The sequence below is a fragment of the Flavobacterium sp. 9 genome (assembly GCF_002754195.1).
Lineage (GTDB): Bacteria > Bacteroidota > Bacteroidia > Flavobacteriales > Flavobacteriaceae > Flavobacterium.
In genome coordinates, this window is record NZ_PEEU01000001.1 from 4,035,688 (window position 1) to 4,093,358 (window position 57,671).

General features: G+C 32.9%; 49 protein-coding genes and 2 tRNA genes (1 of these 51 running past the window's edge). 21 read left to right on the forward strand and 30 right to left on the reverse strand.

Annotated elements, in window-relative coordinates; all coding sequences use genetic code 11:
• Nucleotides 1-80: 80 nt before the first annotated feature.
• The 6 genes from CLU81_RS16685 to CLU81_RS16710 form a co-directional block, all read right to left on the reverse strand.
• The gene (locus tag CLU81_RS16685; RefSeq protein WP_099710840.1) at nt 81-1,952 is read right to left on the reverse strand and encodes a U32 family peptidase; all 1,872 of its coding nucleotides are present in this window, start codon (nt 1,950-1,952) and stop codon (nt 81-83) included.
• 141 nt (nt 1,953-2,093) lie between these two features.
• Nucleotides 2,094-2,642, reverse strand: coding sequence for a dihydrofolate reductase family protein (locus tag CLU81_RS16690; RefSeq protein WP_099710841.1), 549 nt, complete (start codon nt 2,640-2,642; stop codon nt 2,094-2,096).
• Between the two features lie 162 nt (nt 2,643-2,804).
• Nucleotides 2,805-3,347 carry a hypothetical protein gene (locus tag CLU81_RS16695; RefSeq protein ID WP_099710842.1) on the reverse strand — a complete coding sequence of 181 codons (543 nt, stop codon included), beginning with the start codon at nt 3,345-3,347 and terminating at the stop codon, nt 2,805-2,807.
• Between the two features lie 142 nt (nt 3,348-3,489).
• Complete coding sequence (locus CLU81_RS16700) at nt 3,490-3,948, reverse strand: PA2169 family four-helix-bundle protein (RefSeq protein WP_099710843.1); 459 nt, start codon at nt 3,946-3,948, stop codon at nt 3,490-3,492.
• 343 nt (nt 3,949-4,291) lie between these two features.
• Nucleotides 4,292-5,482: a pyridoxal phosphate-dependent aminotransferase gene (locus CLU81_RS16705; RefSeq protein ID WP_099710844.1), complete on the reverse strand. Its 1,191-nt coding sequence runs from the start codon at nt 5,480-5,482 to the stop codon at nt 4,292-4,294.
• Between the two features lie 71 nt (nt 5,483-5,553).
• Nucleotides 5,554-6,648 carry an acyl-CoA desaturase gene (locus CLU81_RS16710; protein ID WP_099710845.1) on the reverse strand — a complete coding sequence of 365 codons (1,095 nt, stop codon included), beginning with the start codon at nt 6,646-6,648 and terminating at the stop codon, nt 5,554-5,556.
• A 107-nt stretch (nt 6,649-6,755) separates the two neighbouring features.
• Between CLU81_RS16710 and rsmG the strand changes: the two genes are divergently transcribed.
• On the forward strand, nt 6,756-7,385 hold the full coding sequence (gene rsmG, locus CLU81_RS16715; protein ID WP_099710846.1) for a 16S rRNA (guanine(527)-N(7))-methyltransferase RsmG: 630 nt from the start codon (nt 6,756-6,758) through the stop codon (nt 7,383-7,385).
• A gap of 87 nt (nt 7,386-7,472) precedes the next feature.
• Here rsmG and CLU81_RS16720 read toward each other — a convergent pair whose 3' ends face one another.
• Nucleotides 7,473-8,204 carry a hypothetical protein gene (locus tag CLU81_RS16720; protein WP_099710847.1) on the reverse strand — a complete coding sequence of 244 codons (732 nt, stop codon included), beginning with the start codon at nt 8,202-8,204 and terminating at the stop codon, nt 7,473-7,475.
• Nucleotides 8,205-8,646: 442 nt separating this feature from the next.
• Between CLU81_RS16720 and CLU81_RS16725 the strand changes: the two genes are divergently transcribed.
• The 3 genes from CLU81_RS16725 to CLU81_RS16735 all read left to right on the forward strand — a co-directional run bounded on the left by CLU81_RS16725 (nt 8,647) and on the right by CLU81_RS16735 (nt 12,294).
• Nucleotides 8,647-9,702, forward strand: a complete 1,056-nt coding sequence (locus CLU81_RS16725; RefSeq protein WP_099710848.1) for a sensor histidine kinase — start codon at nt 8,647-8,649, stop codon at nt 9,700-9,702.
• Nucleotides 9,699-10,415, forward strand: a complete 717-nt coding sequence (locus tag CLU81_RS16730) for a LytTR family DNA-binding domain-containing protein (protein WP_099710849.1) — start codon at nt 9,699-9,701, stop codon at nt 10,413-10,415. The genes CLU81_RS16725 and CLU81_RS16730 overlap by 4 nt, the downstream gene beginning before the upstream one ends.
• A 139-nt stretch (nt 10,416-10,554) precedes the next feature.
• Nucleotides 10,555-12,294 carry a CocE/NonD family hydrolase gene (locus tag CLU81_RS16735; protein ID WP_099710850.1) on the forward strand — a complete coding sequence of 580 codons (1,740 nt, stop codon included), beginning with the start codon at nt 10,555-10,557 and terminating at the stop codon, nt 12,292-12,294.
• A gap of 41 nt (nt 12,295-12,335) precedes the next feature.
• Here CLU81_RS16735 and CLU81_RS16740 read toward each other — a convergent pair whose 3' ends face one another.
• From CLU81_RS16740 to CLU81_RS16750, 3 genes are read right to left on the reverse strand one after another with little or no spacing between them, the layout of a single operon-like run.
• Nucleotides 12,336-13,040, reverse strand: a complete 705-nt coding sequence (locus CLU81_RS16740; protein ID WP_099710851.1) for a LytTR family DNA-binding domain-containing protein — start codon at nt 13,038-13,040, stop codon at nt 12,336-12,338.
• Nucleotides 13,041-13,065: 25 nt separating this feature from the next.
• On the reverse strand, nt 13,066-14,238 hold the full coding sequence (locus CLU81_RS16745; RefSeq protein WP_099710852.1) for an alpha/beta fold hydrolase: 1,173 nt from the start codon (nt 14,236-14,238) through the stop codon (nt 13,066-13,068).
• 22 nt (nt 14,239-14,260) lie between these two features.
• A complete protein-coding gene (locus CLU81_RS16750) occupies nt 14,261-15,313 on the reverse strand; it encodes a sensor histidine kinase (RefSeq protein ID WP_099710853.1) in 1,053 nt (350 codons plus the stop codon).
• A 298-nt stretch (nt 15,314-15,611) separates the two neighbouring features.
• Between CLU81_RS16750 and CLU81_RS16755 the strand changes: the two genes are divergently transcribed.
• A complete protein-coding gene (locus tag CLU81_RS16755) occupies nt 15,612-16,694 on the forward strand; it encodes a hypothetical protein (protein WP_099710854.1) in 1,083 nt (360 codons plus the stop codon).
• Nucleotides 16,695-16,849: 155 nt separating this feature from the next.
• Here the strand turns inward: CLU81_RS16755 and pruA are convergent, their stop codons facing one another.
• Entirely contained in the window at nt 16,850-18,475 is a 1,626-nt protein-coding gene (pruA, locus tag CLU81_RS16760) for an L-glutamate gamma-semialdehyde dehydrogenase (protein WP_099710855.1), read from the reverse strand.
• A 190-nt stretch (nt 18,476-18,665) separates the two neighbouring features.
• Between pruA and CLU81_RS16765 the strand changes: the two genes are divergently transcribed.
• The 4 genes from CLU81_RS16765 to pdeM all read left to right on the forward strand — a co-directional run bounded on the left by CLU81_RS16765 (nt 18,666) and on the right by pdeM (nt 24,713).
• Complete coding sequence (locus CLU81_RS16765; protein ID WP_099710856.1) at nt 18,666-19,718, forward strand: ligase-associated DNA damage response exonuclease; 1,053 nt, start codon at nt 18,666-18,668, stop codon at nt 19,716-19,718.
• 184 nt (nt 19,719-19,902) lie between these two features.
• Nucleotides 19,903-21,504 carry an ATP-dependent DNA ligase gene (locus CLU81_RS16770; RefSeq protein WP_099710857.1) on the forward strand — a complete coding sequence of 534 codons (1,602 nt, stop codon included), beginning with the start codon at nt 19,903-19,905 and terminating at the stop codon, nt 21,502-21,504.
• A 102-nt stretch (nt 21,505-21,606) separates the two neighbouring features.
• Nucleotides 21,607-24,069, forward strand: a complete 2,463-nt coding sequence (locus tag CLU81_RS16775; RefSeq protein ID WP_099710858.1) for a ligase-associated DNA damage response DEXH box helicase — start codon at nt 21,607-21,609, stop codon at nt 24,067-24,069.
• An 8-nt stretch (nt 24,070-24,077) separates the two neighbouring features.
• Nucleotides 24,078-24,713: a ligase-associated DNA damage response endonuclease PdeM gene (pdeM, locus tag CLU81_RS16780; RefSeq protein WP_099710859.1), complete on the forward strand. Its 636-nt coding sequence runs from the start codon at nt 24,078-24,080 to the stop codon at nt 24,711-24,713.
• Here the strand turns inward: pdeM and apaG are convergent.
• The 5 genes from apaG to map form a co-directional block, all read right to left on the reverse strand.
• Nucleotides 24,710-25,096 (reverse strand): Co2+/Mg2+ efflux protein ApaG, encoded by a 387-nt coding sequence (apaG, locus tag CLU81_RS16785; protein WP_008467225.1) that lies wholly within the window; start codon nt 25,094-25,096, stop codon nt 24,710-24,712. The two genes, pdeM and apaG, sit on opposite strands and share 4 nt — an antisense overlap.
• 101 nt (nt 25,097-25,197) lie before the next feature.
• Nucleotides 25,198-26,460, reverse strand: coding sequence for a DUF5103 domain-containing protein (locus CLU81_RS16790; RefSeq protein WP_099710860.1), 1,263 nt, complete (start codon nt 26,458-26,460; stop codon nt 25,198-25,200).
• A gap of 81 nt (nt 26,461-26,541) precedes the next feature.
• The gene (locus tag CLU81_RS16795; protein ID WP_099710861.1) at nt 26,542-29,451 is read right to left on the reverse strand and encodes a DEAD/DEAH box helicase; all 2,910 of its coding nucleotides are present in this window, start codon (nt 29,449-29,451) and stop codon (nt 26,542-26,544) included.
• Between the two features lie 121 nt (nt 29,452-29,572).
• Nucleotides 29,573-30,346 carry a class I SAM-dependent methyltransferase gene (locus CLU81_RS16800; RefSeq protein WP_099710862.1) on the reverse strand — a complete coding sequence of 258 codons (774 nt, stop codon included), beginning with the start codon at nt 30,344-30,346 and terminating at the stop codon, nt 29,573-29,575.
• 28 nt (nt 30,347-30,374) lie between these two features.
• Nucleotides 30,375-31,193, reverse strand: coding sequence for a type I methionyl aminopeptidase (gene map, locus CLU81_RS16805; RefSeq protein ID WP_099710863.1), 819 nt, complete (start codon nt 31,191-31,193; stop codon nt 30,375-30,377).
• Nucleotides 31,194-31,407: 214 nt separating this feature from the next.
• Here map and CLU81_RS16810 point away from each other — a divergent pair, with 214 nt between their 5' ends.
• Complete coding sequence (locus tag CLU81_RS16810) at nt 31,408-32,664, forward strand: DUF445 domain-containing protein (protein ID WP_099710864.1); 1,257 nt, start codon at nt 31,408-31,410, stop codon at nt 32,662-32,664.
• Between the two features lie 98 nt (nt 32,665-32,762).
• On the opposite strand, the gene CLU81_RS16815 is transcribed toward CLU81_RS16810, so the two are convergent.
• The 6 genes from CLU81_RS16815 to CLU81_RS16840 form a co-directional block, all read right to left on the reverse strand.
• On the reverse strand, nt 32,763-34,151 hold the full coding sequence (locus CLU81_RS16815) for a TolC family protein (RefSeq protein WP_099710865.1): 1,389 nt from the start codon (nt 34,149-34,151) through the stop codon (nt 32,763-32,765).
• Nucleotides 34,151-35,497: an HlyD family secretion protein gene (locus tag CLU81_RS16820; protein ID WP_099710866.1), complete on the reverse strand. Its 1,347-nt coding sequence runs from the start codon at nt 35,495-35,497 to the stop codon at nt 34,151-34,153. Before CLU81_RS16820 ends, CLU81_RS16815 begins: the two co-directional genes overlap by 1 nt.
• A 3-nt stretch (nt 35,498-35,500) precedes the next feature.
• Entirely contained in the window at nt 35,501-37,162 is a 1,662-nt protein-coding gene (locus CLU81_RS16825; RefSeq protein WP_099710867.1) for a peptidase domain-containing ABC transporter, read from the reverse strand.
• A 16-nt stretch (nt 37,163-37,178) separates the two neighbouring features.
• Nucleotides 37,179-37,850, reverse strand: a complete 672-nt coding sequence (locus CLU81_RS16830) for a TetR/AcrR family transcriptional regulator (RefSeq protein WP_099710868.1) — start codon at nt 37,848-37,850, stop codon at nt 37,179-37,181.
• 231 nt (nt 37,851-38,081) lie between these two features.
• Nucleotides 38,082-39,599, reverse strand: a complete 1,518-nt coding sequence (gene gpmI / locus CLU81_RS16835; protein WP_099712791.1) for a 2,3-bisphosphoglycerate-independent phosphoglycerate mutase — start codon at nt 39,597-39,599, stop codon at nt 38,082-38,084.
• Between the two features lie 140 nt (nt 39,600-39,739).
• Entirely contained in the window at nt 39,740-42,169 is a 2,430-nt protein-coding gene (locus tag CLU81_RS16840; protein ID WP_099710869.1) for a DUF5916 domain-containing protein, read from the reverse strand.
• A gap of 318 nt (nt 42,170-42,487) precedes the next feature.
• On the opposite strand from CLU81_RS16840, the gene CLU81_RS16845 reads away from it, so the two are divergent.
• Complete coding sequence (locus CLU81_RS16845) at nt 42,488-43,210, forward strand: murein L,D-transpeptidase catalytic domain family protein (protein ID WP_099710870.1); 723 nt, start codon at nt 42,488-42,490, stop codon at nt 43,208-43,210.
• Here the strand turns inward: CLU81_RS16845 and CLU81_RS16850 are convergent.
• Together CLU81_RS16850 and CLU81_RS16855 are read right to left on the reverse strand one after the other, a co-directional pair.
• Nucleotides 43,199-44,791, reverse strand: a complete 1,593-nt coding sequence (locus CLU81_RS16850) for a murein L,D-transpeptidase (protein ID WP_099710871.1) — start codon at nt 44,789-44,791, stop codon at nt 43,199-43,201. The genes CLU81_RS16845 and CLU81_RS16850 overlap by 12 nt on opposite strands.
• A 1-nt stretch (nt 44,792) precedes the next feature.
• Complete coding sequence (locus CLU81_RS16855) at nt 44,793-45,230, reverse strand: GNAT family N-acetyltransferase (RefSeq protein WP_099710872.1); 438 nt, start codon at nt 45,228-45,230, stop codon at nt 44,793-44,795.
• Between the two features lie 136 nt (nt 45,231-45,366).
• On the opposite strand from CLU81_RS16855, the gene CLU81_RS16860 reads away from it, so the two are divergent.
• Together CLU81_RS16860 and CLU81_RS16865 are read left to right on the forward strand one after the other, a co-directional pair.
• A tRNA-Gly gene (locus CLU81_RS16860) sits at nt 45,367-45,439 on the forward strand.
• 107 nt (nt 45,440-45,546) lie between these two features.
• Nucleotides 45,547-45,619, forward strand: a tRNA-Gly gene (locus CLU81_RS16865).
• A gap of 211 nt (nt 45,620-45,830) precedes the next feature.
• Here CLU81_RS16865 and pepE read toward each other — a convergent pair.
• A complete protein-coding gene (gene pepE, locus CLU81_RS16870) occupies nt 45,831-46,538 on the reverse strand; it encodes a dipeptidase PepE (RefSeq protein WP_099710873.1) in 708 nt (235 codons plus the stop codon).
• Between the two features lie 164 nt (nt 46,539-46,702).
• Here pepE and CLU81_RS16875 point away from each other — a divergent pair, with 164 nt between their 5' ends.
• From CLU81_RS16875 to CLU81_RS16905, 7 genes are all read left to right on the forward strand, one after another.
• Nucleotides 46,703-47,470, forward strand: a complete 768-nt coding sequence (locus CLU81_RS16875) for a carboxypeptidase-like regulatory domain-containing protein (protein ID WP_099710874.1) — start codon at nt 46,703-46,705, stop codon at nt 47,468-47,470.
• Nucleotides 47,457-48,182, forward strand: coding sequence for a carboxypeptidase-like regulatory domain-containing protein (locus CLU81_RS16880; protein WP_099710875.1), 726 nt, complete (start codon nt 47,457-47,459; stop codon nt 48,180-48,182). Before CLU81_RS16875 ends, CLU81_RS16880 begins: the two co-directional genes overlap by 14 nt.
• A complete protein-coding gene (locus CLU81_RS16885; RefSeq protein WP_099710876.1) occupies nt 48,172-48,930 on the forward strand; it encodes a hypothetical protein in 759 nt (252 codons plus the stop codon). Before CLU81_RS16880 ends, CLU81_RS16885 begins: the two co-directional genes overlap by 11 nt.
• Nucleotides 48,914-49,426, forward strand: a complete 513-nt coding sequence (locus tag CLU81_RS16890; RefSeq protein ID WP_099710877.1) for a DUF6702 family protein — start codon at nt 48,914-48,916, stop codon at nt 49,424-49,426. The genes CLU81_RS16885 and CLU81_RS16890 overlap by 17 nt, the downstream gene beginning before the upstream one ends.
• A gap of 66 nt (nt 49,427-49,492) precedes the next feature.
• The gene (locus CLU81_RS16895; RefSeq protein WP_099710878.1) at nt 49,493-51,742 is read left to right on the forward strand and encodes a M1 family metallopeptidase; all 2,250 of its coding nucleotides are present in this window, start codon (nt 49,493-49,495) and stop codon (nt 51,740-51,742) included.
• 105 nt (nt 51,743-51,847) lie between these two features.
• Nucleotides 51,848-52,195 carry a twin-arginine translocase TatA/TatE family subunit gene (locus tag CLU81_RS16900; RefSeq protein WP_099710879.1) on the forward strand — a complete coding sequence of 116 codons (348 nt, stop codon included), beginning with the start codon at nt 51,848-51,850 and terminating at the stop codon, nt 52,193-52,195.
• A gap of 1 nt (nt 52,196) precedes the next feature.
• Nucleotides 52,197-52,760, forward strand: a complete 564-nt coding sequence (locus CLU81_RS16905) for a phosphatase PAP2 family protein (RefSeq protein WP_099710880.1) — start codon at nt 52,197-52,199, stop codon at nt 52,758-52,760.
• Between the two features lie 415 nt (nt 52,761-53,175).
• On the opposite strand, the gene CLU81_RS16910 is transcribed toward CLU81_RS16905, so the two are convergent.
• From CLU81_RS16910 to CLU81_RS16925, 4 genes are all read right to left on the reverse strand, one after another.
• Nucleotides 53,176-53,916 carry a phytanoyl-CoA dioxygenase family protein gene (locus tag CLU81_RS16910; protein WP_099710881.1) on the reverse strand — a complete coding sequence of 247 codons (741 nt, stop codon included), beginning with the start codon at nt 53,914-53,916 and terminating at the stop codon, nt 53,176-53,178.
• 88 nt (nt 53,917-54,004) lie between these two features.
• Nucleotides 54,005-54,646 (reverse strand): O-methyltransferase, encoded by a 642-nt coding sequence (locus CLU81_RS16915; RefSeq protein WP_099710882.1) that lies wholly within the window; start codon nt 54,644-54,646, stop codon nt 54,005-54,007.
• 114 nt (nt 54,647-54,760) lie between these two features.
• Complete coding sequence (locus tag CLU81_RS16920) at nt 54,761-55,126, reverse strand: hypothetical protein (protein ID WP_099710883.1); 366 nt, start codon at nt 55,124-55,126, stop codon at nt 54,761-54,763.
• 240 nt (nt 55,127-55,366) lie between these two features.
• On the reverse strand, nt 55,367-55,960 hold the full coding sequence (locus tag CLU81_RS16925; RefSeq protein WP_099710884.1) for a YceI family protein: 594 nt from the start codon (nt 55,958-55,960) through the stop codon (nt 55,367-55,369).
• 274 nt (nt 55,961-56,234) lie between these two features.
• Between CLU81_RS16925 and rlmN the strand changes: the two genes are divergently transcribed.
• Nucleotides 56,235-57,284, forward strand: a complete 1,050-nt coding sequence (rlmN, locus tag CLU81_RS16930) for a 23S rRNA (adenine(2503)-C(2))-methyltransferase RlmN (RefSeq protein ID WP_099710885.1) — start codon at nt 56,235-56,237, stop codon at nt 57,282-57,284.
• A 206-nt stretch (nt 57,285-57,490) separates the two neighbouring features.
• Here the strand turns inward: rlmN and CLU81_RS16935 are convergent, their stop codons facing one another.
• Nucleotides 57,491-57,671 carry the 3' portion of a hypothetical protein gene (locus CLU81_RS16935; protein ID WP_099710886.1) on the reverse strand. 680 nt of this gene lie beyond the right edge of the window, so 181 of the gene's 861 nt are visible here — the last part of the coding sequence; its start codon lies beyond the right edge, outside the window; the stop codon is at nt 57,491-57,493.

Genomic DNA, 57,671 nt, shown 5'->3' on the forward strand with positions numbered 1-57,671 from the left:
AGATTAATTTTAAAATCTTTGCGAACCTTGCGTATTCCTTTGCGAACTTTGCGGTAAAAAAACTTTGCGGTTAAATTATATTAATGAAAATGATCTTCTTCGATTTCGAATTCAGCATCTTTTTCCCAGATTTCCATTTCGCAGGGTTTGCAGTTGAATTTTAGTTTGTATTCAAGTTCGCCTTGTTTTAAAACCAAAGGTTCTTTTACCTTAACTCCTACAATATCTTTTTGGTGTATCGGGCATTTTTTTAATTCGTATTTGATGCAATATTTGGTTGTCATTACACGAGATTTTCCTGGATCCCATTGTAATTCGAATGCTTTTTCAATTTCGGTAACACCGTGGCGTTCGTAGAATTTACGAGCTGTTTTGTTCGAAACGTTATACATGAAATCTAGTTTAGTTTCAGGATACGGATGCGATGTTTTTACCATTTGGTGTTCTTCGCGTTTGTAGTTTGCTAAACGAATTTCAGTCAACTGATCATAAACCGTTCTTCGCATTTCGTTGATTTTTGAAATAGGAAGGAACCAGTTTTGAGAAAACATAACGTTGATTTGATCGGCTTTATAAGGTGTGAAACCTGTTTTTGCCAATTGCGTTTTAATATTTTCTTCGATTGATTCGCCGGTTTTAGTCTGCTCTTTTACGTGTTCTAAATTTACGGTGCTTACGTTTCCGTCTTCATCGGTTGCGATAAGTTCAAAACCAGTTTCTGTTTCGGTAAGTAATAAAGTCGTGCTTAATTTACGAACGGCACTGTCTTCTCTTTCAACAATTTTGATGAAAGCGGCGTCGTTATTTCTGTAGATGAAAGTTCCGTCTTTTACTTCTTTTAAAACGTTTGGATAAATTTTACCGTTTTCGGCTTTGTTTACATAGATTCCGTCGGCTTCATTGTTTTCATTGATGAAGCAAAGTCCATCACCGTTGTTTAATAATTCGCCGTTTTCGATTTCGTAAGCATTTCCAGCAGTTCTGATTAATTTACCAATATATTGACCTTTTGATTTTGGGCTTTCCCAAGAACCAATGGAACTGTGTCTTTCGTTTACGAAATAATCTGTATAACCACGGTTGAAGGTTCTATTTAAAGAAGAATCAAAAGTATAAGTACAAGTTCCGGAAGAAGCTTTGATGTATTTTCCGCGTCCTGCGCCTTCTAAATAACTGTCTAGTTTTTGACGTAAATAAGAAACGTTGTTTTTTACGTAAACTACATCTTTTAGACGTCCTTCGATTTTAAAAGAAACGATTCCTGCTTCGATCAAATTAGGAATTTGCTCTGAAATATCTAAATCTTTTATCGAAAGTAAGTGACTGTTTTTGATTAAAGTTTCTCCGTTTCCGTCGATTAAGTTATAAGGTAAACGGCAGTTTTGTGCACAAGAACCACGATTGGCGCTGCGTTCTCCGTTTGCCACACTCATATAGCAGTTTCCGCTAAAAGATACACATAATGCACCGGTCACGAAAAATTCTAATTCAACATCGGCATGGTCGTAAATTGTTTTAATTTGATGCAAGTTCAATTCGCGGGCTAAAACCACACGTTTGATTCCGGCATCTTTAAGGAATTTAATTTTATCGGCATCACGGTTATTGGCTTGTGTGCTGGCGTGAAGTACGATTGGAGGTAAGTCCATTTCCATAATCGCCATATCCTGAATAATCAAGGCATCGACACCAATATCGTATAATTCCCAGATCATTGAACGACACGTTTCTAGTTCGTTGTCGTATAAAATGGTATTCATTACCACAAAAACCTGAGCATTAAATAAGTGCGCATATTGCACTAATGCAGCAACATCTTCGATAGAGTTGTTGGCATTTGAGCGTGCTCCAAATTGTGGTGCGCCAATATAAACTGCATCGGCGCCACTATTTATGGCTGCCATTCCTCCAATTAAATCTTTAGCCGGAGCTAATATTTCGATCTTCTTCATTTTTAAGACTTTAACCTTCTGTGGTATTCACGGAAAAAAGTTTGCAAAGTTCTTATAAATATTTCGAGTTTACTAATACTGAAGTGACTTTTTTTGAAATAGTTAACTTATATGGAATGATGATAAACGAAATTTTTGTATTTATTGAATTGGTTCGTAAATAAGTTGAACAACTCCTGATTTGAAAATATTGGTTTCAAGTAATTTTAATTCTATTCGTTCTTTTAAATCTTCAAATAGCGGTTTGCCGTTTCCTAAAGCTATTGGATGAATGGATATTCTGTATATATCTATAAGATTTAATTGAATAAAAGTTTTAATAAGACTTGCTCCGCCATAAAGCCAAATGTTTTTCCCGGATTGCTCCTTAATTTCATTTACTGTATTTGCGATATCAGAATTGATGAAAATGGCATTATCATCAGCTTTTTTATTTTGACCGGAAAAAACATATTTTATTTTTGAATGTACTCCTTCCCAAAGTGCTTTTTCGGCAGAACTTGCATTTTCATCTGGTTGAAAATTACCCCAAGCGTCATAACTTACCCGACCATAAAAAATAGTATCTATGCCAGATAAAAAATTATCAAAATCCATATCATCGTCCATAATGCACCAATCGATTTCTCCATTAGCACCTTCAATAAAACCATCCAAGGTTACTGCTAAATCTAAAATTACTTTTTTCATTTGATACTTTGTTTTATAGAATTTGATATAAAAATATATTACTTCAGTTTTTAATAAAACAAAAAACTACTTAGTTTATTAACCAAGTAGTTTTTCTATTCTTGAAATTTTGCGGCAAATGATCTATTAATCTAATGGAAAAGAAAGTCCTGCAGCAAATACTCAAGAAGATTGTTCAATAGACGGATGCCCATAGAAAGAGATTCCAATTTCTATATTGTTTTTACGTCCAACTGCCAGACCTACACTTATAGGAATATGAACCTGAGCGCCACTCGCTTTTTTATTAACGTCCTTTGTATAGGTTACAAATGAACCTATTGAGGTACCAATACCAGCTTCTATAAAAGGAGCTACCCAAGGTATTGGGGCACAAAGACGAACTTTTCCACCTACTAAAAAAGCTTTAGTTTCTACTCTGTAACCTTTTGGGTTCTTAACAGCATCTTCGTCGGTTGATGTTAAAATTACTCCTGCATATGGCCTTACACTAAACCATGTTGTTAGTCCAATTACATATTCTCCCTCTGCATAAAAACCAGAACCATCTATGATTTCAGGATCTTCTTCTATATAATTTGAAGTGCTTGATACAAAACCTATTGAGGCTTTTATAGCGTTGCCTTCTTCTTGGGATTTTGCCTGATTGCTAAAAAATAAAGTAAAGATTAAAATTAAGAACGAATTGCGTAATGCTAGATTCATGGAACATTTTTTGGTTGTGAATTTATATTTTTTTGGTCGGGGGCGAAAGTAGAGATTTATTTTCAAATTCCTACAGAACAAAAAAAAACTACTTGGTTATTAAACCAAGTAGTTTCCGCTCCAAAAAAAATAGTGTCAATTATTATGACAATCTTTTCGCTTTAATTTTATCCCATGTGCTTTGAATATTATTTAATTGTTTCGAAATAATAGCAATTTGAGTGCCTTCAAGTTCGTTTTTATCCAGAGCCATTTTGTATTTTTCAATAGCAGCTTCTTCTCCGGTAATACATGCATTTACAATCGCTTCGGTATCTCCGCCAGTAAATGATGATTTAATGTCAATCCAGGTACGATGCAAAGCGCCTAATGCACCTCCGCCAGAAGTATCGGTTGATTTTCCTAGTTTGTTGATTTGGTCTTGCAATTCAACTATGAATAAAGCGCGTTCTCGGGCGTAATCTAAAAATTCAGCTTTAATTGACAAATCGTTTACATGCTCAGCGGCATTTGTATATCCTAGTTTTCCATCTTCTAAAATAGAAATTAATCCTTCAAGTGTATTAACTGTTTCTGTGGTAGTTTCTTCTGTATGTATCATGATAATATTTTTTTAAATTATGTGTTATACAAAGTTGGGAATTTACAGAAGCTTTTGTCTTACAGAATTATAGTGTCGATTTATAAGATTGTAGAATGGGAATTTTATAAACAGAAAAGGTTTTGAGAAGGGTTCTTTTGAAATTCTAAAGATTTGGTTTACCGTTTTGCGTGAGGGATAGAAGCGGATAGCCCACAGCCTGACGAAGGAAGTGCGAGGACTTGTAGCGAATAGCCCGACCCGGAGGGACACGCCCAAAATAAGTGTATAAAAAAAAACAGCTTAAAGTATAAAGTGATGAAACTTTGAACCTTAAGCCGTTTTAATAAAATTATTGATGTTGTTATGCAGTCAAAGCTTCTTTGATTCTGCGTAACGCTTCTTTTAAAATGTCATTGCTTGTTGCGTAAGAGAAACGAATGCAATTTGGATTTCCGAAAGCATCACCTGTTACAGTTGCTACGTTAGCTTCTGCCAAAAGGTACATTGAAACGTCGTTTGCATCTTTGATTTCAGTTCCTCTTAATGTTTTTCCGAAGAAAGAAGAAACGTCTGGGAATACATAAAATGCTCCTTCCGGAACGTTGATTTTTACTCCTGGAATTTCTTTTAATAATCCAACAACTAAATCTCTACGACCGTGGAAAGCTTCAACCATGTGGTTTAATACACTTGGATCAGCATCTACAGCAGTAATTGTAGCGCGTTGTGCCACAGAGTTTGCTCCTGAAGTTACTTGTCCCTGAATTTTTGTACACGCTTTTGCGATAAATTCCGGTGCTCCAATATAACCAATTCTGTATCCTGTCATTGCAAATGCTTTTGCAACTCCGTTTACAGTGATTGTTCTTTCTAACATTCCAGGAATTGAACCAATGCTGCAGAAAGTTCCTGAGAAATTAATGTGCTCATAAATTTCGTCAGCAACTACATATATATTTGGGTGTTTTTCTAAAACTTTTGCAAGTGCCGTTAATTCTTCTCTGCTATATACAGATCCTGATGGATTACAAGGAGAAGAAAACCACATCATTTTTGTTTTTGGTGTGATCGCTGCTTCTAATTGTTCTGGTGTAATTTTGAAATCAGTATCTACAGACGTTGGAACTTCAACAGGAACTCCACCTGAAAGTTTAACAATTTCGAAGTAAGAAACCCAGTAAGGTGCTGGTAAAATAACCTCGTCACCATCGTTTAACATTACTTGCGCAATGTTGTATAAAGATTGTTTTGCTCCTGTAGAAACTACTATTTGAGTTGGTTTGTAGTCTAAATTATTGTCTCTTTTGAATTTTCTGCAAATTGCTTCTCTCAATTCTAAATAACCTTCTACTGGAGAATATGTACTGTAATTTTCATCGACTGCTTTTTTAACAGCTTCTTTAATAAAATCTGGTGTATTAAAGTCAGGCTCACCTAAACTTAAACTGATAATATCTTTTCCTTGTGCTTTTAATTCGCGTGCTAAAGCAGCCATTGCTAAAGTCTGTGATGTCGCTAAGTTGTTGATTCTGTCTGAAAGAATATGATTCATTATAAAAATTTTGAATGTCCTTAATTTCAACTTTAATTAAGGAAGGTTAATTATTAATAGATTTTTTGTTTTTATGCTAGTTCCGGCTTCATTCCAAGATCTTTCAAATGCTTGTAATGTGCAATAACGGCTCCTCTCATGGTTTTGAATTCATGATAAGGCAAATTGCATTCGATTGCGGTTTGTTTTACAATTTCGGCAATTTTTCCGTAGTGAATATGACTGATATTCGGGAAAATATGATGTTCAATTTGGTGATTTAATCCTCCTGTAAACCAGTTGATTATTTTGTTTTTTGGAGCAAAATTAGCTGTTGTATACAATTGGTGAATTGCCCATGTGTTTTCCATTTCTCCATCTTCATTAGGAATCGGATTTGAAGTTTCTTCAACTACGTGTGCCAATTGAAAAACAATACTTAAAATTAATCCTGCAGTATAATGCATTACGAAAAATCCAATAACAACTTTCCACCATGTTACGCCTAAAATCATTGGCAAAGCCATCCAGATTAAAACGTAGATAATTTTAGTAATTACCAAAACTGTCCATAATTTGGTTGGACTTTGTGGTGCTCCGTATGATAATTTTCTCTTTAGATAGTTTTTCATTTGCTTGAAATCGGTTGTTAAAGCCCAATTGAAAGTCAAAAGTCCGTACAAGAAGAAAGAATAATAATGTTGAAATTTATGAAAACGGTGCCATTCAGCATTTTGTGTAAAACGAATAATTCTTCCAGCGTCAAGATCTTCATCATGACCGTGAATGTTTGTATAAGTATGGTGTAATACATTGTGTTGTACTTGCCAGTTGTGAACGTTTCCGGCTAATACATAAATACTTCCACCCATAATTTTGTTGATCCATGATTTAGAAGAGTAAGATCCGTGGTTTCCGTCGTGCATCACGTTCATTCCAATTCCGGCCATTCCAACTCCCATCAGAATGTTTAGTAACAATTGTGCCCAAAAAGGCATGTCAAGAGTTAGGATCAAAAAGTACGGCGTTAGAAAAACGGCAAAAAGAATAACAGCTTTTAAGTGCAGCTTCCAGTTTCCGGTTTTCTGAATGTTGTTCTCCTTGAAGTAATTGTTTACTCGTGAGTTAAGTGTTCTGAAGAACTTCAGATTGTCTTGCTTAGCAAATGTAGGCGCAGTGTTATTCATAATTATTTTAAATAGGTTTCAAAGGTAATTATTATAAATTTTCAATTTGCAAAATTGAGTTAAATATTTCAACTGTAAAGTAGTACTTTTGTTAAAAATTTAGAGCAATGGATGAGATATTGAAATATTTTCCTGATTTGACCGATATTCAAATCGAACAATTTCAAAAATTAGACTTTTTATACCACGATTGGAATGAAAAAATCAATGTGATTTCAAGGAAAGATATTGATGCATTATATACGAAACATATTTTGCATTCGCTTGGAATTGCAAAAATCATGAAATTTGAACCCGGAGCAACTGTTCTTGATGTTGGAACCGGTGGTGGATTTCCAGGTATTCCGTTAGCAATTCTTTTTCCTGAAACCCGTTTTTACTTAATTGATGTTATTGCAAAAAAAATAAAAGTAGTTCAGGGCGTTGTTGATGCGTTAGAATTAAAAAATGTAAAAGCTGAACAAAAACGTGCTGAATTGGTAAAAGGTGATTTCGATTTTATTGTAAGTCGCGCTGTAACCAACATGCCGGATTTCGTTTCGTGGATAAAAGATAAAATCAAGAAACAACATAAACATACTTTGAGAAACGGAATTTTATATCTTAAAGGTGGCGATTTGGCAGAAGAATTAAAAGATTTTCCAAAAGCTACATTATATGATTTGTCTACCATTTTTGAAGATGAATTTTTCGAAACCAAAAAAGTAGTGCACTTACCTTTGAAGTTTACGGTTTAGTTTTTCTCGAAATTATAAAAAGAACCCGATAATAATTTACATTCAAGTATTATTATCGGGTTTTGCATATCAAAAAATGAATTATAATTAAGATGCTTTTCTTGTTAGTTGCAAAAATGGATTTGCTTTATGATCTAAATTTTCGATGAAGTTATGAAGCGCTTCTGCTGTTGTAGCTTGAGAATATTTAAATTGAGAATCAAAGAAAAATTCGCGGCATATCGCAGGCTCATCTGTTGAATTATATATCGCTTCATCAGATTCATCTAAATTGGTAAAATTATAAGGACAAGGATATAAACGTATTAAATTGGAAACAATATCATTAAGCCATTTGTCAAAAACACTTTTCTTTGGAGTTATATGGCGTGCAAGTAATACTAATCCCAGAAGCTCGTTTTGTAAAAAATAAGAACCTTTTCTATATCTTACATCAACCATTCTCACATTCATTAAAGCGATCCACAATACACCATCAACAGATCCTACCGCAGGAACATCAAGATCAGTATCAAATAATAATGGATTTGTTTGCTCACGATCATTGATAGAACACCAAAGTGCTTCAATACGTTTTTGAATATCATGTGTTGATTGTGTATAACCAGTAAAACGCCAATAAATCCATTCTAATAATGCAGTAGTTAATCCAACAGAACCTTTGTGATTAATATGTGTTAACGCATTTTCAAGTTCATCATTTTGATTAAGAGGATCTAAGAACTTATTTATTTTCTTTTTTGTCCATGTAAAATCGATTGAATGACCAATACTTTTTGATTCTAAAATTACTTTAGGGACATTATTTAAATTTCTCATAATCTGTATTTTTATTTATAGGTAATTAATTTTATGTAAGGCAAATTTATCGTCAAGCTGGTTTATATTGAGTAACGAAAAGTTTTTATAATAACAGAATAAGATTTTTTGATAACGTAACATATTGACGATCATTTAAATAAGAAAAGTATTACAAAATTATAAATATGTATTTATCAAATTATTGTCAGTTTGTTGTATTACAGTATTTTAAAGTGATAATATTTGGTTTTGAAGAAACAGTTTTTAGCAAATGACTTAAAGATTATTTGAAATATGTGGCTTTCTGCGAGGTTACAAAGATTTTTAGAGTATATCAAATTAGCAAAATCTTTAAAGAAGTTTTATTCGTCCCCTATTATTTTTCGCTTATGTACTTTTATTTGTTCAATCTGTATTAGTGGAATATCTTTACTAAAGTACTAACGACTTTATTTAGAAAATGATTAAGAAAATCTCAACTTATTGGAAAATTCAATTCATTGCATGGATTACCACTTCTTTGTATTGGGGATTTTCGGCTTTTTTTGGAGGTAATTTTAGTTGGAAAATTGGCATAGCCGATTTAATTCTGGATGTCGCAATTGGTATTACATTAACGCATATTTACAGAAATTTTGCCTTAAGAAAGGGATGGAATAAATTAAATCTAAAGAGATTAGTGCCTAAGATTGCCATTAGTATTTTGGTTCTTTCTTTGTTATATATGTTTTTGATTGTTGCTAAACTTTATCTGGTACGTTTGTTTTTCTTAGAAAACAATTCAATTTCATTTGTACCATTTTTTAAATCTATACAATTACAGGTTTTTATGACCGGTACAAGATTAATGTCGATTTGGATATTAGCATATCATCTATATCATTATTCAAGACTTGAAATTGAAACGGTAAAAGAAAATGCCCGTTTGTCACTTATAATAAAAGAAGCGCAACTGAATAATCTAAGCGCGCAGCTTAATCCGCATTTCTTTTTTAATTCATTAAATAATATAAAATATCTGGTATTAGAAAACCCAAATTCGGCAAGACGAGCAATTGATCTTTTATCTGAGTTGCTGAGAAATTCCCTAAACAGTAATGTTGAGAGATTGATATCCTTAAGTGACGAAATCAATCTCGTGAAAGATTATCTGGAATTAGAAAAAATTCGATTTGAAGAACGTTTGCAAATCAAAATTGAAACTAATGTTGATTTGTTAAAATATTCAATTCTGCCTTTAAGTATTCAGACGTTGGTTGAGAATGCAATAAAACACGGAATTGAAAAAAGAAAAAATGGAGGATTTATTAATGTAATAATTCAGGAAGAAGGCAATTTTATAAAGATCAATGTTGAAAATTCGGGTAAATTAAATCTGGAAGGTAATAAGTCAGGAATTGGTTTAAATAATCTCAAAGAAAGATTATTGCTACAATACAACGGAAATGCCATTTTTGAAATTAAAGAGAAGGACAACGAAACGGTTTTGGCAACAATTTTATTACCATCGAAATGAAAAAGATAAAAGTTATAATAATTGATGATGAACGTTTGGCAAGAGAAGAACTAAAAAGAGCTTTATCAGCGTACGATGATTTTGTTCTTGTAGGCGAAGCTGAAAATGCTGATAATTCAAAGGATTTGATTGAAATCCATAAACCTGATTTAATTTTCTTAGATATTCAAATGCCTGAAAAATCCGGTTTCGATTTATTAGAATCTTTAGATAATGTGCCCGAAGTATTATTTGTTACAGCTTATAATCAATATGCAGTACAAGCTTTTGAAGTAAATGCTTTAGATTATTTAATGAAACCCATAAGAGAAGAGCGTTTCTCGAAAGCAATCGAAAAAGTAAGAAATACGATAAAGCTAAAATCTTCTTTGGATAATGCTGTAACGGACAGAAAAATTTTCATTAAAGATGGAGAAAAACGATTCTTTATTCCATTAGATGAAATTTATTTAATAGAATCACTTGAAAATTATACCAGACTTTTTTTTCAGGGAAACAAAGCACTTCAAAGGCGTTCTCTTCGGCAATGGGAAGAGATATTAGATGAAAATACTTTTTTCAGAATCAACAGAACTGAAATTATCAATATTAAATACATTCAGGAAGTAAACAGAACAATTGGCGGCAAACTCGAAGTAAAACTAAAAACCGGAGAATTACTGGAAGTTTCAAATCGCCAAGCGGTCAAATTCAAAAATAGTAACGGGATTTAATCCATAATTTTTATCGTTTTTTTAATGTTTACAGCTAATTCTTTGTGCTGTAAAGGGCATTGCTATTTCTAGATTTAACGAAAATCCGGATTTCTACAGATCGTATTCTTTTAAAAATAAACTACTTTAAAACAATTCAATGAGAACAATTTTAAACTTTGTATTTCTTATTTTACTAGTATTAAATACATATTCGCAGCAAACAAATAAAACAAAATCCGAAGATTTAAAAAGTGCTTACAATATTCAGGATAGCGTAATGATTAAAACTCGCGATGGCGCATTTATTTCAGCAATAGTGGTTCGGAAAAAAGGAGTTTCTATTCCAAAACCTGTAATACTTCAATATACGATTTATGTTACGGAAACAAGAGATATTAAATCTTTGAAAGCAGCTGCAGACAAGGATTATATTGGTGTAATTGCTTATGCGAGAGGTAAACGATTTAGTCAGGAAGAGATATTTCCATACGAGAATGACGCCAATGATGCGTATGATGTAATTGACTGGATTAGTAAACAAAAATGGTGTAACGGAAGTATAGGCATGTATGGCGGCAGTTACAATGGATTGACGCAATGGGCGGCTTGCAAAAAAATGCATCCTGCGCTAAAAACCATTGTTCCTTATGTTGCGAATAGAGCCGGAATGGGTTTGCCAATGGAAAACAACGTATTTATAAATCCTAATTATGAATGGTCTTTTTATGTTGGCAATAACAAATATCTGGATACAATTGCGGGAAATGACAGACAGCGTTTTAGAAAAATGCAATTTAAATGGTGGGAAACCGGAGTTGCCTACAAAAAAATGGACAGTATTGATGCAAGTCCAAATCGATTTTTTCAAAGATGGTTAAAACATCCTTCTTTTGATGCATATTGGCAGAAAATGTCGCCTTATAAAAAGGATTTTGCGCAGATAAATATTCCTGTTTTAGTGATTGACGGTTATTATAATGATTCACAAAATTCGAGTTTGTATTATTTAAGAGAACTTCAAAAGTATAATCCCAAAGCCAATTCTTATTTAATCATTGGTCCATACGGTCATTTTGGTGCGCAAAAAGGTGGTTCTCCTATATTAAATGGTTACAAAGTTGATGCAGATGCCCTCATTAATACTAATAAAATAACGTATCAATGGTTTGATTATATTTTAAAAAACGGACCAAAACCTGAAATCTTGAAAGATAGAATTAATTATCAGGTAATGGGCGCCAACGAGTGGAGAAGTGCTCCGTCTATTGATAAAATGAATAACGGTTTTCTAACATTTTATTTAACCGATCATAAATCAGGAAAATTTTATTCTTTGAATGCTGCAAAGCCAGCTAAAAATAGTTATCTCTCACAAGAAGTAGATTTTGCCGACAGACAAGTACAAAATAATGACTATTATCCTGATCCTATAATTAGAAAAGAAATCGATACAACAAACGGTTATGTTTTTATAAGTGATCCGTTAAACGAACCGCTTTTAGTAAATGGTTCGTTTCTAGGCGAAATAAAAGCAAGTATCAACAAAAAAGATATGGATATTGGAGTTACTTTATACGAAGTGACACCAGAAGGAGAGTATTTTAATTTAGCTTATTTTATTGGAAGGTCGAGTTATGCTAAAGACATTACAAAGCGGAATTTATTAAAACCAAATAAAATTGAAACGATTCCTTTTTCGAATACACGTTTGGTAAGCAAACAATTAAGTAAAGGCAGTAGAATATTAATTACTTTGAATGTAAATAAAAACGCCTTCTCAGAACTCAATTACGGAACCGGAAAAGAAGTCGCCGATGAAACTATTAAAGATGCCAAAGAACCTTTAAAAATAAAATGGTACAATGACAGTTTTGTAAAAATTCCGGTTTGGAAATAAACGAGAATCCCAATCTTATTCGTTCTAAGATTGGGATTCTTTTATTTCAAGATAGAAGTCTCTAAATGATGCAGCCAGTTTTCTTTATAACTATTTCCTATTGGGATTTCTACAGTGTTTATTTCGACTTCATTCTTAGAATAGGCTGTTAATTTTTTAATTTGAATGATATAAGAACGATGAATACGAACAAAATTAGAGTTTAGTAATTTTTCAAAAACAGAAATGTTTTGCTTAATATGGTGCGATTTTCCGTTTTCAAGATGAATAGTGATGTAATCTTTTAAACTTTCGATATACAAAATTTCGTCAAAGATAATTTTGATGTTCTTAGCGCCGCTAGTTACAAAAATATGATTTTCAGTTGCAGCACTTATTTCTTTTTTTGGACTTTGTAATTGTTTGAATTTTTCGATTGAAACAAAAAAACGATCAAAAGTTATTGGTTTTAAAAGATAGTCTATAACGTTAAGTTCATATCCTTCAAGCGCATATTCTCTGTAAGCGGTCGTGAAAATTACTTTGGGCGGATTCTTTAGTTTTTTTAAAAATTCATTGCCTTTTAATAGCGGCATTTCTATATCCAGAAAAATCAGATCAACTGTATTTGTTTCCAAAAAAGTATAAGCTTTAAGCGCATTTTCGAAAGAGTCGATTAGTTCGAAATTTTCAAAATTCACTAAATGCGAAGCAATTAATTCTCTTGCCAAAGGTTCATCGTCAACTATAATACACTTGTATTTCATTCAAAAAAGAATAATATTTTAAAATCTAATTTAGCAGTTTTGAGTTGTCTTTTGTTACTCTTTCCAAAACTTCTTTTGCGTTTTTATTTTCAGGATTAAGCTCAAGCGATTTTTTATACATCTTGATACCTTCTTCTTTTTGATCTGTTTTCAATAATTCTTCTCCATAACTGTCATACACATTTGCGCTTGCAGGATTAAGAAGCATGTTAAGTTTGAAAATTTCTGCTGCTTTTTGATTTTCATTTTTTCCAAGTAATCGATAGCCCCAGGTATTCAAATCATCTTCAGAATGGTTGAAAGCAATATCGTCAGCTTTTTCTTCATTGTTGGCAGTTATGACATATTGTAAGGCACGCTCCTGAATTTCAGATTTTTGTTTAGAGGTATTGGCGTACATTTTTGCAATTGTAGTAATGACTAATGGCGGATTACCAATCCAAATTCCGTGACCGCAACCATTTGCAGTAATGCCGGTAACGTTGGGATTATTAGCAACAAATTTTTTATGACATTCTTTCCAGCGTTCAATTTCTTCAGTTGCTTTTAAGAAAGGAATTCCGTTTACGAAATCAACAACGGGAATACTTTGCGGTATCGAAATTTTACTCATTATTTTCACGGTTTCAAGAATTGTTGCCGACATGTAATAAGTCCCTTTATTATTTTTCTTCCATTCCGGAATCAATTTATCTTGCGTTGCAACCACCTTTTCGATGACACCATCTTCGTAATAATTATGATTCACATCGATAAGTACAATACCTTTAACTAATTTAGGATGTCTGGAAGCGTAAAGCGCAGAAAGATAACCGCCATAAGAATGAGAAACTAACAAGATTTCTTTATCATACCCCAATTTTTTCAGCCCTTTTTCCAGATCTTCAATACTGTTTATAATGCCATGTTTTGATTCGTCAGTTTGTAAGGTATCGATTGTACTTTTTCCAAAACCTGCGCGATCATAGGTTATCAAAGGAGCATTGGTAATAGTTGATAATTTTTCTAATATAGAATTCCAAACAGAACCATCATTTCCTCCGCCCGAATCAAAAAGAATTGGAGTTCCGTTGCCTTTTACGATCTTGAAATGTAATTTATGATTTCCAACATCAACCAAAGTATCTATAGATTTAGATTGACTGTTTACAGAGATAAAAGAGCAAAAAAGGAATAGATTAATTAAATGTTTCTTCATAAAATTAGATAGTGGTTTTAGTTTAAAGAGTAAGATAAAGCTTTACAGTATAATTATTCTGAGTTTCTTCAATTTCTAATTGATGTTTTTTAGGATATAATAAATCCAATTGTTTACGAACATTGTCCAAACCAATTTTAGATTTATCAGAGATCTTTCCAAAATCATTTTTAGGTTTTGTGTTTTCAATGCTAAAAACGATTTGTTCTTTTTTACTCTCCAGATGCAATCTTATTTTTGCTTTTTCGGTTTCATTTATGACGCCGTGTTTAAATGCATTTTCTATAAAAGTTAATACAATTAAAGGCGAAATTTTATGATTATACTCAATGTCTTTAGTAAATAAAATGTCTAATCTGTTTTCGCTGTAGCGGAGTTTTTCCAATGCAATATAATTTTCTATCAAAGTGATTTCTTTTTCGATAGAAACATAATCTTCGTTACAGCGATACAATACAAAATCCAGAATTTCAGATAATTTAGCGATTACTTCAGGCGCTTTTTCATCTTTTTTTAAGGTTAAAGTATATAGATTATTCAATGTATTAAAGAGAAAATGTGGATTCAGTTGATTCTTTAGAATCTTCAGTTCCATTGATTTTTTTTCTTCTTCCAGTTTTAAAAGGCGCTGTTGTTTACGGTTAAAACTTATAAAACCTAAAATAATAACCGGATATGTGATAAACGAAAATTCTCTTAGAATTAATTTAACCGAAGTTAATCTTTCTGGTACAGTCATTTTATGTCCAAGCCAGTCATCAAAGAAACCTGGGAATTTTGGTTCGAGATAATAAAATTTTAAAATCATTAAAAGGGCAAAAACGAAATAGAGCCAACCCAAAGCAGAAACTATAAAAAGTAAATATTTCTTTTTATTTAGTGTCTGAGGAATAATCCAATAAATCAAACCATAGCCAACGGATGCTTGTCCTAAAATTTTCCAGGAATAAATAAATAGAAAAGCATAAGAATCTTCGTTGTCAGATTTATTCGAATAATAAAAGAATAAAAAGAAAATCCAATAGAAACAATGAAGGACGACTCTTTTTATATCAATTTTTTGGATGAAATTCATAGAATATTTAATTGAGAGCAAGATAGCAAAATATAAAATTAAGCATTGTTTGTTGCTATAAATAATGAGTTTTTGCTTTCAAAAACAGCGTTTCAGCATACGAACACAGTAAAAATGAAATATTCATTATTTGTTTGCTAAAACGGCCTTTTCAATTGCGTCCGTAATTCTCAGAACTTCTTGCAATTATATTCGCTTAAAAAACAATTATGATCAAACTTATCCTTGTATTGGTGGCGCTTCTAAGCGAAATGTTAAAATAAAATTTCTTTTAAATAATAAACTAACCTAAAACAAAATGAAAAAAATAACTAAATGCACAATTGGTATTCTGATTTTAATGAGTACTTCAAATTTATTCTCACAAGAAAACAAACAAGAAATTAAATACAGCGAAACTTCTAAAGTAATCAAACCTACTTTGTTTGCAGACTTAGGTGAAACGTGTCAAACTCCAGACGGAATGGCGTTGGACAAAAAGGGAAATTTGTTTCTGTCGATTACAAACGCAATTTCATTTGAAAAGTACGGCAGTAAAATCCTGACCTTCGATGAAAATGACAAACCTGTAACATGGTTTGATAAATTGCCATTGCATCCCGTTACAAAAAAAGTACACCCAATGGGAATGGACTTTGGACCTGATGGTAATTTATACATAATGGATAATCAGTTTTTTACCCGAAATGAGAATTTCTCGAGATTAATTCGAATTAATGTAAAAGATGGAAAACCTGTAAATGCTGAGGTTTTAGCTGAAGGATTTAATTTTGGAGAAGCGGTAAGATGGTCGAAAAACAGAATTTATATAACAGATGCTTTGTTTGAAAACAGAAGAGAAAGCGGAATTTATAGTTTTTCATTAGAAGAATTAAACAAGAAAAATATCGTTCTGAATTCATCAAATAAGAAAGATTACCTGATTGCAACTTTTACCTTAAAACCTGAAGTTACTAAAAGAACAATTGGAATTGATGGAATTGCTTTTGATAAAAAAGGAAACTTATATGCGGGAAATTTTGGTGATGGAGTAATTACTAAAATGGAATTTTTTTCGGATGGAAAAGTGAAATCTAAAAAGGTTGTTTTTGATTCGGATAAATTAAAATGTTGTGATGGCTTTTTTTATGATGAAAAAAGAAACTCCATTTTTATAGCCAATTATGAAAATAATAGCGTTCATCAACTGAATTTAGATAACAATACTATTTCATTGATTTGGGAAAATGATAATGCTGACGGTTCTGACGGACAATTAGATAATCCTTGTGAGACTATTGTTTATAAAGGAAAACTGTTAGTCGTAAACTATGATACTTTCGAAGGAGAAAAAAATAAAGAAGCAGATAGTTTTCATACTATTTCAAGTTTTAAATTGTAGATTTTAAAGAAGAAAAAATCCTCAAAATGCTTGAAAGTTTAATGACTACATTATAAACATAATATTATAAAAGCAAAAGCCGAATCTTAATGAAAAGATTCGGCTTTTTATATTGACAAAGTTTCAAACTTGAAACTTTAAACCTGAAACAAAAATTAACCTAAGAACGGGTATCTGTAATCTTCTGGAGTTACAAAAGTTTCTTTGATAGTTCTAGGAGAAGCCCAACGTAATAAGTTCAATGCAGAACCTGCTTTATCGTTAGTTCCTGAAGCTCTTGCTCCACCAAAAGGTTGCATTCCTACAACAGCTCCTGTTGGTTTATCATTGATGTAGAAGTTACCTGCAGCATTTTGCAATTTCGTAGTTGCTACTTCAATAGCATAACGATCCTGGCTAAATACAGCTCCTGTCAAAGCATACTCAGAAGTAGTATCAACTAATTCTAAAGTTTCTTCCCATTTTGCATCTTCATAAACATAAATAGTAATAACTGGTCCGAATAATTCGGTTTCCATTGTAGTATATTTTGGGTTTGTAGTTACAATAACTGTTGGCTCAATAAAGTATCCAACTGATTTATCGTAATTTCCTCCAACGATGATTTCAGCATCAGCATCTTTTTTAGCCTGGTCGATATAACTTGCTAATTTATCAAAAGAACCTTCGTGAATAACTGCTGTAATGAAGTTTCCGAAATCTTCCGGAGAACCCATTTTCATTGATTTTACATCAGCAATTAATTGTTCTTTTACAGCTGGCCATAAACTTTGCGGAATATAAGCTCTTGAAGCTGCAGAACATTTTTGCCCTTGAAATTCAAATGCACCACGAGTAATTCCTGTAGTCACTTGTTTTACGTTAGCGCTTGGGTGTGCAATGATAAAATCTTTACCACCAGTTTCTCCAACGATTCTTGGGTATGTTTTGTAATTGTGAATATTTGCACCAATTTTAGCCCAGATATCTTTAAATACGTGAGTTGATCCTGTAAAGTGAACTCCAGCAAAATCACGACTTGCCAAAACTGTATCAGTAATCATTAAAGCATCTCCAAAAACAACATTGATAACTCCATCAGGAACACCAGCTTCTTTGAAAACTTCGATGATAATTTGTGTAGAGAAAACCTGGCTATCACTTGGTTTCCAGATTACAACGTTACCCATCATTGCAGCACTTGCAGGAAGGTTTGCAGCAATAGCAGTAAAGTTAAAAGGAGTAATAGCATAAACAAAACCTTCAAGAGGTCTGTATTCTAAACGATTCCAAACAGAAGAATCTGATTTTGGCTGATCGTTATAAATTTGAGTCATGAATTCTACGTTGTAACGTAAAAAGTCAATTAATTCACAAGAAGCATCAATTTCTGCCTGGTGAATATTTTTAGATTGTCCAATCATTGTAGCTGCGTTAATACGAGCTCTGTATGGACCTGCAATAAGTTCAGCAGCTTTTAAGAAAATAGCAGCACGTTGTTCCCACGCCATGTTTGCCCATGCTTTTCTTGATTCAAGTGCATTAGCAATTGCTTTTTCGATATGTTGTTTTTCAGCTAAATGATAAGTTCCTACGATATGTTTGTGATCGTGTGGAGCTGACATTGTTCTTGTATTTCCAGTTCTGATTTCTTCGCTCCCAATATATAACGGAACGTCAATTTTAGAATTCCACATTGTGGTATAAGCTGCCTGAACAGCTGCTTTTTCTGGTGAGTTAGGTGCGTATCCTTTAACAGGCTCGTTTACCGCTTTTGGTACATGAAAGAATCCTTTTAACATGGGATAAAATATTTTAAAATTACGAATTATTTAATTTTACACAAAAGTACAAATGATAATTTGATTATATCACAATACATTATTAAAAAGTTGTAATTAAATAAACTAATCCCGTTAAGGTGTAAAATAAATGGCAGTGTAAATAATTAAATTTGAGGTTATTCCGAAAGAATTTCTTAAATGTAATAGTATGAAAATCCCACTTTTAGCTTTTAACGATAAAGGTATTTATTGCGAGCAGGCCGATGTTTATCTCGACCCGTGGAAACCTGTAAAAAATGCCATAATCACGCACGGTCACGCCGATCATTCGCGCTGGGGAAATCAAAATTATATTACACATTACAGCAATATTCCAATCATTCGACATCGCTTAGGCGAAATAAACGTAAGCGGAAAAAAATGGGGAGAAACCTTTGTCATTAACAATGTAAAATTTTCCCTGCATCCCGCCGGACATATTATAGGAAGTTCTCAAGTTCGGGTAGAGCATAAAGGAGAAGTCTGGGTTTTTACCGGAGATTATAAAACCGAAGACGACGGAATTTCAACTCCGTATGAAGTCGTAAAATGCGATACGTTTATAACCGAATGTACTTTTGGGTTACCCGCTTTTAATTGGACGCCCCAAGCTGAAGTAATTACAGAGATCAATAATTGGTGGGCAGAAAATAAATCCGAAGGCAAAACCTCAATTCTCTTTGGATATTCTTTAGGAAAAGCACAACGACTTTTAAAATATTTAGATACTAATATCGGAACGATCTATACACACGGCGCGATCGAAAATATGACGAATGTTTTACGTCCTATGGTTGATTTTCCGCCAACAACTTTAGTAACGCGAGAAACCAAAAAAGAAGATTTATTAGGGAATATCGTTCTCGCTCCACCAAGCGCGCACGGAAGTATCTGGATCAGAAAAATGACGCCTTTTGTAACTGGTTCCGCAAGTGGCTGGATGGCGTTTCGAGGTGCAAGACGAAGACGTGCGATTGACAAAGGTTTTGTTTTGAGCGATCATTGCGATTGGTATTCTTTATTAAATAGCATAAAAGCAACAGGTGCAGAAAAAATAATCTGTACGCATGGTTATACCGATATTTTCTCAAAATATCTGAGAGAATTAGGTTACGATGCCAGAACCGAAAAAACACAATACGAAGGCGAAACGGCAGAAATGGAAAAAGAAGAAGAAAAAGAAGCTGATCAAAATGAAAATTCGATTATTTCTAAAAATTAATTGGAAAGAAATTAACACATAGAAACATAGTTTTTCTTTGTGGTTAAAGGCATTTCATTTGTTTAAACAAACATAGCTATGTGTGAAAATCTAGATTTTTTAAAACATCTTCTTTTTCAATTTTAAACCTATGTTTCTATGTGTTTAACAATTATGCGGAACGAGTTTAAAATAATATACGTCAATGAAAAACTTTGCCCAACTCATAAAAACCCTTGACAGTTCGAATAAAACGAACGTAAAAGTAGATGCTCTGACGACGTATTTTAAAAATGCATCGCCGGAAGATAAAGTATGGACAATTGCAATTTTATCACATCGACGTCCGCCAAGACCTGTCAATACTACTTTATTAAGAATTTGGGCAAATGAGTTAGCGAATATTCCGTTATGGCTTTTTGAAGAAAGTTATCATATTGTGGGAGATTTGGCCGAAACCATTGCTTTGATTATTCCAACTACAAAAGAACATTCGGATAAAAGTTTAACTGAATATCTACAGGAAATTATCGCTTTAAAAAAGAAATCAGATCCTGAGAAAAAAGAATATTTACATGAAAATTGGTTAGCGCTTAATTATTACGAACGCTTTGTTTTTACCAAATTAATTACCGGAAGTTTAAGAATCGGCGTAAGCCAAAAATTAATGACGCGCGCCTTATCAAAAGCAGAAAATGTGGATGAAGATACTTTGGCTTATAAATTAATGGGAAACTGGGATCCGAACACTATTACTTTTCAGGAATTAATTTTGGATGAAAAAAGCAGCGATTATCTATCAAAACCGTATCCGTTTTATTTGGCATATCCAATTGAAGGCGAAGTAGAAAATTTAGGAAATCCCGAAGATTGGTCAGTAGAACATAAATGGGACGGAATTAGGTCACAAACCATCATCCGCGAAAGCGAAATTTATGTTTGGTCGAGAGGAGAAGAATTAGTAACGGATAAATATCCTGAGTTTAAATCTTTAGTGGGAATTATTCCAAATGGAACCGTTATCGATGCTGAGATTCTGGCTTTTCCTGAAGGTGAAATAGGAACCTTTAATGATTTACAAGCCAGAATTGGTCGTAAAACTATTTCTGCATCTTTGTTAGAAAAAGTTCCCGTAATTTTAAAAGCGTATGATATTCTGGAATGGGAAGGGAAAGATATTCGGAATTTACCTTATGTAGAGCGCCGATTGTTATTAGAACAATTATACAATTCGATAAAAGATAAAACGGCTCATTTTCAGTTATCAGAAAGAATTTTGCTCCATTCCTGGGAAGATGTAACGAACGAAAGAATGCGTGCCCGCGAAATGAAAAGTGAAGGTTTGATGATAAAGCGCAACAATTCAGCTTATCAGGTAGGAAGAAAAAAAGGCGATTGGTGGAAATGGAAAATAGAACCACTTGTAATTGATGCTGTTTTAACTTATGCTATGCGAGGTCACGGACGACGTTCGAATCTTTTTACCGATTATACTTTTGCACTTTGGCAAACCAATGAAAAAGGCGAACGAGAACTCGTCACTTTCGCGAAAGCATATTCCGGTTTAACCGATGCCGAATTCAGAAAAGTTGATGATTTTATAAAGAAGAATACTTTAGAAAGATTTGGTCCCGTAAGAAGCGTAACACCACAATTGGTTTTCGAAATTGGTTTTGAAGGCATTGCACTTTCAAAAAGACACAAAAGTGGCATTGCAACACGATTTCCGAGAATTTTAAGATGGAGACAAGACAAAAAAATAGACGAAGCTAATTCTATAGAAGATTTAAAAAATATGATTTCATGAAAGGTTCAAAGGGACAAAGCAACAAAGTTTCAAAGAAAAAACTTTAGAAAACAGCTAAACTTTGTCCCTCTGAGCCTTTGCAACTTTGAACCTTATAAAAAAATGAACAGAGACGAACTATATACCATTGCAGAAAACTGGTTTCACGATCAGGGTTGGAAAGCATTTCCTTTTCAAACTCAGACCTGGACTGCTTTTCTACAAGGTAAAAACGGTTTGTTAAACGCTCCAACCGGAAGTGGGAAAACCTATGCCTTATGGTTTCCGATCGTTCTCGATTATATTAAAAAAAATCCCGATTATAAAACGAAGCACAAACCTGGATTAAAAGCAATCTGGATTACGCCCTTGCGCGCACTTTCGGTTGAAATAAAACAAGCTGCTGAAAGAATTGTTCAAGATTTAGATACGCAAATGACCGTTGGAATTCGGTCGGGAGATACTTCGCAAAGCGAAAGAGTAAAGCAAAGCAAAAAAATGCCGGATTTACTAATAACAACTCCAGAAAGTTTACAATTGCTTTTAGCATCAAAAGAATTCGCCAAAACCTTTGCCAATTGTTCTGCGATTGTAGTTGACGAATGGCATGAATTATTAGGTACAAAACGCGGCGTACAAATGGAACTTGCTTTGTCCAGATTAAAAACCGTAGCGCCAAAAATGCGTATTTGGGGAATTTCAGCAACAATAGGAAATCTCGAATTAGCGCAACAAGTTTTACTAGGATTAAATTCTGAAGCGTATCAAAATTCGGTTTTAATAAAAGCGAATATCAATAAAAAGATAAAAGTACTTTCGATATTGCCCGAGAAAATGGACAGTTATCCGTGGCGCGGACATATGGGATTACACTTAATTGATGAGGTTGCTAAAATTATAAGAAAGAGTAAAACCACTTTAATTTTTACCAATGTTCGATCGGCTTGCGAAATGTGGTTTCAAGCCATATTAGAAAAATATCCAGAATTTGCCGGCGATATGGCCATGCATCACGGAAGTATTAGTCGAGAAACGCGTTTGTGGGTTGAAAATGCGATTAGAAACGAAGATTTAAAGGTAGTAGTTTGTACTTCGAGTTTAGATTTGGGAGTTGATTTTGCGCCTGTTGAAACCATTATTCAGGTTGGCGGACCAAAAGGTGTGGCGCGTTTTCTGCAAAGAGCAGGACGAAGCGGTCATCAACCCGGAAAAGAAAGTGTTATTTATTTTCTTGCAACGCATGCAATTGAACTTATAGAAGCGTCGGCGCTTAAAAAAGCAGTTGAAAAAACGATTGTCGAAGACCGAATTCCGTATCTAAACAGTTGGGATGTTTTGGTACAATATCTAAATACTTTGGCAGTTTCTGACGGATTTTTTCCTGATGAAATTTTTGAAGAAGTGAGACAAACATTCTGCTATCAAAATATCACAAAGGAAAACTGGAACTGGATTCTGAATTTCATTACCAACGGAAGTCAGAGTTTACAAGCGTACGACGAATTCAAAAAAGTGGAGATTGAAGAAGACGGACGTTTTAAAATCAATAGTAGATTAATTGCCATGCATCATCGAATGCAAATTGGGACAATCGTGGGCGATGCATCTTTGAACGTTAAGTTTTTAAGCGGAGGCTATATTGGTTCTATTGAAGAATGGTTTGCCTCAAAATTAAAACCCGGCGATGTTTTTACTTTTGCCGGAAAAAGACTTGAACTTTTCCGTGTTAAAAACATGCAGGTTTTGGTTCGAAAAGCCGATCCTAAAAAAGCTTCAAAAGTAGTAAGTTGGATGGGCGGTCGTATGGCTTTGTCTGTGCAAATGAGCGAATTGCTTCGGGAAGAATTATATGCTGCAAATACAGATAATTTAACTCCGGAATTAAAAGCCTTAAAACCTATTTTTGATCGACAACGCAAAGAAAGCATTGTTCCTGATACCAACGAATTTTTAATAGAAACCTTTAAAACCAGAGAAGGATTTCATGCCGTATTTTATCCTTTCGAAGGTCGGTTTGTGCATGAAGCTTTGGCCAGTATACTTTCGTATCGCATTAGTTTGCTTTCGCCAATTACTTTTTCTCTGGCGTATAATGATTACGGATTTGAATTACTTTCGGATCAGGAAATTGATATGCAGGCAGTTTTTGATAATGACTTATTTTCATCAGAATATATTCATCATGATTTGCAAAAAAGCTTAAATTCGACCGAAATGGCTCGAAGAAAATTCAGAGATATTGCTGTAATTGCCGGATTAGTTTTTACAGGAATGCCGGGAAAACCTGTTAAAACGAAACATTTGCAAAGTGGTTCGCAATTGCTTTTTGAAGTTTTTAGAGATTATGAACCTGATAATCTATTATTGCAACAAGCTTATATAGAAACATTTGAACATCAATTGGAAGAAGGTCGTTTGCTTCAGGCATTAGAACGAATTAACAGCCAGACAATTGTATGGAAACAATGCAAAAAACCAACGCCATTCAGTTTTCCTATAATTACAGATCGATTAAGAGAAAAATTGTCTAGCGAAACTTTGCAGGAAAGAATCAAAAAAATGACTGCAAGTTATATGAAAGTCTAAAAAGAAATATGAAAATAGTCATCAATAATCAAATATTTACATTGCATCAATCCGGAGCTGTATTTTGGGAAGAAAAGAAGATTCTTTTAATTTCTGATGTGCATTTAGGAAAAGTTGCGCATTTTAGAAAACACGGAATCGGAATTCCGAAAGATGCTATTTTTGAAAATTTTACCCGTTTAAACGCCGTTTTAGAATTGTTCAATGCCGAAACGATTGTTTTCTTAGGAGATTTATTTCACAGTAAAATCAATAACGAATGGGATTTATTTGTAGAATGGACCCAACAACATTCGCAAAAGATTATTTTGGTTGAAGGAAATCATGATATTATTTCTAAAGAATTTTACGCTGATTTGAATATTGAAATTTACAGTGAATTGATAATCGATAATTTTTTACTGACGCATTATCCAACAGAAGAAGAAAATCTTTTTAATTTTTGCGGACATCTTCATCCCGGAATAAAATTAAAAGGATTAGGAAGGCAATTTTTAAGTTTGTCTTGTTTTTTTAGAAAACCGAAGCAATTGATTTTTCCTTCGTTTGGAGAATTTACCGGCAATTCATACTTAATTCCAACAGAAAATGACAAAGTCTACGCCATTACAAAAGAAGAAGTAATTGAAGTTAATGTAAATTAATTTAAAGCAAACGGAGCACACATTCTAAAAGTAGGAACAATAACTTTGAATGTTTTTGTAGTAGTAAAATTGATCATATTAAAATGACCTTTCATAGCGCCATAAGGCGATGATAGTAAGCAACCAGAGCTATAAGTGTGATTTTCTCCCGGTTTTAAAACAGGTTTTTTTCCAATAACGCCTTCTCCGTCAACAACTTCTAAATCATTTAGAGAGTCAAAAATTTCCCAGTGACGAGACGTTAACTGAACAGAATCTTTACTGTGATTTTCGATTGTAACGACATAACTAAAGGCAAAATGAATCTTGTAGTTTTTGAAGTAAGTACCTTCAAAACTAGTCAAAACAGATATTTTTATGCCTCTTGTAATTTGAGAAACCATACTAAAGTAGTATATATGTGTGCGTTATATGTGCAAATCTACAAAAAAAAATCATTCCGCCCGAAACCTTAACAATGTTTTAATGAATGATGAACAATGTTTTAATTTATGATGTTTATTGAGTTTGCATTTCCTTTTCCGATAACTCTTTGATAGCGATCAGACGTTTCTTTGTAATAAACTAATATGGTGTACTCATTCTCGGTTTGATAAAAATTTCCATCAATAGCATTTTCATTGTCAATGACACCTTTTTTATCTGCAATTGTGTATTGAAAATTAGTAAAACCCTGCTTAATCATAACGGCTTTTTCAAAAAGTCCTTTTTCTGCATTATAGTCCATTTTGTATTCTGGCGAAAGGCTGTAATTATTAAACATTCCTGTAATATAAATGTCTTTGGTTGAAGATCTAAAAAGGGGAGCAGAAAGACTAAAATAAACCCAGGCATAATCAGCTTCAATTTCATTATTCGAAGCATTTATATTTTTCACAACAAAATTCCCATTTACATCCTGATTTAAAGTATAAATCTGATTGGCACGCGCTAAATTTGTGTACAAATATGAGTTGTATATGTCATTATTCGCACCAACTCTTGCAACATTATTACTTCCTGCGCGAATGTCTTTGTTCTCAAAATACAAGAACTCATTTCCGCCCCAAAATTGAGTTTCCTTATTATATTTATACACCAGTTGATTTCCGATTGTGTATTGTGGAGGAATATTTTTTATAGCAGTATTGAAATTTCCGTTTTGTAATAAAAGAATTTTTACGTTTTGCAATGGAGTCTGAAATACAATATCATTTGATAAAACTGCAAAATCCAAGTTTTGTTTATAATCTATATTAGTAACATCGCGGCTTCTTTTTACGTGAGCCGTAACGGTAGAATGATCTTCGTACAAAATGAATTTTCTCGAAAAAACAACTTCTCTGTCTTCGTTAAGAATCTTCAGAATATAGTTTCCTGAAATACGCAACTGACTTGTAAACTGATTTGGAAAAGGAAGTCGATAATGAGAATAAACCTGAAGCGTGTTGAATGAATTTACATAATCTGTAATTCGTTGATTATCGAAACCACTTATATAATCCGTTTTTGGAATATCAGTTGGAATCCAGTTGTAATCACAATGCACGACTTCAAAATAATAATTGGCTTCATTGCCAAATAAATCATCAAATTGAAATTGAAATGTATCGCCTAATTGAAATATAGGAACAACATTATTACCATTCTGAACAAATGAAACGGTTTTGATATTATAAGGAGGAACTACTTCTGTTTGTACTTCTTGAGCTGTCGCCGAAGCAAAAATGAAAAGTAAGAGGAGATTTCTAAATAAAAATTTTGGCATCTTATTACGTTGTAAGATTGTAAATATAACAATTTTATATAACGAATATGATGCCAATCTATTGGTTTTGAAAACAAGTTATTAAGAACCCAAAATGTATTCTAAATTAACTTCGATTTCATCATTAATGTAACTTTCTTCTAAAAGTGAATCAGATAGAAGCTTTTTGTTTTCCTGTAATTTGATAATTTTTTCTTCCACCGTATTTTTAGAAATGAACCTAACAACGTTTACTTTGTTAAGTTGCCCAATTCTGTGCGCTCTACCAACACCTTGCTTTTCAGCAAAAGGATTCCACCACGGATCGAGGAACAAAACATAAGAAGCTTTGGTAATATTCAATCCAACTCCACCAGCTTTTAGCGAAATAAAAAACAATAAAGGTTCTTCTTTTTCCTGAAATAAATTGACTTGTTGCTCTCTTTTCTTGGCGGGAGTTTCACCTGTAATTTCGCAAAATCCTATTTTATTTTCTTTACACCAATCCGTATAGAAACTCAAATTGGTAACAAAAGAGCTAAAAATGATCGTTTTTTGTTTCTCTTTTACTAAAGTTTCCAGATAATTTGTGACTGCAATATATTTTCCAGAATCAATTTCAGATTCCTGATCTACCATTTTTGGATGATTACTCAATTGTCTTAACTTCATCAAAGTATTGATAATGCTAATTTTATCAGGACCTGAACCATCTGTTTTTAATAGAAAATTACGAGCTTTTGATTTCTCTTTCTCGTATAATTTTTCCTGTTCAGGATCCATATCGCAATAATAAATCTGTTCAGTCAATTCTGGTAAATCCTTTAAAACCTGTTCTTTGGTTCGCCTTAAAATATAAGGCTGAATAAGATTCTTTAATTCAGATAAACTATTCTCGTCTTGTTTTTTCTCAATTGGGATTTTAAAATTTTCAGCAAAGAAATTATAACTTCCCAAAATATCCGGATTTATAAATTGCATTTGCGACCATAAATCGTCCAGTGAGTTTTCGATAGGCGTACCACTTAAAGCAATTTTATGATTGGTGTTTATTTTATTAATGGCTTTAAAAATCTTAGAATCCCTGTTTTTAATATATTGACTTTCGTCTAAAATCAAATAACGGAAATTGTATTTTTCTAAAATTGAAATATCACGATGAATAATACTATAACTTGTAAAAATTAAATCTGATGAATCTAATCTACTCGCCAGCAACTTTCTATCATTACCTACGTATTGCATTCGTGAAAAATGCGGTGTAAATTTTGCAGCTTCATTATACCAGTTAAAAACCAATGAAGACGGTAAAACAATCAGAGTTTTCATAGGTTCTCTTTCGATAGTAGTTTCATTTGCAAACAAATCAAAATTGGTCGTTTTAGTTGTAAAACCTAATTGTTCTTGTACTGCGACTAAAACCGCCAGAGTTTGTAATGTTTTACCAAGTCCCATATCATCTGCGAGACAAGCGCCTAAATTTGAGTTGAAATGACCTAAAAGCCATTTTACGCCATCAATTTGATAAGGTCTTAAAGTCGCTTTTAGCAAATCAGAAGAAGTGTATTTGGCTTCCTGAATTGGATTTACATCGTCTTTGATTTCCGGAATCGCATCTAAAGCCGCAAAATTAGATTTGCGTAAAAGTAGATTCCCATTTTCTGTTTTGGCTAATTTTGCAAGCGAACTATATTTGCTGAGCCATTCTAAAGGAATCAAAAAATAGTTTCCGTCAGGCAATAAAAATAATCTTTCTTTGCTTTTTATATTTGGAATAATTTCGCTAAAATTGATGGTATAATTTCCAATAGAAATGATGATTTTAATATCAAACCAATCTTCTTTTGTTTCTCCTTTTGAAGTTGTAACCGTATGATTTTCTGTAATGATTTCTTTGCTTTCCAGTTTCAGATTTTGGATTATAAACCCTGAATTTTCCAACTCTTCTTTGTGATCAATAACAAATTGAATATTAGAATAAGGATCGTGAATTTCAGTATCTGAATTCAATCCGAATAATTCGTTTTTGATTTTTATTAAACCAATTTCCAGTAATTTATCTGTATATAAAATTTCATCAGAACTTCGTTTAAACTGAATTATTTTAGGCTCATTTAGAATGCTGAAATCGACAAATGAATGTGTTTTTTTTGTTTTACTGGCGTCAAATAAATAGCCGTTATACTCAAAATAAAGGTTGAGGTAATAACAGTTTTTAAAGAAATCATAAACAGGCTGAATCGTGCACGAAATGATTTTGTCACGACTTTCAATTTCAAAACCAGTCGCTTCAATATCGATTTTTTTGGCTATTTCAGGAATGAAATTCTTAAAATAATTGTCAACTAATTTTGAAGGTATTTCGATTGATTTTTTCTTTAAAAAAGGCGAAAGTTTTTTAGCATTAAGTTCTTTCAAATGTCCTAATTTTTTATCGATAATCAACCAGCCTGGTTCATCCAAAAGAATATCGACATTTTTATCCATTGGTAGAAATGTGGTTTCGTCTTCTTTTAAAGATAAAGTATACGTGATGCCTTCAGCATGTTTATCAAATTGAATTTGAGGTTCAAATTCTAACGGATTTGTGTCAACTCTCCAACGATAAAAATCCTTTTCGGCACTCATATTAGCAGAGAACGGAAATTGTTCTTTTACAATTAGATTGTAAAAGGATTCTAAGTTAAATTTTAAATGCTGACGAATCGCAAATTCAATTTTGGAATCTTTTTGTAAATCAGCAATTGTTTTAGCCGATTTGATTTTGGCGCTGAATTTCTTGAAAATAAAATCAGGTTTTAAAGAGTCGCAAGCCGTCAGTATTTTTTTTGTATTGGAATCTAAATTTTCAAAAAGAACTCCAAAACTTTCGAGTACATCTGCACTCGCTTTTTTTTCTAGATATTTAATATCCTCGGTATTTTCAATGATGTAAGCTGTTGGGATATATACATTCAGGTTTTTTTCAAAACTGATGTCAAAGCAAAACTGAAATGATTGTGTAGGTTTCAAAGTTTAGGGATTTGGTTGGCTTATAATTTAGAGATTGGGCAAAAAAAATAAAGAGTTTTCAAAATATCAATAATTTGAAAACTCTTTTAAATGAAATTGTATCACTTATATGGTGAAAGAATTAGTTTTCCTGTTTAAAACAAAGCGGAATAATTTCGCCTTTTGCCAAACAATATTTTTCTACTAATTCAGGAGAAATTTTATTAGTATAATCTTCTTCGATTACGATAAAACCGATGCTTCTTAATTTATCAAAATAATCGCGACCATAAATACGAACGTGATCGTATTGTCCAAAAATTTTGGCGCGTTCTTTTTGATCTGTAATAGTATCATCTGCAAAAGTTACCACACGGGATAAATCCTGTGGAATTTGTAGAATCGCCATTCCGCCTGGTTTTAAAACGCGATATAATTCACGCATCGCTTTTGTATCATCCGGAATATGTTCTAAAACGTGATTGCATAAAATAACATCGTATTCATTGTCTTTGAAAGGCAAATTACAAATGTCTGCTTTTACATCTGCCAAAGGCGAAAATAAATCAGTTGTAGTATAATCCAGATTTTTCTGCTTACGGAATCTTTTGTAAAAAGCTTGTTCCGGAGCAAAATGAAGTACTTTTTTTGGTGCTGTAAAAAAATCAGTCTGATCGTTTAAATACAACCAAAGCAAACGGTGTCTTTCCAGAGAAAGTGTACTTGGCGAAAGCACATTATTACGTTGTTTTCCGTATCCGTAAGGCAAAAATGATCTAAAACTTTTCCCATCAATAGGATCAGTATATTTACTTCCTTTTAAAGAAAGTGCCAAAATCGGTCGGGCAACATAACTCAAACGAATTAATAATGGACGAGGAATTGTATTAAGTACGAGTTTGAAAAGTTTTTTCACAGGGTTTTATTCGGGGTTGAATTTTATATTATAGAACTAACGGCACTTTTCTGAATTCGTCTTCTTCGTTGCTTTCGATTCCAAGAGCTTTATAGATGTATTGAAAAGTCGATAATAATTCCGGTTTTCCATCAATTAGAGCCACGTCGTGTTCGAAATGTGCACTTGCTTTTCCGTCTGCAGTTGTAATAGTCCAGCCGTCTTTATGTTGTTTGATATTTCTGGTTCCCATATTGATCATTGGCTCAATTGCGACAACCATTCCTTCAACAAAAAGTTTACCGCGACCACGTTTTCCGTAGTTTGGCATTTCTGGTTCTTCGTGCATTTTTTGCCCTAAACCATGACCAACCAATTCGCGAACAACTCCGTAACCGTGAGATTCAGTATATTTTTGAATTGCGTTTCCAACATCTTCAACGCGATTTCCAGCTTTAAATTCTCTAATTCCTACATAAAGAGATTCTTTAGTTACTTGTAGAAGTTTTTTAACTTCAGGAGCAACTTCTCCAATTTCAAAACTATAAGCATGATCACCGTGATATCCATTTTTGAATGCACCACAATCTACCGAAATAACATCACCACTTTGCAATGGAGTATTATTCGGGATTCCGTGTACAACCTGAGAGTTTGGACTCATACAAAGTGAATTCGGAAAATCATACAATCCCAAGAAACTAGGAACCGCACCGTGATCACGGATAAATTCCTCAGCTAATTTGTCAAGGTATAATGTGGTAACTCCTTCTTTGATTTCAGAAGCAATCATTCCTAATGTTTTCGATACGATCAAAGCACTTTCGCGCATTAATTCAATTTCCTCTCTACTTTTTTGGATAATCATATTTTTCAGATTTTCAGTTCGCAAAAGTACGATTTTAATATTATTTTTTCAGGTTGATGAATTTAAAAATTTTCGCCACGAATTTCAAGAATTTTCACTAATTGGATTGAACTTGAAAATTGAGCTTCATTGTCTTTAAATTCAACTCAAAATCTCATAAACTGAATATTTGACAGAAAAGCCGTAAATTAGTAATAGTTAAACTACTATAATTATGGAAACGTCTATAGATCAAGAAAATATATCCAAAAAGAAAGCTTTAAATAAAATGAAAGGGAATGCTTTATCACTTTTAGGTGTTGCAGTTCTTTTATTTATAATTGCTATTTATTTTAAAATCCCAATGTTGCAGGCTTTTAGCGAAGCGGCGATGGTTGGTGGAATTGCCGATTGGTTTGCAGTTGTGGCTTTGTTTCGTCATCCGTTGGGAATTCCAATTTGGCACACGGCTATTATTCCGACTAAGAAAAATGAGATTGGTGAAAATTTGGGAAATTTTGTTTCGGAAGAATTTCTAAATCGCGAAAAACTGGAAGTTAAAATAGAAGAATTCAACTTTGCGACAAAAGCTTCAGAATGGCTTTCGCTTGACGAAAATTCCAATAAAATTGCCAATTTGGTTACTGTAAATATTATTCCAGGAGTTTTAAAAACCATAAAAGATGAAGATATAAAGCGTTTTATTCAAATTCAATTTAAGGAAAAACTCGAAGGAATTAATTTTGGAGAATGGGTTGCGCTTGCTTTAGAACCTTTACAAAAAGGAAATGTAAAAGACGAATTGCTGACTAATCTTCTGAATGTGATGAGTACGGAACTTACTAATAACAAAGATTTGATTCGGAAAAAAGTAAAAGAATCAACGCCGTTTTTGAGTTTTGGCTTAGCCGATAAAAGTATTACAGAAGGTGTTTTTAATGGATTGGCTGATTTTTTAAATGAAGCTAAACATCCCGGAAGTGCAATTAGAATTAAGATTGACGAATATGTTTATGACTTTCTGGATAAAGTGAAAAACTCTGAAGAAATGAGAATCAAAATCAATAATATGATTCTGAGTTTTGCCGGAAAAAAAGAAGTTCAGGATTATATCAACGGAATTTGGGACGAAATCAAATTGTCAATTACCAATGATTTAGAAAAAGGTGAGGAATCTTCGATTAAGAAAAATATTTCAGGCTTAATTCAAGGCTTCGGAAACGGAATAAAAGAAGATCCGATAATGATTGATAAGATCAATAATTTCATCAAAAACGATTTGCTTTCGATTCTTCTAAACAATAAAAAAGTGATTGGAGATTTAATTTCTTCAACAGTAAAAAGTTGGGATGGTAAAGAGGTTTCTGAAAAATTAGAACTCGAAATCGGGAAAGATCTGCAATATATCAGAATCAACGGAACTCTCGTTGGCGGACTTATCGGAATCGTAATCTATTGTGTCGAATGGACATACCACTATTTTGTGATGTAAAAGATTTAAACCATATAAGTGATATAAGTTATTATAAGTTGCAGCGTTTTAGGCTTTTGCTTAAATGAACTTATATCACTTATATGGTGAAAAAAAAATCAATCAGGATTTGCCATGATTTTGAATAGTTCTGAGTTGGAGATATAAAATCTGTTTTCGAGAGCAATCGCAGCCAATTTTGCACTTACTAAATTATTCTCGCGAGTATTAATTAGGAATAAAGAACTTTCTCCAAAAGTGAATAAACGTTCTTCAGAATTTAGCATCGTCATATTGTTTTCAACTAAATCTTTGGCTAGTTTTTTCTGTTTTACAAGCGAAAGAATTTCTGTTTTTTGTGCCGTTATTTTATTTGTTAATTGTGTTTTTTCTAAAGCCAGAGCAAACTGATTTTCCTGAAGTTTATATTTTGCCAATTTCAAACTTCCTCGTTCTTTTCGCAGAAATAACGGAAAGTAAAATTCCAGTCCAATTTTGTAATCGTCAAAACGATAATTGTCAATATAAGCAGGTTCAGACAAATACGAGTAGCCAATATTTATCTTTGGTAATAACATATTCTGTTTGAGATCTTTTTCGACAGTCAGCATATCTATCTTATTTTGCATCGCATTTAATTTTGGATGCGTGTCTAAACTAAAATCTCCTTGCAATAAATCGTTTGTTTTTAAAGTTTCCTGCAATGTAGATTCAAGCGCAGCTTCGGGTACAAGATCATCTGAAATCTCTAACGGAATGTTGTTTTCAAGCCACATAAAATTTGACAATTCCAGTTTTGCTTTTGCTAATTTTAGCTTAGAATCTTCAAGACTTAAAGCTCTGTTTTTTACAATAATTCCTGCTTCAATACTGTCAATCGCTGGTTTATCACCTTGAGTAATTAAAGATTTAATTCCCTCTAAACGTATTACGGCGTTGTTGTTGTAGGTTTCGTAAAGCTTCATTTCTTCAAAATTCTTCTTCCAGTTAAAATAAGCGAGTGAAGCGTCATATAAAACGCTCACGGCTTGAAGTTTTCTTTCAGATTCACTCAGTTTTATCTGAATCTTGGCTTTACGAAGATCTGCCATTCTTTGGTTAATAAACAATCCCTGCCCAAGCGGAACACTAATTCCAAAGGAAGTTAAACCTGAATTTGGAGTCGTATTTTCCGGATTAAGATAATAACCTTCGTTGTTGTCAAATCCTGCTTTTAACTCAATTCCGTACCAGGTTGGGATTTTGAAACTACTGTTTAAAATCGAATAGTATTCTTTGTCTTTGAATTTCTTCTGACTAAAATCGACTTCGATCTTTGGATCAAAACCACCTCTTGCCATCATCAAATTGGCTTGTGCTTCGCTTACTTCCAGATTGGCGCTTTTAACCAATGGATGATACTTTTTTACATATCCCAGAAACTCATTATAAGTAAGTTCCTTCGAGATGGGTTGCTGACCAAAAACGGCGCAACTCACAAAAAGAAAAGCTATAAATATATGTTTCATTATTTTTTCTCTTTAGTTACTTTTTCGCCGGTTTTGTAATAATTAGGAGGGAATCCGTTTAAGGTTCTCCAGATTTCAAACCAAATTGGCACGGTGTCTAATAAAGCAATTGTTTGAGCTCCGGAACCAATACTCAATTGTTTTGGCCATTTTGCTTCTTTTGGATCGGGAGCGATTAAGATTCGGTATTTTCCGTTTGGACTAATGAAGTTTTCGATCGCCACAACTTTTCCGCCAAAAGTTCCGTACGACATATCCGGCCAACCCGAAAATACAATTGTTGGCCAACCGTCAAACCAAACGCGAACTTCGGCTCCTTTTTTAATTAAAGGTAAATCGATTGGATTTATAAAAGTTTCAACAGCAATATCATATTGCGATGGCATTATCGTTACAATTGGCGTTCCTTCTTTTATGGTTTCGCCTAATCCTGCCTGCAAAGCTCTGTTGATATAACCATTTTGTACGGCTTTGATGTAATACATTCCGTTTCGTAAGCTGTAATTTGCGTACTGATTTTCTAATTTATTGACTTGCGCTTCAGTGTCAAATTTATTGCTCAGAGTTGTAAATTGATCACTTTTTGCTTTAGCTACTTTTTCAGCATATTCAGCAGAAATTCGATTAATCTCAACTTGTGCGTTTATGTATTCGTTTTTGCTTGTTAGATATTTGTTTTCCTGCGTTATTATTTTGGCATCGACATCTTGCAGTTTTAAGCGTTTTTCTTCAACATCTGTCAAAGGTTTTAATCCTTCTTTATTCAATTGTACGGAACGATTGTATTGTGTATTGGCGATTCTTAATTGTGTTTTTGCCGCAACCAAATCAATACTGTCACTTTTTATTTTTAAAAGCGATTGTTTGACTTTGTTTTTTGCTTGTTGCAGTTTAAGATTTTTTTCATTTTCTATCGATCGAATCTGAGTAGAAAGTGTCGTTACTTTTTCATCGTAAGATTCCAAGGAGTTCTTTTTTGCATCAACTTGATTTTTGGTATTCTGAACCAAATTCGGATCCATGTAATCCTCTTTGATTTCGGAAATAAACAAAATCGTATCTCCTTTTTTTACAAAGTCACCTTCTTGTACGTACCATTTTTCGATTCTACCCGAAATAACACTCTGAATAGATTGTGGTCTTTGATTAGGTTTTAAAGTCGTTACAGATCCTGATCCCGAAATATTTTGTGTCCAAGGCAAGAAAAGAGCAATTAACCCTAAGATCGAAGTTGCAATTATTATTTTATTCAAAATCTTAAAATGAGGTCTGTTGCTCAGGTTTTTTACAGTCGCGTATCGATCAAGTGACTGTAATTTTGTTTTGTTGTCAGATATGTTTAGCATGACTTATTGTTTTTGATCCAGGATAATATGTCCGTTTTGCATCGTTATTTTTCGGGTAGATTTTGTTTTCCAATATGGATTTTTTGAAGAAACAATAATCGTCCAGTTGTTTTTCTCAGAAGTGATAAAATCAATGATTTCATTTGCAACATTTTCATCCATAGTATCTGTTGGATCTTCGTAGAAAAGCACTTTTGGCTTATGAATTATACTTCTTGCCAATAGAATTTTTTGCGCATTAGACGATGATAATTGTCTTCCTTCAGGATAAATATGTGTTTTTAAACCCTTTGGTAATGTTTTAATTAACGGACTTAACTGAACTCCATCAAGTGCCCATTTTAAATCTTCGGTCGTTATCGAAGGATCATTAAAAGTTATATTTTCGAGAATACTTCCTTCAAATGGAGTTTCGTTATGTATAATGCTGCCTATTTGCGAACGATATTGTTTTAGATCTATTTTTCTAAAAGTATCGTCGTTGATGTAAAAAGCACCAGAACTTTGTTTTAATAAACCTGATAATAATCGAATAAGTGTTGTTTTTCCGGAACCATTTGCTCCGTCAACTACGATTTTTTCGCCTTGTTCAATCTTAAGCGTTATAGAATCCAATGCATTGGTTGGAGCATCCGGAAATTTGAATTTTAAATTTTCAGTTTCTAATGTGATGCTGTTGTAGCAAAGGTCTGTTTGTGAATCTGAGTTTTCTTCTAATTCTAAATCGGTTACTTGTCCAATTTTTTCAACAGAAGTTAAAACATCGTAGAAACTTTCAAGTCCAACAATGATTTTTTCGACAGAAGTAATTACTAATAAAATAATGATCTCGGCAGCCACAAATTGCCCAATATTCATTTCCTGACTTAAAACCAAATAACCTCCAATCGATAATAAACTTGCCGTAATAATAACTTTGAAAAGGATCAGTTGTATAAATTGTCTTTTAATTACGCCAAAATGTTTCTCACGATAATTAAGGTAACCTTCGACTATTGTGTTGTTTTTTTGAAGTGCAAAATCGTAATTTAATTCATTTCTGAAACTAAAATTATTACGAGCCATTTCCTGCAACCAACTTGCAACTTTGTACTTGAATTTTGATTCTTTTAAACTCGTTTCTATACCTGATTTATACGAAAATTTAAAAATAAAGAATAAAAGCAGAAACAATAAAAGTCCAAAAACAATAAAATAAGGATGATATAAAGAGAGCAGAATTATCCCAAAAGTAATTTGAAGTAAAGCTGCTGAGAAATCCGTTAATAATTTTGAAGTTCCTTTTTGAATGGTTAAAGTATCAAAAAAACGATTCGTTAATTCCGGCGGATAAGTTCCGTACAATTCCTCGGATTTTATTTTTGGCAAACGAGCTGCAAATTCAAACGAAGCACGAACAAATATTTTTTGCTGTAAATTCTCGGTGATTCTTAATTGCATTAAAGCTAAAATTCCAACAAGCGCAACACCAGCAACAACAAGTATAATAAGCACGATCCAAGATGCACTTACTCTTCCGGATTGTATAAAAGCGATGATCGCCTGAATTCCTAACGGAAGTGATAAACTGATTAATCCGGCAAAAATGGCGTAGAAAAAAATTTGATAAATGTCTTTTTTATCAAGCTCTAGTAAATTGTAAAATCTTTTTAGTGGAGTAGTCATACTATTTTTTTTATAATTAGCGCAGAACGTTATGTGCGAGATTTAGGTAAAATTGCGTTGTTGTAACCGTTTCGTTGCAATCTGTAATGGTTTTCAAATGATCTGTTAGAAAATGCTGGTGTAAACTTCCTTCGACAATAGTCGATACTAACGATTTAGCATATGGATAATCGGGATTTACTTCCTTGACAATTGCAACAACTCTATTGATAACCCTTTTATATATTAAAAAAAAGCCTTCTTTATTTTCCTGATCAACTTCTTTAGTATGAAGTGTTTTTGTGAATTCGGCGATTATTATTTTGTTTAAAATCGCTTCATTAATATGGTCTGTTGAGACATCATCAGTAATTTTCTCGGTAACTATAGTGATCGCTTTATCGAGTTTTTCTTTTTTGTCCAGAATATTGGTAGTGGTAAAGACAAGTTTGTATTCCATCCAGCTCCAATACCATGAAGATAAATATACTAATAATTTGTGTTTGTTTTCGAAATATCGGTAAATAGAACTCTCGTTTGAGCCTATTTTTTCGCCTAATTTTTTGAAGGTAAAATTGTCAAAACCAATATCATCGATAAGAAGAATACTTTGCTCAATTATCTTTTTTCCCAATGCAGATGTTTCCGGATCTTTTACGTAGATCTTTTCGTTGACCTGCATCTTTATATTTGATAGTATAATTTCCATAAAAGTTATTTTAAATGCAAAGATAATAGTAATACTATCAATTTTGAAATTTTAACTTTTATTTATACGAAAAAAAAGCTGCTCATGTTTAGAATAGCTAGTGTTTGTCTCCGTTTTTTGAATTTTTACCTGGGATTATAAAACAGAAAACCCGACAGATTTTTAAAATCTGTCGGGTTTATTTTGAAGTTTTCAGTGTTTACAATAACTAAAAACTGAAACTGAAAATTTTTACAATAACGAATGACAAGTCATTGCATTAGGTTGCTGAACGCCCATTAATTCGAGAATAGTAGGAGCGATGTCACCTAAAACACCATTTTGGATATTTTTTAATTCTTTGTCAACCAAGATAATCGGCACTGGGTTTGTTGTGTGCGCTGTATTTGGGCTTCCGTCAGGATTAATCATTGTTTCGCAATTTCCGTGATCGGCAATTACAATTGTAGTATAATTATTGGCAAGAGCCGCTTCGATCACTTGTTTTACGCAAGCATCTACAGCTTCACAAGCCTTAATTGCTGCGCTCATGATTCCCGTATGACCAACCATATCTCCGTTTGCAAAATTTAAACAAACGAAATCTACTTCACCATTGTTTAATTCAGGAACAAGAGCATCTGTTAATTCAAAAGCACTCATTTCTGGTTGCAAATCGTAAGTTGCTACTTTTGGAGAATTTCTTAAAATACGTGATTCACCTTCAAAAGGAGTTTCTCTTCCGCCAGAAAAGAAAAATGTCACGTGAGGGTATTTCTCTGTTTCAGCAATACGAATTTGTTTTTTGCCAGCTTTCTCTAATACTTCACCAAGAGTTTCAGTAATATTATCTTTATTGTAAACTACTTTTACGTTTTGGTATGTTTCGTCATAGTTCGTAAGCGTTACATAATACAAGTTTAACTTGTGCATGTTTTGCTCGTGGAAATCTTGTTGCGAAAGTGCTTCTGTAAGTTCGCGACCTCTGTCTGTTCTAAAGTTGAAGAAGATAACAACATCACCTTCAACAATTGTTGCAAGAGGTTTTTCGTCTTCATCAACCATTACGATTGGAGCAATAAACTCATCAGTAACATCATGCGCATAACTGTCAAGTATGCTTGCAACTGCATTTTTAGATGGAGTTCCAATAGCATTTACCACTAAATCATAGGCAAGTTTTACGCGTTCCCAACGTTTGTCACGATCCATTGCGTAGTAACGTCCAATGATTGAAGCTATTTTTACCGGAGTATCTTTAATATGTTCTTCTAAATCGTGAATGTATTTTGCTCCTGATTTCGGGTCAACATCACGACCATCTGTAAAAGCGTGAACAAAAACTTTATCCAAGCCATATTCTTGCGATGCATCGATTAATCCACGTAAGTGAGAAGTATGAGAGTGAACACCTCCATCAGAAACTAATCCTAAAAAGTGAACTTTTTTATTGTTTTCTTTAGCATATGTAAAAGCATCAACAAGTACTTGTTCTTTGGCAAGTGTTTTGTTTGCTACGGCTAAGTTTATTTTGGCTAAATCCTGATATACGATTCTTCCGGCACCAAGATTCATGTGACCAACTTCACTGTTTCCCATTTGACCTTCAGGAAGACCAACATTTAATCCGTCAGTTCTAAGTTGAGCGCTTGGGTAATTTTTGTAAAGGCTGTTTATAAAAGGAACATTTGCATTGTCTATCGCTGATACTTTTGGATCAGGAGATTTTCCCCAACCGTCCAAGATCATAAGTATTACTTTTTTATTCATCATTTTTAGTTTTTTACAAAGATAAACCATTTCTAAAATGTGAACGAAAGCAATGTTATAATTTACAGTTAATAAAATGAAGGCTATTAAAAAATAATAATTTGGTTGAAGAACCCTAAAAATTTTAAAATTAATTCAGACTAGGTTCTGTTTCTAATCTTATTTTTGACAGCATTATAGTCAATAAAATATTTTACACTAACCGAAAAAATGTGTTTTAGCGCATCATTATTCAGTAAACCCGTTACATTGTTCTTGAAATTTTTGTCAATAATACGCTCAAAATTTGAAGCATTATTTCGGTATAAAACCGAAAGTTGACTTCCCGGCGCAAACCACCACGAATACGATAAATCAGTATTCCAGGAATAAAAGCTTGAGTTTTTATTTTCGGTATATTGAGGATAAGGCGTCAGAGTTCCGTCTGGTTCAAGTTCTAAAATGTTTTTATTTTCAGCCGATGACCAATAATGACGAACCGCCAGATTGAGAGTCATGGCGCTGTTTAAAGCATATTTTCCGCCAAGAGTATTCGCATAAGTAATTACATTTCGGTTTGCAAAAACAATAATTTCAGGAGTGTTTTCATTGTCATCATCGTCATAACTATCAATATAACCTTTGTTGTTGTTACGTTTTAAAAAACTAAAAGTATAAGTTAGTAACAGTTTGTCGTTAAATCGATATCTCGGACCAATATCAGCTCCATAAGCAATTCGTCCGGATTCATCCGCAATAGCAATAGATGGATTTAAATCAATAGCAAATTTCTTGTTGTAATTGGTTGATACACTTGCCCACGCTTCAATTTTCCTCGGAATAATAACGTACCGGTTTTCTGCTCTGGGTTCGTAATAATCATAAGATTCCAGCGGAAAAAGAGTAACTCCAAAGCCATAATAGTTATTATTTACCGATGTAACATTTACTTCAGAACTGATTTTATTGTCTTGTACTTTTCCGGATTCTTTATTAAACTCGACATACATATCATAGTCCACTTTAAACTTATTAAAAAGTTTAGTCGGGTTTAGGATTCTATAATTTGCATTGCCATAAAAGTTGTAATAATTGGTATAAAAGTTAATTCCCAAATCATTTGGATCAAAATCTTTGGTCACAAAATCAGTTCCTACGCTATAGCGATATTTACCACTAGTTTCTGCAAAACTAACAGTTGAGAAAAGTCCGTTTTTATTTTCGTCAGCATTGATAAAACTGTATTTGACGTTACCGGATAAATTATAAGTATTGGCTTTAGTGTTTAAATCCCAAACTAATCCAGTCAGGTTTGCGTCTCTAAAATGACCGTTTCGCGTAACATTCGTATTAATAAATGTTACCGAAGAATTTTTTCTAAAACGCTGATCTAAAACTAATACATTGTAATTTGTCAAAGGTTCTACAACCACACGTCTTGTTTCGCCTGTTATCGTATCTTTTATAGTAGCAAAAGTTTTCTCGGTAACAGCATTTAAGATTCCAATTCCTAATCCGTTTTTTGTTCTTCCGGAGACTTTCAAAGCGTTGATTAGATTGACGTTTTGTACATTATCGATTATTTCCTCATTCTTGTTTAAATCAGGATCAACAGACGGTTTTCCTCCAATTCTTCTCGAATAAAACATATTTCCTTTATTGAACAAATCGGTTCCTTCGGTAAAAAAGGCTCTGTTTTCATTGAATTGTTGCTCAAACGGACCAAGATTCAAGATTTGATCGTCGTATTTTGTCTGTCCAAAATCAGGAATTAAAATTGCGTCAAGCGTAAAAGCATCACTAATTCCGTATTTAATATCCATTCCGCCTTTTACCGTGCCATACGTTTTTTGACCATCAGCAGCATTTAGATAATAAGAAGCATAAGGCAGAAAAAATAATCGGGTAGGAGGTTTGATGTTTTCAATTCCTGCCAGATCACCATTTTGCTGCGTAAAAGTTCCAATTTTAGTATTAATTAAATTCCAGGTATATTTTTTACGTTCTCGTTTTATTTCCCTGAAAAAATTTATTCCCCAAGTTTGTTTGTTTTCTCCGGAAAATCGCAAAGCCGCATATGGAAGTTTAATCTCTACAATCCAGCCATTGTCGGCTATTTTGGCTTTACTGATCCAAACCGCGTCCCAGGAATAATCCTCACCGTTGGCATCTGTCATAATGCAATCGCCTTGTACATCTGCAGCAGAAACGAAAAATTCAAAATTTTGCTGACCATCATTAAAGCCATTAATAAAAACGCCAAAGATATCGGCAGTTCCAAAGTTATCACGCTGCGAAATTTCTTTTAGAATCTTAGCAGGTTCATCATCATACATCATTGCACCAATATAGATGGCGTCATTATTATATAAAACTTTAACGTCAGTTCTTCTCGCTTCCGGAATTGGTTTCCCGTTATCAGGATCATACATTACAAAATCAGTCGCAATCGAAGCATCTTTCCATGCTGATTCATCTAGTTTCCCGTCAATAGTAATGCTTTGCGAAGTCGATTGGGTTTGCAAAACTTTTTTCTGACTATAGCCTGAGAAAGCAGATAAAAGAAGAATAAGAAAAAGTGCTTTTTTCATGTCATGTTCAAAATAAATCATTCTGTAATACGTGTTGAAATAATAGACAACGTTTTTCTCGAATTGTTACAGTTTTAATTATAATAAATGCCTTTTGATTAAGTTTTCTTTAAGAAAAGGGATCAAAACGCTAAGATTTTTATGATAAGTAAATATCTTACAAATAAAAAAGTTTTTTGCTCCAAATGCTAATTTTTTACTTTGCTTTTGTTAAAGTTTAACCAAAAAGCCCCTGATTTACAGGCTTATATTTTGATAGGTGCATTTTTTTTATACTTTTGCCAAACCCAAACCTTTTGTTTAACCTAAAGCTATTCAATGATTTACAAGATTTATCCACTATTTGTGTTTTTGTTACTGTCTTTTGGTAAAGATTCAAATAACACTCCCGAAATTAAAAAAGAAACAGTAAAGCATTATGCTAAAGTTGAGAAACTTACTGTGGAAGCAAAAATTGAAAGTGTTTATAATACTTTGAACACTAACAACTTTAAGCTGCCTGAACTTAAAACTTTTTCTGAAGCTTTAAAAGGTTTTTACCTGTTGAAAGAAAGAGGAATTATTCAAAAAAACATTTTGACATTAATTGATTTTAGTTTGTCATCAAATTCAAAACGCCTTTGGGTAATTGATTTAACGACAAACACAATCTTGTTCAATTCGTTAGTTGCTCACGGACGAAATACCGGAGAAGAATTTGCATCAGCGTTTTCAAACTCAAACTCTTCTTTTAAAAGTAGTTTAGGTTTTTATGCAACCGGTGAAATTTATCGCGGAAAACACGGAGCTTCTCTTCGTTTAGACGGTTTAGAAAATGGTGTAAATGATAACGCCCGCGAAAGAGGAGTAGTTATGCATGGTGCCGATTATGTCTCTGAATCTTTTATCAGAAACAATAAAAGATTAGGCAGAAGCCAAGGTTGTCCGGCAATTCCAATGGAATTAACAGACGAAATAATCGAAGTTATAAAAGATAAATCGTGTTTGTATATCTACCATCCGTCAAGAAGTTTTGCGATGGAAGAAAGGCTAATTTCTTAATTTAGCATACAAATCCGAATCTAAATTATAAATATCAGCTCTGAAAATGAGCTGATTTTTTTTGCTCCAAGCCGTCCAATACCATTGGTATAAAGCATATTTTTTGACAATCTTAATGCTTGTTGTTTTTTTGGTTGCAATTAGCGTATCAATCTTCTCTCTGCTCCATTGTTCAGGATCATCTAATATATGTTCTGCCAATTCTAAAGGATTTTCAATACGAACACAACCGGAACTTAAAGAACGATTGTTTCGGCCAAAATAATTTCGATGATTCGTATCGTGCAAATAAACGCTATGATGATTCGGGAACAAAATTTTCATTACTCCTAATGAATTGTTATATCCTGGACTTTGTACATAACGATAATTACCGGGTTTGTTTTCGTTCCATGCGCTTGGATCTACAACTTTTCCCGTAGTATCATATATAGTTATGCTTTTATTCGCCAGATAATTTCTGTTGCGTTTCATTGCCGGCACAACATCTTCTTTTAATATAGTTGGCGGAACGGTCCATGTTGGGTTAAAAACAACAGTTTTTAGTGTTGAGGTTATAATTGGCGTTTTTCTTTTACTCGTTCCTACCACAATATTTCGAACTAATGTCGTGTCTTTTCCTTCAACAACATTCAGGCTGTAATTAGGAATGTTAATGATGAAATAATTCTCGGCAAAATCTGAAGTATACCATCTCCATCGTTCCAGATTGGCAATAATTTGCTCTCTTCTTTTTTCTTTCGAATAGTTTAAAGCCTTAATCGTTCCGGCACCAATAACTCCATCGTCAGCTAAACCATGTCTTTCCTGGAATCTTTTGATTGATTCGAAAGTCTTTTTATTATAAATTCTATTCAGAGTGTCTTTTCCGGACATATCTCCCCAAAATAAAAGTCTCTTTTTTATGTTGATTAAAGCGTTGTTCGTATCATTAAGAGTTATTTTTTTTGTCGAAGAGTCGATCGCAATCGTTCCAATTTCGTCATTTGGAAACTTCTCAATAATTTCAAGCGCTTTTAATAATTCCTTGTAAGTTTCTGATTTCGGCTGAATATTGTCAACAATACTGTCCAGTTTGTTTTTATTAAATGCCTTTATTAGAACACTATTTACGTCGAATGTCTTTTCTTCTAAATCCCAGTCTCTATATAATTTCTTAGGATCCAGTTTTCCTTTATATAAGTGATTCAGATATTTTTCGAAGTTATATGTCAATAAGATGTCGTAAGTAGCCAGATCTTTATCACTTAGCGAACTGATTCTGCTTTCGAATTTTTTAAGCTTAGAAGTTTTGTAATCTTCAGGGTCTAAACCAAGTAGGTTTGAGTTTTCTAATTGAGATAAAACGTAAGTTCTCTTTTTAAGATTTCCCCAAACCGTTTTATGTTCAGAAGCATCATAAAATTGTTTTAAGGTTTCGCTCTTAAATACATTTATTGTTGCCGTATCTATTTCTACTTTTCTTTCGTCAGTAAGTATGATTAATGGTGGTTTTTTCTTAACCACGGGAGCGGGTTTAGGAGTGTCTTTTTTACAACTGATAAACAGGCTTATAACTAATAAAAAGTAAAGTTTTTTCATTTCATATTTTTTTAGACATTAAATAATGTTCTCCAACATCTTTAATGTCAAATGCTTCGCCCAGAATTTCGTAATTCATTTTTTTATAAAAACCAACAGCGGCTGTTCTTGCATTGAACCAAATTAAATCAACATTGTTTGCATTGCAGTATTTTTCGCAATGTTTTACTAAAGCTTCTCCAATTCCTTTTTTCTGATGGTTTTCTAAAACAGCCATTCCGCGAATCTGAGCTTGGTTATTTTCGGCAAATATAGGATTGATTTTTTGAAATAGTGAAATAATTCCTATTAAAGATCCGTCTTCGAATAAACCAAAATGTTTTGTTGTTTCCAGATCATCACCTTCAAAGATGCAACTTTCGATAGATTTTCCTTTTCTTAAAACAGGTTGGCGAACGATATAAGTTTCTTTTGACGGTATTTCTTTAATGTTACTCATGATTTGTGTAAAATAAATAAATATATAACTTTTTAATTTTAAATTAGTTATAAATAATTGTTGTTTTTTATTGATTTTTTTTGCGAAAAAGCTTGTTTTGAACTTAAGTTATTTTCTATATTTGCACCACGGTAATGCGAAAGTAGCTCAGTTGGTAGAGCTCCAGCCTTCCAAGCTGGTTGTCGCGAGTTCGAGCCTCGTCTTTCGCTCTAAAAAACCGGAACTTCATTGTTTCGGTTTTTTTATCAAAAGTAAATAATTTTTGATTTTTATTTTGTTTTAAAAATTTAATTATTTATATTTGCACCCTGTTAATGCGAAAGTAGCTCAGTTGGTAGAGCTCCAGCCTTCCAAGCTGGTTGTCGCGAGTTCGAGCCTCGTCTTTCGCTCTTCAAAATCCTCAAACAAATTGTTTGGGGATTTTTTTTGCGTTTATATTTTTGAACCATATAAGTAATATAAGCTATTATAAGTGCTTGTCGGGAACTTTTTAAATGAACTTATGTTACTTATATGGTTTAATAAAATGTTTTCAGTGAAATAAGCATTTGCGTAAAGCTTTTTTAAATGAACTTATATCACTTATATGGTTTAAGTTTTTTAGTTTAAATTACTTAAATCACTTTCTGTTTCTAATTCTACAGGATTTTCGTTTTGTTTGAATAAACGAGCTTTTAGATTTCCTTTAAGAGTGATTTTGTCTCCTTTAACTTCAAGCCAACTTCCTTCTCTTAATCCTAAAACCGGAATTGAATTAAAAGCGTGAAATTCTTTAATTCTTGTTTCGCGCGTTTCGCCCATATGTTGTGATTGCGTATCCGGATCTAAATAATGTGGATTTAGGTTGAAAGGAATTAATCCTAAAGTCTGAAAGCTTGGCGGATAAATTATTGGCATATCATTCGTGGTTTGCATTGATAAGCCGCAAATATTACTTCCTGCGCTGGTTCCCAAATATGGAGTTCCATTTTTTACTGTTTCAGCAAGAACCTGCATAATGTTGTGTTTGTATAATTGCGTAACCAGTAAAAAAGTGTTTCCTCCGCCGGTAAAAATACCTTCAGCATTTTTTATTGCGCTTGCAGCATCTTCAAATTCATGAATTCCTTTTACGGCAATATTTATAGAAGAAAATGCTTCAGCTACTTTATTAGTGTATTCGTCATGAGAAATTCCGCTTGGACGAGCATATGGAATGAATAAAATGCTTTTGCAGTTTTTAAAATGCGATGCTAATACCGGTAAAATATAGTCTAAATAACTGCCTCCGTGTAGCGTAGATGTGCTGGCAATGATGATACTTTTCATAAAAAATTAACTCAGATTTGTTTCTGTTAAAGATATTAAAACTCTCTTTTTACAAAGTGTAAAACGGGTTTAATTAACATATTTTTACCATGTCCTTAATACTAAATTTGGAATACATTAAGATATTTTTACAGCTTTAAGAATAATTCTAATTTTTCAACATTTTGATTAATAAAGTTGCTTGTGTTTTGATGGTTGTTTTGGGACAAACTAGTTGGTCTCAAAGCCAGGATCGTAGTGTTATTAACGGAAAAATAGCTGCTAATACTTCTGATTTGGAAGGTGTTTATGTTATAAATGCTCAAACTGAAGCGATGACAACTACAGACGAAACGGGCGCTTTTTCTATTTCTGCTAAAGAAGGTGATACGCTTGTTTTTTCGTCTATACAATTCAAAGAAAATAAGGTTTTGCTAATTGCGGAGAATTTTTCAGATCTTCATTTTACAGTAAAATTGAATATGGTAATGCATCAATTGCAGGAAGTAGTCGTTAGAAATTATAACGGAATTAATGCTGCTTCTTTGGGAATTGTTCCATATGGACAGAAAAAATATACAGAAGCCGAAAGAAAATTACATACGGCTACGGCATTAAATCCAACGGCAAATGCCGGTTCAATGGCTGGAGGTTCAATATCTGCAGATCCATTATTGAATTTCTTTTCTGGACGAACTGAAATGCTTAAAAAAGAAGTAGCGGTAGAAAAGAAAGAAGCTTTTATGAAACTTTTGGAGCGTATGTTTAGTATTGATCATTTTGTAAATAGGTTACAAATTCCGCTTGAATACGTAAAAGGTTTTGAGTATTATGCCGTGGAAAACGATAAATTCACAGTAATTTTGAACTCTAAAAATAAAACTTCAACAGAGTTTTTGCTAGCCGAATTGGCTGTGAAATACAAAGAAATAATAGCGAGTGAAAACAAGTAATATAATATTGATTTTTTTTCTAATTCTGGTTCAGAATAGTTTTGGACAAAATACAGTTTCAAGGGAAGTTCTTGGACAGATTTTAGCACAATCTACTTCGGTTGAAGGAATAAATGTTGTTAATAATACAACACAAGTGGCGACTATTTCAGACGCGAACGGAATGTTTAAAATTGCGGTAAAAGAAGGAGATGTTTTGGTTTTTTCTGCTGTGAATTTAGAAGGACTTCGTTATCGTATTACTGCGGATGATTTGGTTTTAAATTCGCTCAAGATAAAAATGACTGCCAAAGAAGTAGAATTAAAGGAAGTTATAGTGAATGAAAATGCCAATATCACAGCAGAAAATTTAGGAATAATTCCATATGGGCAAAAAAAATACACGCCGGCAGAAAGAAAAGTTTATACTGCAACTTCGACTTCTGTAGATAAGTTATTGAATATGATGTCCGGACGAACTTCAATGTTGAAAAAAGAGGTTAATGTAGAGAAAAAGGAAGCGCTTTTTAGAAAAATGGAATACCTTTTTGAAGAGAATTATTACACAGATAGATTGAAAATTCCGACCGATGATATCAAAGGATTTCAATTATATTGTGTGGATGATGCCGAATTTGCTGTATCTTTGAATACTAAAAACAAAACAATGAGTATGTTTTTAATAACAGATTTAGCAAGAAGATATTTAATAATTCTCGAAAATGAAAAATAGACTAGGAATACTCGTTGTGTGCTTATTTTGCCAGATTGCGCTGGGACAAAATAATTCAAGGAAGCCATTACATGGGCAAGTTGTCAATACAAGATTGGCAATAGAAAGCGGTTATGTAATGAACATTAATGCAAACGTTAGAACTTTTATAGGTTCAGGCGGGTTGTTTGATATTATGGCAAAACCAAAAGATACTTTATTGTTTACAGGTTTGGCATTTCAGGCAAAAAAAGTAGTTCTGACAGAAAAAGATTGTTCAGATGTGCTTTTCTTAATTCAATTAGATTTGGCAAATAATCAATTGAAAGAAGTTGTTCTTCGCAAAGATTTAAAAGTAAAATCGCTAGATAAAGATACTCAGAAATATGTTGATATGCAGTTTGAAGATGATAAGCAATCTACAGCAAAAAATATCGCAATGTATTCTGATCAAACCATTAAATACGGAATGGATTTTGTTCGAATTTTCAAGGATGTAAAAAAGATTCTAAAGAAAAATAAAGACGAAGTAAAACCGGAAGTTATTGATGATATGGCTTTTGTTCAATATTCCAGAGCCAATTTTACTACAGACTTTTTTACTAAAACATTAGGATTAAAAAACGATGAAATTGATTTATTCTTAATGTATTGTTCAAATGATCCTGAATCTAAAAGACATTTAAAACCAGAAGAGAAGTTTGAATTAATGGACTTTATGGTTAATAAAAATAAAGAATTTCAAAAAGCAAATGTTGCCGAAAAATAGATTGATTTATCCTCTTTTAGGATTATTGTTTTTATCGCTTTCAGCTTTTACATTCCATAAATTTTATATGGGTGTTTTTCAGGTCAATTATGCGGCCGAGAAAAAAATGATTCAAATTACCTCCCGTATTTTTGTCGATGATCTGAATAACGGAATCGAAAAAAAATACCATAAAAAAACATACATCGGTACTGAGAAAGAAACTCAGGCCGATGTTGATTTATTAAAAAAATACCTTTCAGAAAACTTCACAATAAAAATAAACGGACAATCAAAAGCTATTACCTTTTTGTCAAAAGAAGTAGAGTCAGATGATGTTTTGGTTTGTTATTCCAGAATAAAGGATGTTGAGAAATTTAAGACAATTGAGATATCAAATTCTATTTTGGTAGATTGGAATGCTGAACAGCAGAATATTACACATATTACAGCTTTTGGCACCAAAAGAAGTGTTCTCTTTACAGAATCTTCAAGGAAAGAATTGTTAAAGTATTAAATAATATATAAAATTATTATTTTAATTGTTATTTTCACACCCTGACAAAATTACCCATAAATATTTATGAAAAAACTTTCATTATTATTGCTTTTTCCTGCAATACTTATTGCTCAGGAAAAAACTACTACTGTTGCGCCTAAACAACAAGGTAAATATGATACGAACAAATTTAGCCAAATGTATGATCTATTGGCAACACCAAATATGTTTCGTACTGCAGCAGGATCTCCTGGACCGGCATATTATCAACAACAGGCAGATTATAAAATCGATGTTGAATTAGACGATAAAAATTCAAAGTTAAGTGGTTCTGAAACCATTACATATTCAAACAATTCTCCGGATAGTTTAGAATATCTATGGATTCAGTTAGATCAGAATCAGGCAAAAGCAAATACACAATCAACTTTAGCTGAAAGCGAAAAAATTAGTCAGGTTTTACCATTAGATGGTTTCTCAAGTAAATATTTGAAGAAAGATTTAGAGCGTGGTTTTAATATTGAGTATGTAAAAGATGCAAAAGGAAATGCAATGTCTTATACAATCAATGAAACTATGATGCGTATTAACTTGGCGACTCCTTTAAAAGCAGGTGAGAAAATTTCATTTGCTATAAAATGGTGGTACAATATCAATAATTATAGAAAAGAAACTGGAAATGGACGTTCAGGTTATGAATTATTTGAAAAAGACGGAAACAAAATATATGTAATTGCTCAGTTTTACCCAAGAATGGCGGTTTACAATGATGTTGAAGGATGGCAAAATATGCAATTCTGGGGAAGCGGAGAGTTTGCTTTGCCTTTTGGAAATTTTGATGTAAATATTACAGTTCCTGCAGATCACGTAATCGATGCAACTGGAGAATTGACAAATAGAGCAGAAGTTTTTACTGCTGAACAAGTAAAACGTTACGAACAAGCACAAAAATCATTTGATAAACCTGTTGTAATTGTTACACAAGCTGAGGCTGAAGCAACTGAAAAAGGTTTCTCTGAAAAGAAGAAAACGTGGAGATTTAGTGCTAAAAATGTACGTGATTTTGGAATTGCATCTTCAAGAAAATTCATTTATGATGCAATGGCTGTAAAATTAGGTGGCAAAATTGTAATGGCAGAGTCAGTTTATCCAAAAGAAGCAAATCCGCTTTGGGGAGAAACTTCGACAATGACAGTAGCGCATACTTTAAAAAGTTATTCATCACACACATTTGATTATCCTTATCCAAAAGCGGTTTCAGTTTCAGCAGAAGATCAGGGAATGGAATATCCAATGATTTGTTGGAATTACGGTCGTCCTGATGAAAATGGCGTGACTAGTAAAGAAGTTAAAAACGGAATGATTGGTGTTGTGATTCACGAAGTTGGACATAACTTTTTCCCAATGATTGTAAATTCTGACGAGCGTCAATGGACTTGGATGGATGAAGGTTTGAATTCATTTATGGAATATATGGCAGAACAGGAATTAGATCCTGCATTCCCGTCAAGACGTGGTCCTGCAAAAAATATTGTTCCTTATATGAGTGGAGATCAAAAGTTTTTAGAGCCAATTATGTCTAACTCTGAAACGATTCAGCAATTTGGAAATAATGCTTACGGAAAACCTGCAACCGGACTTAATATTTTAAGAGAAGTTGTTATGGGACGTGAATTGTTTGACTATGCTTTTAAAACCTATGCAAACAGATGGAAATTTAAACACCCAACTCCGGAGGATTTCTTTAGAACGATGGAAGATGCTTCTGCAGTAGATTTAGATTGGTTTTTCAGAGGATGGTTTTATTCAACAGATTTTGTAGATATCGGAATCAAAGAAGTAAAACAATACTATGTTTCTGATACTCCAACTGCTGATATTAAAAATGTAAAAGTTAAAAAAGGACGTTTCGGATTTGATAAAGGACCTTTTGTGTATTTAGTTTCAGGCGATAATGCTGAAGTAAATGCTGCAAAAAAGACCGCTTTAAAAGTAGACGACGTAAAATTATTGTCTGATTATGTAAATCAAACCTTTACAGCAGAAGAAAAAGCAGGAATGAAATCACCTAAATATTTCTACGAAGTAGAATTCAATAAACCAGGTGGAATGATTATGCCAATTCTTGTTGAGATTACTTACGAAGATGGTTCAAAACAAAATTATCAATATCCGGCTCAAATCTGGAGAAAGAATAATGACACCGCTAAAAAAGTTTATGCAACCGAAAAAGCGATAAAAAGTATTCAGATTGATCCAAAATTAATGACCGCTGATATTGATGTAACCAATAACTCTTGGCCAAAAGTAGAAGAAAAGTCAAAATTTGATTAAATATAAAAAGAAGAAGACTCTGAAAAGAGTCTTTTTTTTTTAAGTAAATTTTAAAACTGTCAGCTACAAAATTTAATATCTTTGTGGCACACAAAAATAAAAGATATGTTTGGTATAGGAGGAGGAGAATTAGTTTTCATACTATTTATAGTTCTAATGCTTTTTGGTTCAGACAAAGTGCCGGAAATTGCCCGTACAATGGGAAAAGCAATGGCGCAATTGAAAAATGCAACCAATGATATTAAAAGCGAAATCCAAAAAGGAGCAGAGGCCAACGGTCTTGATTCAAAAGCTCTAACGGATATCACTGGAAATATCAATGCTCAAATTAATGATGCTAAGGCTAACTTATTGGGTGATTCACCTAATTTGTTGGGCGATACCGCAACAGAAATTGACAAAGTAAAAGAAGATATCGATTCTATCTCAGGACCTGTAAAACGCCAAATGTAATATGCTTGAAAAAATAAAACAATTAGATACTGAATTACTCATTTATCTTAATGGTCTAGGTTCTGAAACATACGATAAACTTTGGCTTATTATTACAAGCCAGTTAAATTGGACGCCATTTTTTCTATTACTTTTCTATCTTATTTATAAAAAAGTAGGAGGAAAACAAACCTTGTTTATTGTACTATTTATTGCCGTTTTGTTAACCTTTACAGATCAGGTTACCAATTTATTCAAATACAACTTTCAACGTTTACGCCCGTGTAATAATCCCGAAATCAATACTATTATTCGTGTTGTTCAGGTTAGACAATCATATAGTTTTTTCTCTGGTCATGCAGCCAATACAATGGCAGTTGCGACGTTTTTATTCTTGGTTTTAAGACGTTATTTTAAGTATTTAGGATTCTTGTTTTTATGGCCATTAATCTTTGCTTATAGCCGTATTTATTTAGGATTGCATTATCCGGGAGACATTCTTACAGGATATTTCTTTGGAGCACTTTTCGGATTTTTACTGTATTTGGTATATCGAAAATTAAAACCGCAATATTTTCCGGGATAATTTTTAGGAGCTATTTCCAGCTATTCGCTATATCTTTTGTTTTTTAAAGAAAAAAACAAAAGGATGCCGCTTCTATCTGGGCTAGAAACCTAGTTTCAAAAGAAAATTTAAGATCAAATAATATATCAGTTTTTGAATTACTTCCTAATTCAGTTGGAAGGTTAAAAATTCAACTCAATATAAAAGGCTTCAGCAAAACGCAATGTTTTGGCTAAAGCCTTTTTTTAATATTATCTATTTACGTCTGATTTGTTATTTCGACCGTAGGGAGAAATCACACTAGAAACTCCGCAATCAAAATCGCCAATCTATGTCGAGCTTCTCGTGTGATTTCTCCCTACGGTCGAAATGACAAACATCAGAGAATTTGATAAACCGCAAAATTTTTAAGAATAGTTTTTGAAAGTTCAGAGGCTTAGTGTCTCAGAATCTCAGAACCTTTTTCAAAAGCCTTTTCGCTCCATTCCAATCCATCAGGAAGTTGCTGATTACTGAACTCTATATGAATAACTCTTCTTCTTTCGTTATTAGTAGTTTTATTTGAAGCATGAAATAATAACGGTTTCATAATCATAATTCCACCTTTTTCGACTTCGCAGATTGTTTCTTTTTCGTTTTCAAAGTCCAGATTTTCAATTCTCAAAATTCCTTTGGAATGAGAGTTATTAATGACTTTCAAAGCGCCATTATCTTTTGTGGTTTTATCAATATGAATTCTGATCGTGAAATTGTTTTCCAGAATTTCTTTTGGAGGCTGAACCGCAAATTGATTTTGTTTTGTCGTCCAATTTTCAAAGTTTTCTATATCAGCTTTTTTGTCTACTGAAATAGTCAAATCCTGATGATAAGCGACAAACCAATTCGATTTTTCAGGCTTATCAAAATAAATAGATTTAGTAATAAAATATCCTTTTCCAAAATTAGATTCAATAATATTCTCTAAATTCTGATTGAAAATAAAAGGTAATGTTTCCGGAATTTCTTTGTGAAATTGTCTAATAGCAAATAAATCCTGAGATTTTCTAAATGTTGCATTTTCAGAAGCATTTTCGGTTACATTCTCAATTAATGAAATTAGTTTTTCGACTTCATTTTCAGAATAAATATTATTAATAATTGCAAAGCCTTCGGAATTTATTTTGTTTAAAGAATTCATTTTGAAATCATTTTGAAATCATTTTTTTTGTAATTATCTATAGAAAAAAATTAGAAACTTAGTGTCTCAGAACCTCAGAACCTTTTTCCTAAAGTACTCTACTAACCGTCAAACCATCACGAATAGGCAATAAAACGGTTTCAACTCTTGGGTCATTTTTCAAAAGTAAATTGTATTCTAAAAGCACTTTTGTACTTATATCATTTGGGTGAACCGGTTCTAAAATTTTACCGCTCCATAAAACATTATCAGATAAAATGATTCCTCCTTTATTCATTTTTGGAACAATCATTTCCCAGTAGTTTAAGTAATTTTCTTTGTCGGCATCGATAAAAACCAAATCAAACTTGACATCCAGAGTTGGAATAATATCGACAGCTTCTCCTAAATGCTGGAAAATTTGTTTTCCCCAAGGAGATGCGTCAAAATATTTACGCTGAAAATCTACCAATTCTTCTTTTATGTCAATCGTATGTAATTGCCCGTTTTCCTGCATTCCTTCGCATAAACACAAAGCAGCATAACCCGTATAAGTTCCGATTTCAAGAATATTAACCGGACGAATTAATTTAGATAACATACTTAAAACGCGACCTTGAAAATGTCCGCTTAACATTCTTGGCAAAAGGATTTTCTGGTAAGTTTCTTTGTTAAGTTTAGCTAGTAATTCCGGTTCGTTTTCAGAATGTTGCTCGATATAATCTTCTAAGTCTTGTGATATAAAATGCATCTTGTATTGTATTCAAATTTAGAAAGCAAAAATACGAAAAATATTGGCTCACTTTTTTGCATAAAAAAACCATTCCGTTTTGCGGAATGGTTTCAATGTTGAATTCGGAAAAGATTATTTTTTCAAAGCGTCATTAACATCTTTGGCAGTTTTTACTGTTCCGTCTTTCGCAGCTTTCGCAGCATTTTCTACTTTTTCAGCTCCTTTTTTTGTTGCGTCTTTTACGTCAGTCGCTGTTTTTTTAGCAGCATTTTCGACATCGTCAGCTGCTTTTTTAGTAGCATCTTTTACGTCTTGCGCAGCAGCTTCTGTTTTAGTAACAGCGCTGTCTTTTACCTCTTTAATATCTGTTGTTAGAGAATCAACTTTGTTTCCAAGAGTTAGTTCATCTTCTGCTGGTTTTGGCTCTTTTTTTTCACATGATTGTACAGCGAATGCTAGTAAAGCAACAACAGCCAAGCTTAAAATTTGTTTTTTCATAATGAATGATCTTTTTTTAGGTTATAAAAATTTAAAGGTTATAAAGCTGAAAAATAAAGATACAAATTTTAAAATGATTGCGCGCTTTGTAAGATTATTTTCCTTTTGAGAGAAAAACAATTCTTGTGCCAAACTTTAGTTTTTTTGATCCGATCAATAATTATTTTTCGGATGAATTAATTTTTAGTTTTTTACCAGAAATTAAATTCAATATTTAAAAATAGAGATCTTGCTGATTTATTATTTGATAACCAGAACATTGTCGTTTTTAGCGTAGTCGTTTAAAGTAATATTGAACATTATTGTTAATTCTTTTCCGGCTCTTACAACTCCAAGTGCCGCTGTTGGGGTAGACATCCCAAAATCTGAAAAAGTGATTTGGTTAGATCCTTTTAAAATAAAAATTCCATTGCCGGCTGCTATATTTACTAAAGTTTTGTACTCTCGGCTGATTCCTGCAATAGTATAAGTCCCGGTAAAACTCCAGGTCGTTTCGTTTATTTTATTAGCAGATTTTAAAACGTATTTAATGTTTTTGTGTGTTTTTGTGTCGAGAGTTTCATAAGCAACGTCATCCATACTTCCTTTACTGCTTTTTATGCTTTCTGCCAATAGTGTAATAGTTAAGCTATTTATATCAATTAGTTTAGAATCTGTAGCAGTTAAGTTAGCGGTACCATTTCCTTCTGTAGATTTCATTACCCAATCGTGTACATTTGAAGTTCCGGCAACTTCAAAAGTTGATTTTGCCATAGTATAGTTTCTTTGTGCATTTGTTTGGAATGACAATGTTGTAAAAATCACTGTCAATAAAATTGATTTAATTGTTTTCATTTTGATATGGTATTAGTTTGTTTTTGGAAATAGGGAAACTATATTTAATAGCCTGCTTTTATTTCTTAGATCAAATTTATTACGAACAAATAGTAAAGAAGATGATAAAAATCATTGTTGAGAATTTATTAAATAGCTAAAATTATTGTAGCGATCTAAGGACATGTTTTAAGTAAAGAGGATTATTTGGCACAATAAAAAAGAGGTCTTTATTAGGTGTTAAGCTTCAGTACAACGTCAGAAGTTTTAAGGAAAAAATCAGTAACTTTGCACCATGCAAATCGAGAAAAAAGACATAAGAGCCTTATCAAAAGATCAATTGCGAGATTTTTTTGTCGCAAATAATGACAAACCTTTTCGCGGAAATCAGGTCTATGAATGGTTATGGAGCAAAGGAGCACATAGTTTTGAGGATATGACGAATGTTGCCAAAGCAACGCGTTCTATGCTTGAAGATAATTTTGTAATCAATCATATTAAGGTTGATACAATGCAACGCAGCAGCGACGGAACCGTAAAAAATGCCGTTCGTTTACATGATGGTTTAGTAGTAGAATCAGTTTTGATTCCAACCGAAACAAGAACAACAGCTTGTGTTTCAAGTCAGGTTGGTTGTAGTTTAGATTGTAATTTCTGTGCAACTTCGCGCCTAAAAAGAATGCGTAATCTGGAACCGGGAGAAATCTACGATCAGGTTATCGCAATTGATAAAGAAAGCCGTTTGTATCACAATCATCCGCTTTCGAATATTGTTTTTATGGGAATGGGAGAACCTTTGATGAATTACAATAATGTAATCAAAGCCATTGATATGATCACGTCGCCAGAAGGTTTAGGAATGTCTCCGAAGCGTATCATGGTTTCGACGTCCGGAATTCCAAAAATGATTAAAAAAATGGCTGATGATGATGTAAAATTCAAATTGGCAGTTTCTTTACACTCGGCAATTGATGAAGTTCGTGCGCGAATTATGCCTTTCAGCAAAAATTTCCCATTGGCAGATTTGAGAGAATCATTGGAATATTGGTACAGAAAAACAAAAAATAAGATTTCATACGAATATGTAGTTTGGAAAGGAATCAATGACGATAAAGCTTCGATAGATGCACTAGTGAAATTTTGTAAATATGTGCCGTGTAAAGTGAATTTAATCGAATATAACCCAATAGATGACGGAGAATTTCAACAAGCGTCAGAAGAATCTATTATGGCGTATATAAAAGCTTTAGAAAATATTGGAGTTGTCGTAAAAGTTCGTCGCAGCCGCGGAAAAGATATTGATGCAGCTTGCGGACAATTGGCAAACAAAGAAGCCGATATGTAGAGGATTATTCCGCCAGGAATAATTGATTTAGATTAGTCTATAATATCAAAAAATATTCCACTAGGAATAATTGATCGGTAGGAAAAAAAATATTGATAAAGTCAATTTGTTCCATAGGAACATCTGATCGCATCATTTTATAAAAAAAAGCATTAAGAACAAGAATAACTCTTGTTCTTAATGCTTTTTTTGGGCAAAAAGGATTCTTATTTTTTCAAATCAATTTCTTCCGTTACACCATCTTTGGTTACTTTGGCAAGAGTATCGCAATTTCCATCGCCATAATCAAGAACCGCAGTAGCTCCGTTTTTGGTAATAGAAACAACACCTTTTACAGCAAATGGTTTTCTGCATGATGCGTCAAATTCAAGAGGAGTTGTGATTTCT

Excerpts from the sequence above, each read along its gene's own strand:
- CLU81_RS16690 (WP_099710841.1), bottom strand. The coding sequence starts at position 2,642 with ATGAAAAAAGTAATTTTAGATTTAGCAGTAACCTTGGATGGTTTTATT.
- CLU81_RS16685 (WP_099710840.1), bottom strand. The coding sequence starts at position 1,952 with ATGAAGAAGATCGAAATATTAGCTCCGGCTAAAGATTTAATTGGAGGA.
- CLU81_RS16730 (WP_099710849.1), top strand. The coding sequence starts at position 9,699 with ATGAAAAAGATAAAAGTTATAATAATTGATGATGAACGTTTGGCAAGA.
- apaG (WP_008467225.1), bottom strand. The coding sequence starts at position 25,096 with ATGGTTTCTCAAATTACAAGAGGCATAAAAATATCTGTTTTGACTAGT.
- rlmN (WP_099710885.1), top strand. The coding sequence starts at position 56,235 with ATGCAAATCGAGAAAAAAGACATAAGAGCCTTATCAAAAGATCAATTG.
- CLU81_RS16695 (WP_099710842.1), bottom strand. The coding sequence starts at position 3,347 with ATGAATCTAGCATTACGCAATTCGTTCTTAATTTTAATCTTTACTTTA.
- gpmI (WP_099712791.1), bottom strand. The coding sequence starts at position 39,599 with ATGAATAAAAAAGTAATACTTATGATCTTGGACGGTTGGGGAAAATCT.
- CLU81_RS16890 (WP_099710877.1), top strand. The coding sequence starts at position 48,914 with ATGTTGCCGAAAAATAGATTGATTTATCCTCTTTTAGGATTATTGTTT.
- CLU81_RS16825 (WP_099710867.1), bottom strand. The coding sequence starts at position 37,162 with ATGACTACTCCACTAAAAAGATTTTACAATTTACTAGAGCTTGATAAA.
- CLU81_RS16770 (WP_099710857.1), top strand. The coding sequence starts at position 19,903 with ATGAAAAACTTTGCCCAACTCATAAAAACCCTTGACAGTTCGAATAAA.
- CLU81_RS16705 (WP_099710844.1), bottom strand. The coding sequence starts at position 5,482 with ATGAATCATATTCTTTCAGACAGAATCAACAACTTAGCGACATCACAG.
- CLU81_RS16815 (WP_099710865.1), bottom strand. The coding sequence starts at position 34,151 with ATGAAACATATATTTATAGCTTTTCTTTTTGTGAGTTGCGCCGTTTTT.
- CLU81_RS16765 (WP_099710856.1), top strand. The coding sequence starts at position 18,666 with ATGAAAATCCCACTTTTAGCTTTTAACGATAAAGGTATTTATTGCGAG.
- CLU81_RS16830 (WP_099710868.1), bottom strand. The coding sequence starts at position 37,850 with ATGGAAATTATACTATCAAATATAAAGATGCAGGTCAACGAAAAGATC.
- map (WP_099710863.1), bottom strand. The coding sequence starts at position 31,193 with ATGATTATCCAAAAAAGTAGAGAGGAAATTGAATTAATGCGCGAAAGT.
- CLU81_RS16850 (WP_099710871.1), bottom strand. The coding sequence starts at position 44,791 with ATGAAAAAACTTTACTTTTTATTAGTTATAAGCCTGTTTATCAGTTGT.
- CLU81_RS16925 (WP_099710884.1), bottom strand. The coding sequence starts at position 55,960 with ATGAAAACAATTAAATCAATTTTATTGACAGTGATTTTTACAACATTG.
- CLU81_RS16745 (WP_099710852.1), bottom strand. The coding sequence starts at position 14,238 with ATGAAGAAACATTTAATTAATCTATTCCTTTTTTGCTCTTTTATCTCT.
- CLU81_RS16910 (WP_099710881.1), bottom strand. The coding sequence starts at position 53,916 with ATGAATTCTTTAAACAAAATAAATTCCGAAGGCTTTGCAATTATTAAT.
- CLU81_RS16750 (WP_099710853.1), bottom strand. The coding sequence starts at position 15,313 with ATGAATTTCATCCAAAAAATTGATATAAAAAGAGTCGTCCTTCATTGT.
- CLU81_RS16740 (WP_099710851.1), bottom strand. The coding sequence starts at position 13,040 with ATGAAATACAAGTGTATTATAGTTGACGATGAACCTTTGGCAAGAGAA.
- CLU81_RS16885 (WP_099710876.1), top strand. The coding sequence starts at position 48,172 with ATGAAAAATAGACTAGGAATACTCGTTGTGTGCTTATTTTGCCAGATT.
- CLU81_RS16775 (WP_099710858.1), top strand. The coding sequence starts at position 21,607 with ATGAACAGAGACGAACTATATACCATTGCAGAAAACTGGTTTCACGAT.
- pepE (WP_099710873.1), bottom strand. The coding sequence starts at position 46,538 with ATGAAAAGTATCATCATTGCCAGCACATCTACGCTACACGGAGGCAGT.
- CLU81_RS16855 (WP_099710872.1), bottom strand. The coding sequence starts at position 45,230 with ATGAGTAACATTAAAGAAATACCGTCAAAAGAAACTTATATCGTTCGC.
- pruA (WP_099710855.1), bottom strand. The coding sequence starts at position 18,475 with ATGTTAAAAGGATTCTTTCATGTACCAAAAGCGGTAAACGAGCCTGTT.
- CLU81_RS16810 (WP_099710864.1), top strand. The coding sequence starts at position 31,408 with ATGGAAACGTCTATAGATCAAGAAAATATATCCAAAAAGAAAGCTTTA.
- pdeM (WP_099710859.1), top strand. The coding sequence starts at position 24,078 with ATGAAAATAGTCATCAATAATCAAATATTTACATTGCATCAATCCGGA.
- CLU81_RS16720 (WP_099710847.1), bottom strand. The coding sequence starts at position 8,204 with ATGAGAAATTTAAATAATGTCCCTAAAGTAATTTTAGAATCAAAAAGT.
- CLU81_RS16845 (WP_099710870.1), top strand. The coding sequence starts at position 42,488 with ATGATTTACAAGATTTATCCACTATTTGTGTTTTTGTTACTGTCTTTT.
- CLU81_RS16820 (WP_099710866.1), bottom strand. The coding sequence starts at position 35,497 with ATGCTAAACATATCTGACAACAAAACAAAATTACAGTCACTTGATCGA.
- CLU81_RS16755 (WP_099710854.1), top strand. The coding sequence starts at position 15,612 with ATGAAAAAAATAACTAAATGCACAATTGGTATTCTGATTTTAATGAGT.
- CLU81_RS16905 (WP_099710880.1), top strand. The coding sequence starts at position 52,197 with ATGCTTGAAAAAATAAAACAATTAGATACTGAATTACTCATTTATCTT.
- CLU81_RS16710 (WP_099710845.1), bottom strand. The coding sequence starts at position 6,648 with ATGAATAACACTGCGCCTACATTTGCTAAGCAAGACAATCTGAAGTTC.
- CLU81_RS16915 (WP_099710882.1), bottom strand. The coding sequence starts at position 54,646 with ATGCATTTTATATCACAAGACTTAGAAGATTATATCGAGCAACATTCT.
- CLU81_RS16895 (WP_099710878.1), top strand. The coding sequence starts at position 49,493 with ATGAAAAAACTTTCATTATTATTGCTTTTTCCTGCAATACTTATTGCT.
- CLU81_RS16900 (WP_099710879.1), top strand. The coding sequence starts at position 51,848 with ATGTTTGGTATAGGAGGAGGAGAATTAGTTTTCATACTATTTATAGTT.
- CLU81_RS16735 (WP_099710850.1), top strand. The coding sequence starts at position 10,555 with ATGAGAACAATTTTAAACTTTGTATTTCTTATTTTACTAGTATTAAAT.
- CLU81_RS16790 (WP_099710860.1), bottom strand. The coding sequence starts at position 26,460 with ATGCCAAAATTTTTATTTAGAAATCTCCTCTTACTTTTCATTTTTGCT.
- CLU81_RS16920 (WP_099710883.1), bottom strand. The coding sequence starts at position 55,126 with ATGAAAAAACAAATTTTAAGCTTGGCTGTTGTTGCTTTACTAGCATTC.
- CLU81_RS16725 (WP_099710848.1), top strand. The coding sequence starts at position 8,647 with ATGATTAAGAAAATCTCAACTTATTGGAAAATTCAATTCATTGCATGG.
- CLU81_RS16700 (WP_099710843.1), bottom strand. The coding sequence starts at position 3,948 with ATGATACATACAGAAGAAACTACCACAGAAACAGTTAATACACTTGAA.
- rsmG (WP_099710846.1), top strand. The coding sequence starts at position 6,756 with ATGGATGAGATATTGAAATATTTTCCTGATTTGACCGATATTCAAATC.
- CLU81_RS16840 (WP_099710869.1), bottom strand. The coding sequence starts at position 42,169 with ATGAAAAAAGCACTTTTTCTTATTCTTCTTTTATCTGCTTTCTCAGGC.